Origin of the sequence: Lactobacillus sp. UMNPBX4 (assembly GCF_002554115.1) — a bacterium.
Taxonomy (GTDB): Bacteria; Bacillota; Bacilli; order Lactobacillales; family Lactobacillaceae; genus Lactobacillus; species Lactobacillus gallinarum.
In genome coordinates this window covers 1-52947 of sequence record NZ_PCZF01000011.1, presented here as the reverse complement: position 1 = coordinate 52947, position 52947 = coordinate 1, and the positions used below count along the sequence as shown (strand labels likewise).

Sequence of the window (52947 nt, the reverse complement as noted above, 5' to 3'; positions counted from 1 at the left end):
ATTCGATCTCTAAAAAAGCACCCTTAATTGTCAATGTCTTAACTTAATGACATTGCTTAATTAAGAAGTTCCTTTTTTAATAATCAGATTAGTCTTGGTAGTTTACCAATTCTAAGTATGATTCAGGCTTAAGTGAAGCACCACCAACTAAGCCACCATCAATGTCAGGCTTTGACATTAATTCCTTAACGTTAGCTGGCTTTACAGAACCACCGTATTGAATACGAACGTTTTCTGCAGTTTCTTCGTTGTACAAGTCCTTAACAGTTTCACGGATAGTCTTGCACATTTCTTCAGCTTGGTCTGATGAAGCAGTCTTACCAGTACCAATAGCCCAGATTGGTTCATAAGCAATAACAAGGTTTGAAACTTGTTCAGCAGTAAGACCATCTAAAGCAGCCTTAATTTGACCAACAACCCAGTCTTCTTGCTTGTTTGCTTCACGGGTTTCAAGTGATTCACCACAGCAAATGATTGGCTTCAAGCCATTAGCAAAGATTGCCTTAGCCTTCTTGTTAATGTCTTCATCAGTTTCGTGGAAGTAACCACGACGTTCTGAGTGACCAATAATTACGTAGTCCATACCCATTTCTTTCAAGACCTTAGGTGAAGTTTCACCGGTGTAAGCACCTTCGTCTTCAAAGTAACAGTTTTCAGCACCGATGTGTAAGTTTGAACCTTTAGCTGCTTTTCTTAAAGCATCAAGGTCAACTGCAGGTGCACAAATAAGTGATTCTACCTTACTTGGATCTGGCAACTTGTCCTTAACAGCGTCAACGAATTCAGTAGTCTGTTCTGGATTCATGTGTAACTTCCAGTTACCAGCAATAATTGGTGTACGGCTCATTAGTCTATTATCTCCTTAACTTAAATTACTTGTCTTGTACGCAAGCGATACCTGGCAATACTTTACCTTCAAGGTAGTTAAGTGAAGCACCACCACCAGTTGAAATGTGGCTGATCTTAGGTGCAATACCCAATTGCTTAGCAGCAGCAGTTGAGTCACCACCACCGATAATAGTGGTTGCGTCAGTAAGATCTGCTAATGCACGACCAACTTCCAAAGTACCTTCTGCGAAGTTAGGCATTTCGAAAGCACCCATTGGTCCGTTCCAAACAACAGTCTTAGCATCCTTTAAGATGTCCTTGAACTTAGCAATAGTCTTAGGACCAATGTCAAGACCCATCATGTTGTCAGGAATGTCATCACCAACAACTTCACGTGAAGCATCGTTTGAGAATTCAGTTGCAGCTACGTTGTCAACTGGAAGAACGATCTTGTCGCCAGCCTTTTCAAGCAATTCCTTAGCAAGGTCTACCTTATCAGCTTCAAATAATGATTTACCGATCTTGTGGCCTTGAGCTGCTAAGAAGGTGTAAGCCATACCACCACCGATTAAGATGTGGTCTGACTTAGGAATCAAGTTGTTAATAACACCAATCTTGTCTGAAACCTTAGCACCACCCAAGATAGTTACAAATGGGTGTACAGGGTTATCAACAGCGTCACCTAAGTACTTGATTTCCTTTTCAAGTAAGTAACCGGCAGCTGCAGGCTTGCCGTTTTCCTTCATTGCAGTAGCTATACCAACGTTTGATGCGTGACTTCTGTGAGCAGTACCAAATGCGTCGTTTACAAACATGTCACCAAGGCTTGCCCAGTATTCGCCAAGCTTAGGATCGTTACCTGATTCACGCTTACCAAAGTCATTGTCGATATCTTGGAATCTAGTATTTTCAAGAACAACAACGTCGCCATCTTTCATGTTGTTGATAGCATCTTCAACTTCTTTACCTTCGTTTGATGGTACAAAAGTTACAGGCTTCTTAAGAAGTTCACTTAAACGTTCAGCAACTGGCTTTAATGATAATTCCTTCTTGTCAGCATCTGACTTAATACGGCCCAAGTGACTAAGCAAAATAGCCTTACCACCGTGTTCAATGATGTACTTGATAGTTGGAAGTGCAGCAACGATACGGTTGTCATCACCGATAACGCCGTCCTTAATTGGAACATTGAAGTCTACACGTACTAAAACCTTTTTGCCTTTAACATCAAGATCGTCAACGATTAATTTAGCCATTATAATCCTCCGATTATTTTGATATTTTTCCTTCAAAAAAAGGCGGAAGGAAGAATCTCCCTCCGCCTTCTCAATTACCACTTAACTATAATCAGTTAATTTAAATTAATGATTAAAGAGTAGCAAAGTGTAATAAAGTACGAACCATTTGGCAAGTGAATGAGTATTCGTTGTCGTACCAAGCAACAGTCTTAACTAATTGCTTGTCACCTGCAGTAGTTACCATAGTTTGAGTTGGGTCAAAGATTGAACCAGCAGTCATGTTCAAAACATCGCTTGAAACAATGTGGTCACCATTGTAAGCAAATGATGGGCTTTCGTACTTCTTCATAGCTTCGTTAACTTCGTCAGCAGTAACCTTCTTGCTCAAGATTGATACTAATTCAGTTTCTGAACCATCTGGAACTGGAACACGTTGTGCGTGACCGTTCATCTTACCGTTCAAGTTAGGCAATACCAAACCGATAGCCTTAGCTGAACCAGTAGTATGAGGAATGATGTTTTCAGCAGCAGCACGAGCGTCTTGTTCCTTACCACTACGAGCAGGACCATCCAAAGTCATTTGAGTACCAGTGTATGCGTGGATAGTAGTCATAGTAGCAACTTCGATACCGAATTCCTTGTCCAAAGCGTTAGCCATTGGTGCAAGTGAGTTAGTAGTACATGAAGCAGCTGAAACAATCTTGTCGTCAGCAGTCAAAGTGTTTTCGTTTACTGAGTAAACGATAGTCTTCAAGTCGTTACCAGCTGGAGCTGAGATCAATACACGCTTAGCACCTGCGTCAAGGTGAGCTTGTGACTTAGCCTTGCTAGTGTAGAAACCAGTACATTCAAGAACAAAGTCAACACCATCGTTCTTAACCCAAGGAATGTTTTGTGCTTGTGGTTCAGCGTATACGTGGTACTTCTTACCGTCAACTACGATAGCATCTTCAGTTGATGAAACTTCGTGGTTGAAAGTACCATGAGTAGTATCGTACTTAAGTAAGTAAGCAAGCATTGATGGAGTGGTCAAGTCGTTGATAGCAACAACTTCGATGTCCTTACTCTTTTCGCCTAAGTCCATAATACGACGGAATGCTAAACGACCGATACGGCCGAAACCGTTAATACCAATTTTAACTGTCATAACCTAAAAGTCCTCCTTTAAGAACTATAAACAACAATTTATTTTAAACGGGATTTTATTTCCCCTTTAAAATCATATTTGAGGCACCCTCATCAGTAATTAACCAGGTTTGATGAGGTGCATTGGGCATATATGCTTTTATTGCTTTGGCTTTTCTTGCACCACATGCAAAAGCAAATATGTGGGGTATTTTATATAGGTTCTCAAACTGTAATCCAACCTGGGTGATACGGTCGACAACCTTGCCTTTTTCATCGAAGAAACACCCGAAACATTCGGTGACGGCCTTCTTTTCACGAAGCTCCGAAAGTCTAATTGAATTATACCCTCTACGCTGCGCCATTTCTTGGGCTAACCCAATACCATGGATCACTGCATCGCTTTGTGAAATATCTTGCAGAACATCCGCAATCGAGGATTCACGTATCAAAGATTTATACGCTGCAGCTGAAACTTGTTCAGGTAAATACAATGTCTTATACGTACCCGAAGTTTTAGCTGCCATTTCTTGGACGATTGTATTACTTTGCGTTTCTACATTTTCGCCCAAGGCTCCTCGACCAGGAACAAATTCTAACTGGCGGTTATTCCCTAAACTAGGAGATAAATACTTAGCAGATTTTGCTAAAGCCGCTCCACCTAGAATTGTAACTATTGAATGACCTAATGGCAAGAGTAAATTTAAAGCTGAACTTAACTCTTCTCCCATCTCTTCATAAACGCGATCTTGCAAATCAGCATTACCTGGTACAATCAAGGTTCTTTCAATCCCTAATTTCTTAGCCAGTGCTAATTCTGTTTCACCCGCATTAAAGAGACGGTCAATCAATGGCCCCGCATCTTGTAATGTTTTCTCGCCCTTTTCAGTTAAAAACATTCCAAAACTTTTAGTTTCAATCAAACCTAATTGACTCAAATATTCAGTTTCGGTTCTAATGTTTCTTTCTGAAAGCCCTAAATGTTGAGCTACACTTCTACGCCCAATCGGCGCATGCAGTGCTATCTGCTCAAGGACAAGATACCTTTGTCGAAGAATCTTTAAGACGTCGGGAACGAGCGCTTCGAGCAAAGAAAAGTCCGAATTCATCGTTCCCTCCTTTCCCTGGGACGCTTAGTGACCACATCTGTGTCGATTGCTGTCCCAGAATACTTAAAAATATAAGAGAAACGTACAACTATTTCAAATTCATACATTTCCCAATCGACACTGTTAGTATAACAATGTATTTTTCGTAATTCAAGAAAAAGATCGACTATTTTAAAAAAAATTGTAAGGCTCACAAAATCATTTCTATTTATATTCTTTTTCTGTTATACTAGAAGCTACATAGTTTGGGTCCTTAGTGTAATGGATCGCACGTAAGATTCCGGTTCTTAAAATCTGGGTTCGACTCCCAGGGGACCCATACAAAAAAGGCTAGAGCAATTGCTCTAGCTTTTTCATTTACTATTAAAACTTACCTGAAGTCAATTCAGCACGTTGTGCAAATTGTACATACAATCTTGAACCAGTTGCTGACATACCTTCAATTTCACGTTTAGTGTTGAAACGGTAATGCTTTTGTGCAGAGCCATTTTCACTTACCTTAAAGATGTTGTCATTAAAGCCAATGAAGAAGTGACCGTCGCCATAAGCAAAGCCTTGAACTGGTGAATTAGAAATAAATCTACCTTCAGTTGCACCAACTTCAGTAGCATTCCAAGTATCACCATCTCTAGTTAACTTCCAGTATTCATAGCAGTTATGACCACCATTGTGGAATAAAGCGTACATAGTATCGTCGCCTACAAAAGTAGCGTTGTGAATGTAACGATTATCTGAAATTCTAAATGTCCAAATCTTGTTAATCTTCATATCGCTCTTGCGAATTTGTAAGATTTCTTCTGAAGCAGGACCATTATTGTATTTATTGTCATTAGCCAATACGTAGATGTAACTTGATGAAGAACCTAATGATTGACCGTGACCCAATTTAATATATGGACTTACTTTAATGTTTTTAGCGTATGACTTAAAAGTGCTCCACTTCATAGTAGTAAGATTTTGTGCAGCATACTTGCTCTTTAATGCATTCAAGTTATATGAAACTAAGTGTCCATATTGACTATTACTGCTTGTAAATAATGAAGTAGTGAAAATACCGCCGTTAACTGTCATACCTTCAGGAATTACACCAACTTGGCCCATTGCATCCCCAGCTTGACCATAACCTAAACTCAAAAATCTAGGTTGGAACAAACGAGTTCTAAGAGTTAAGCCATTGCTCTTAATGGTGTTGCTAGTAGTTTCTGAACGGTATCCATGTGCACGATTCCAGTTTCTAGATGAGCCCTTTGAGCCACCATTCCAAGTAGAAGTAGTCTTAAAGCCCTTCTTCGGAGTAACACTTGGAGAAGCCATATCACCATCATGAACGTCAATATTAACTTCTGCCTTTGCTTTACCATAACTATAGGTTACTTTGTCTGGATTAGTACTTATATACTTTCTAGAAACATGAACCTTATTAGGATTAATTGCAGTACCATGTGCATCTGTAGCGTAGTTAATCGCATCTCTAGTAGGGAAGCTGTAATCACTATTTTTAACTAAGCTTACCTCATTAGCAACAGAGATTTGGTTACGTGCAAAGAATTTTTCACTTACCCAACCAACATTGCGACCATCAACAATAATCTTCCAGAAAGTACCTTTTCTGGTTGATTTAGATTCCTTTGATTGAATTTGACCATGTTTAAAATACTTAGTTGAAGTAAACTTGCCGCTTGGTCCCTTGCTTGAAACATTGTGATAAATTGCATAATTACCATTACCTGCAATTTTAGTAACAGCCTTGCCGTAGCTTTTAGCTTGAACAGTGTTTGCTTGACCATTAATAGTTAATAAACTTCCAGCAAGCAATAAACCAGCTAAAATTAGCTTTTTATTGTTTCTCATTCATTCTTCCTCCTTAAAAAAACAGCATATACTCATATCTTAGCACCAATTCATCAAAAATTGTCTTATATTATTAGAAAAAAATTAATATAAGAACATACTAATGGCATTGTTATATAATGAAAAGACTCACAATTTATATTAGGAGTGTTTTTATGGTCGAATCACAAAATAATTCCAAAAAGATGATGTGGACCACCCTAGCAATGATGGCGTTCTCCACTGTGTGGGGCTTTGGTAACGTTGTTAATGGGTACGTCTACTTTGACGGGACAAAGGTTGTCTTTAGCTGGATCGTCATGTTCCTTCTCTACTTTGTTCCTTATGCCTTAATGGTTGGTGAACTTGGAGCTACCTTCAAGAATGCTGAAGGTGGGGTTTCCTCTTGGGTAAATGCCACTATGGGCGCAAAATGGGCATATTATGCAGGTTGGACTTATTGGGCTTGCCACGTCGTATATATTTCTAGTAAAGGTACCGGTGGCTTAAGAGCTATGGCTTGGGGCATCTTTGGTAACACCAGATGGTACGACGGATTACCTACTGCTTGGACACAATTTGCAACATTAGTTGTATTTTTATTCTTCTGCTGGGTAGCAAGTCGTGGTATTCCTGTATTAAAGGGCTTAGCAACTATCGCAGGTTCTTCAATGTTCATCATGTCAATTTTGTTTATCATCATGATGTTTGCCGCTCCGGCTATTAATCCAGGAGCAGGATTTTACCACATTGATCTTAATTGGAAGAATTTAATGCCAACTTTCAACGTTAAATACTTTACTTCTCTTTCAATCTTAGTATTTGCCGTTGGTGGCTGTGAAAAGATTTCGCCTTATGTTAATAAGGTAAAAGATCCTTCCAAGAATTTCCCTAAGGCAATGATGGCATTAGCAATCATGGTTATGGTATCAGCAATTTTAGGTACCTTTGCCATGGCATTGATGTTTGATCCGAAGGTCGTTAATGCTAATTTGAATGAATATATTTCAAATGGTGCCTACATGGCCTTCCAAAAACTAGGCGAATACTACCATGTTGGTGGATTATTCATGTACATCTACTCATGGTGTAATGTAATTGGTCAATTCTCCACCTTAGTAATTAGTATTGACGCACCGCTTAGAATGCTTTTGGGAAGTAAAGAAGCAAAAGAATTTATTCCTAAAGGTTTATTCAAGCTTAACAAGCATGGTGCTTATATCAATGGTATTTGGATGATCGTTGTTTTATCAGGTGGTTTAATTGCTATCCAAGCATTTGTTCCTAACGCACAAGCTGTAATGGCTCAATTAGTTAAGTTAAACTCAACTACCATGCCACTTCGTTACCTTTGGGTATTTGCAGCTTATATTGCTTTAAGAAAGCATCAAAAATCATTTGAAACCACTTATCAAATGACTAAATCTCAGGGATTAGCTTATACCGCAGGTATTTGGTGTTTCTTAGTTACTGCAGCATGTTGTATTTTTGGTATTTATTCACCAGATCCATTTACATTAATGCTCAATATCTTAACACCAATCATCTTAATCGCATTGGGATTGATTCTTCCTGGTATTAAAAAATATCAAGAAGCAAAGGCCAATTAGATATAGATATAACAAAAAAGACCGTTGACAGCGGTCTTTTTTTATTTTTTAATTTCATTTAGATTAAAAATGAGGTGGAAAAATATGACATTACCTTTTAAAGCTGTTGCAGTTGACATGGATGGGACATTCTTAGATGATCGTAAGCAATTTAATCATGAACAATTTGATCAAATACTTACGGAATTAGAAAAAAGAAACGTTCATTTTATCGTAGCTTCTGGTCGGCCATACACTAGATTAAAGCAAGACTTCGGTGATTTTGCTGAACGCATGGATTTTGTTTCTCTCAATGGTTCTATGCTAGTTGTTAACGGTGAAACAGTTGCTTCTTATCCGCTAAAACGTGAAACTGCTCTTAGTCTACTTAAAGAAGTCAGTGACAAATATGGTAAAGTAGCTCCTATGGTCTTCGAAACCGATGTAGCCTACTTCCACAAAGCTATTCCTAAAACTGAGCGTGACTTCTTAGCATACTTCGCTGGCAAAAGTGCAGTTGTTGATCATTGGTCAGATTTACCCAACAAGGATATCTTGCAAATCACTTTTAGTTTAGACAATTCTAAGGCGCCAGAAATTGAAAAAGAATTCAATGAAAAGCATGAACAAAAAATTTCTGCATTTGGATCTGCTAATACTGCTATTGATACTAATGTTTATGGTATCAATAAAGGCGCCGGTTTAAAGCATTTATTAGCCAAATTAAACTTAACTGGTGATGATCTAATCGCATTTGGTGATGGCGGCAACGATATTGCTATGCTTGATTTTGCAAAATACTCTTATGCTATGGCTAACGGGATGCCAAGTGTTAAAGAACATGCTAAATATATCGCACCTGCCAATACTGAAAATGGTGTCTTCAGGGTCCTACAAAAATATTTAGACGCTGAGAAATAGATATACAAAAAAGGCAATGAACCTAAACGTTCACTGCCTTTTTTAATGAAATAAATTATTTGGTCAACTTTTCTGTACTTTCAAGTAATTCAGCACGTTGAGCTAAATTCATGTAAAGTCTGTTGTTTGAAACAGCGATACCTTCAATTTCACGACCAGTGTGGAATTGATAAGTATCCTTGACTTCACCATTACGAGCAATTTTAGCAATTACATCGTTAAATGCAAGATAGAAGTTGTCATTCTTAGCATCGTATGTGAAACCTTGAGTATAAGTATTTGAAACAATACCAGTCTTAGTTGCACCTACCATAGTTGGATACCAGTTATCACCTTTACGGTTGAATTCCCAGTATTCAGTTTGGTTCTTTTGCTTGTTGTAAAGAGTTGTATACATCTTGTGATCACTTACAATAACACCATCATGGAAGTAACGGCCTTCTGAGTCGCTACCATTCCAGCATTTGAATGTCCAAATCTTATTAATGCTCATATCGCTCTTACGGATTTGAAGCAATTCTTCTGATCTATTGCTCTTATATGATGTCTTATTATCATAGTTAACTACATAAATATACTTATCAGTTGCGCCCATAGCTTGACCGTGACCAATTGGGATATATGGACTTACCTTAATATTTTTAACGTAAGAATTGAACTTCTTTTGAGACATATCAAGCAAGTATTGACCATTAAAAGCATTAGTCAAATGGTTTAAATTATAAGCAATGATGTGACCATTAGAAATTTTAGTACTGCTGAGTAAACTAGTGTAAAGCCAGCCGTCTGACATAGCAATACCTTCTGGAATATGACCTACACGGTTAATGTAATCGTCGTCTTTAATGTCTCTAGCAACACTAAGTAAAACTGGTTGGAAGAAACGAGTCTTAAAGGTCATATTACCATTATCAGTAGTGTAACTGTGCTTTGCTTTATCCGGAGCAAAGTCAGTCTTAGTTACGTAGTTAGATGAACTACCATAGTAAGTCTTCCAAGATTTTAGGTCACCACTAAATGGTTGTGCTGAAACACTATCTGCATCAGCAACGCCTTCTTTAGTACTCTTTCTTACAGTAACTTTTACAGTAGCTTTAGCACTACCATAACTATACTTAACCTTGTAAGTACCTGGTTCAGAACAATCAATTGCATCTTCAGAAATTGTAATATCTTGGGTAGGAATAACGGTTCCCATATAGTTAGTTACATAACTAACTGCATCTTCTGGAGCAAAATCAGAATGACTATTTCTTACTAAACTTACAGTCTTAGGAACAGCAATAGTGTTTCTAGTAAACCAGTTTTGGTTAACATATCCTACTTTACGGCCATTAACATAAATGCGCCAGTAGGTACCGTTTTGAGTTTTAATTCGTTGATCAGATTGAATATGAGCATATTGATAGTCACTGGCATCTGCTAACTTCTTAACAGGCTTACCATTCTTAATGCTCTTATAAACATTGTAATGCTTATTACTACCTACTTTAACCATCAAATCGTAAGAAGTACTGGTTTGAACTGGCTCCTTTTTAGCAGTTGAACTATCTTTAGCTTTGTCTGTTTTAGTAGTTGACTTAGAATTAGCGGCAAAAACAGGATTTGAATAACCCATTAATAAACCAACACTAAGTGCAACAGCTGATGTGGCAGTTAAAATCTTATTTGTATATTTCAAGCTTGTCCTCCTACAATATTACAACAGTATTTTACATAGTTATTATAATATATAAACAATATTCTCAAAAATACAATTTGAATACAAGTAAATCTCTTTATTTGACACTTTTATTACGAAGTGATTTAATTAGCACAGTACTTAAAAGAGTGCTAATTAATACGAAATAAATTTAGGAGGCAAATATATGCTAGTACCTACAGTTATTGAACAAACTGCTCGTGGTGAACGTGCTTATGACATTTACTCACGCTTATTAAAAGATAGAATTATTATGTTGAGTGGCGAAATTAACGACCAAATGGCTAACTCAATTATTGCTCAATTGCTTTTCCTTGATGCACAAGATAACACTAAGGATATTTCACTTTACATTAATTCACCAGGTGGTGTAATTACTTCTGGTCTTGCAATTATGGATACTATGAATTTCATTAAATCAGATGTATCAACTATTGCAATTGGTATGGCTGCTTCAATGGCTTCTATTCTTTTGACTAGTGGTACTAAGGGTAAGCGTTTCGCATTACCTAACTCTACTGTACTTATTCACCAACCTTTAGGTGGAGCACAAGGTCAACAAACTGATATTCAAATTGCAGCTAACGAAATTTTAAAGAGTCGCAAGAAGATTAACGAAATCTTACACGAAACTACTGGTCAACCTTTGGAAAAGATTCAAAAGGATACCGAACGTGATAATTACTTAACTGCTGAAGAAGCTAAGGAATACGGTTTAATCGATGAAATTATGGTTAATAAGAAGAAGTAATCATAAATTATAATCAAAAGAGGATTTGCGTGTGCGAATCCTCTTTTTTTAATCTCTCAAATTTTCAGCCAATTCATGTAACTTTTTGAATCGATGATTAACACCAGATTTTGAAATAGGTCCATCCGGAATTTGATCCGCTACTTCTTTTAAAGTTAATTCTGGATGAGCTAATCTAAAACGTGCTAAAATCTGTAACTTTTCTGGTAAGCTGTCGATTCCTTTTTCTTTTTGAATCAACTGAATATCTTCTACCTGTTTTGCAGAAGCGGAAGCCGTCTTTTTCATATTAGCTGTATCACAATTAACCAAGCGATTAACCGAATTACGCATGTCTCGCATGATTCGTAAATCTTCAAAATTTAGCATAGCATTTAATGCTCCAACTACATGCAAAAAATCTCCGATTTTAGCTGCTTCCTTAAGGTAGACAATGTAACCTCGACGACGTTTCGTCATCTTAGCATTCAAATAAAAATACTCATTCATCAACTTAGCTAAATCTTCATTATGATCTTCATAAGTTGAATAAATTTCTAAATGATATCTACTAGTCTCAGGATTATTAACGCTACCGCCAGCTAAAAAAGCACCTCTAAGATAAGACATTGCACCTTCCCGTGACTTCATAATTCTCTGTGGAATTCTGGTAACTAATCCTCGAGCAGGATCCCAAATATTTAAGTTTTCCAATATTTCTTGCACGTCACGATTAAGTCGAACTAGATACTGATTATTCTTTTTTAATTTCATCTTACGAGAAACAATCAATAATGGTTCAATTCCATATGCAACTTTAATCAGTTTAAAAATTCTTCGTGCAATAGCGGGATTTTCTGTAGTGATATCTAGACTAAATTGATGATCATGAAGATTTAAAACCCCATTCATTCGCAAAAAAGCAGCTAACTCTGCTTTAGCATGCTCTGGATGCACCTCAAGCGAAGTTAGCTCCTTTTTGACTTCACTAGCATAACTAGCCATTATTTTCCTTCATTCTTTTACGTGACATTGCTTCAAATGCCAAATTCATTATTTCCTTTGCTACTTTTTCTCCATCATGAAAGACCAACCCGTGTCGTTGATCAATAAAATCATCGGTAATAACACGACAATTTTGCGCTCTCAAACCATTAAAGTCATTCTTAACAGGTTCAAGATATGCATCATAATCCTCTGGGTGGAATTTACTCATATCAATTTTAGCTCCGTTAACTAAAGCTGTATTGATATAGTTTCCACCTAAGTGACGATTGATTACCTCCACGTGCTCTGCATCGCTAAAGTGATCAGTTTCTCCACGTTGAGTCATGATATTACAAATATAAACTACTTCAGCCGGGGTTTCTCGAACCGCTTCACCTAAATTAGAAATCATCAAATTAGGCAAAATAGAAGTAAATAAACTACCTGGACCTAAGACAACTGCATCTGCCTGCATTATCGAAGCTAAAACAGGTAAAACTGCTTTAGGTGTGGCATTCGAATTAGTATCTGTTACCCAAACACGTTTGATTCTTTTATCTTTTGAGGTAATCTCCGTTTCCCCGGCTTCCGTGGTACCATCAATAAACTCGGCGTTTAACGTTAAAGGTTCGTTAGATGCTGGAAAGACGTGGCCGTCGACCTTCATCATTTTAGATAAAGATTGAACAGCATCAAAAATATTCCCATGCATTTCATTCAAAGCTGCAATGATCAAGTTACCAATAGCGTGGCCTGAGAAGAATGCATCAGATGAATCAAACCGATATTGAAAAATGTCTTTTTCTTCTTGTGGCAAATCACTTAAAGAAACTAACACATTTCTAATATCACCCGGTGGAACAACGTTAATAAAATTTCTGATAGAACCAGATGAGCCACCATCATCGGATACCGTAACAATGGCAGTAATTTCCGCATTTTGATCTTTCAATGCATTTAGAATAACTGGTAACCCAGTACCACCACCGATAACTACTACCCGCGGACGTCTGCCTTTAATTACGCGCACAATTCGCGTTTCTCCATATGACATCGCGATATACCTACTTTCTAATGTAGCGACTTACCTCACGGTGAGTTATATCAACTGGATATTTTTTGGATAAGTCACGAGCAAGTTGTTGTGCAATTGATACACTACGATGTTGACCACCAGTACAACCAATTGCAATTGTCAATTTTTCTTTTCCTTCTTTAATATAACCAGGAATAGCGGTTTCTAATAAATCCAATAATTTTTGATAGAAAACCAGTGTCTCTTCTTTATTCATTACATAATCAAAGACACGCTTATCTAATCCTGTGAATGGACGCAACTCCGGAATATAGAATGGATTAGGCAAAAAACGCACATCCATTACAATATCCGCATCAATTGGCATGCCATACTTAAAACCGAATGACATTACTTCAATTGAAAATGGCTGACGCTTACGGTCACTGAAAGTATTAATTAACTTCTGTTTTAAATCTTTAGTAGATAAATTAGACGTATTAATGATGTAATTTGAACGATTTTTGATTGGCATCAAAATACGACGTTCTTCTTGAATGCCATCTAACAAACGTCCCTTACCATTATTAGCTAGTGGTGGAAGCCGTCTAGTTTCCTTGTAACGTGCTACTAACACATCATCTGAAGCATCTAAAAAGAGAATAGTAGCTTGAACGTTGCTATTATCTTCGAGTGAATTTACCTCATCTAATAAATCTGTATAAAAAGTTTTAACACGTAAATCAATTACTACTGCTACCTTATGGAAATCATTTGAATTATTAATTAAATCCCAAAAGCTTCCCAATAATGTTGGTGGCAAGTTATCAACTACGAAGTAACCCATATCTTCTAAATCATGAGCCACAACAGTTTTGCCTGCCCCACTCATTCCTGTAACAATTAATAATTGTTTCTTATCATCAGCCATTGTTAGCCCTCCTTCTGTAAATTATATCATACCGGGTGTTCCATTATAGTGCAAAAAAAAGAGACCATCGCAGCCTCTTTTTCATAATTATTAACGGTGCATAAATGCAACGACTATTTCATTGATACCAAATACTAACAACCAAAATGCAACTAACCATACTAAACTCAAAGCTGCAAAAAGTGGGTTAAAGATCAAGAAAATAGCAATAACTAAACTTAGAATGTTCAAAACTAAGTTAAAGATAAAGTATCCTGTTGAAAAGTCACGCAAGTGCCATGAAAAGACAATTCCGACAGCTGAGTCGACAAAGAACCAAATTGCAAATAAATATGCAATGGTCAATCCACCAATATCATATGAGCATAAGAACAAAATACCCACAATGATATCTAAAATACCTGAAATAAGTGCTACCCAACTACGTGCAAAGAAAGCACGAAAACGTGAATAACCAGCAAGCCATACTAAACCTTGCAAAATTGACAAAATACCAAAGATTAATACAAATGCATGCAATCCCTTGGCTGGATGTCTAAGAAGCAAAAAAGCAACAACAACCATTAATACACCAGCGATAAAGGCGCCCCAATCGAAGCCATGATTATCTCTAGAACTTGAAAAAATGTCCATTATTCGTCCTCCTTGGTGCCTATTTTACACTTATTCGAGGATAAAAACACTTACGCATTACTTTTTATTTTCCGCATCCCTAGTTAACTTAGTATCACGCTTTAAAACTGGCTTTAAATATTGACCAGTATAGCTTTCTTTCACCTCCGCTATTTCTTCAGGCGTTCCTGTAGCAACAACGTTACCGCCACCTTCACCTCCTTCAGGTCCTAAATCAATAATCCAGTCAGCGTTTTTAATCACATCTAAATTATGTTCAATTACTAGAACAGTGTTTCCTTCATCAACTAAGCGCTGCAAAACTTCAAGCAAACGTTTAATATCATCGGTATGCAGACCTGTCGTTGGCTCATCCAAAATATAGAAATTCTTACCAGTTGATAATTTCTGCAATTCTGCAGCCAACTTCATTCTTTGGGCTTCCCCACCTGATAAAGTTGTAGCAGATTGACCTAATTTAACATAGCCTAAACCTACATCAACAATAGTCTGCAATTTACGTGCAATTTTAGGAATATTTTCAAAGAACTTGCATGCTTCATTAATTGTCATATCAAGCACTTGAGCAATATTCTTTTCACGATAAGTTACTTCCAAGGTTTCTGAATTATAACGACTGCCATGACAAACTTCACATGGGACATACACATCTGGCAAGAAATTCATTTCGATCTTAATAATTCCGTCACCATGACATGCTTCACAGCGGCCGCCTTTAACATTAAATGAAAAACGAGCCTTAGTATAACCTCTCATTTTAGCTTCATTTGTTTGAGCAAAAAGCGTACGAATATCATCGAAAACGCTAGTATAAGTAGCCGGATTACTACGTGGGGTACGTCCAATAGGACTTTGATCAATATCGATAATTTTTTCAATATTTTTATAGCCACGAATTGACTTATATTTACCTGGCTTAGTTGAATTATGGTTTAACTTTTGCGCTAATGCTCGCTTTAAAATCATATTAACTAAAGTTGACTTACCTGAACCAGAAACACCACTCACTACGACAAATTTTCCTAAAGGAAAATCAACGTTAATATTCTTTAAATTGTTTTCTTGTGCACCGGTAATAGTGATCTTCTTACCATTACCCTTGCGGCGTTTTAATGGCACAGGAACAAACTTTTTTCCCGACAAATATTGACCAGTCAAAGACTTAGGATTTTTCTCCACTTCTTCTGGTGTACCTTGAGACATTACCTTACCGCCGTAAACGCCGGCGCCTGGTCCCATATCAATCAGATAATCGGCTTGGCGCATAGTCTCATCATCGTGTTCAACCACAATCAAAGAATTGCCTAAATCACGCATTCTCTTAAGTGAAGCAATCAAACGATCATTATCACGTTGATGAAGTCCAATTGAAGGTTCATCTAAAACATACATAACTCCTGATAAGTTAGAACCAATCTGAGTAGCCAAACGAATACGTTGAGCTTCTCCACCAGATAAAGTATTGGCAGAACGAGAAAGGGTCAAATAATCTAATCCAACGCTGTCTAAGAATGAAAGACGATCACACACTTCTTTCAAAATTGGTTTAGCAATTACAGTTTCTTGTTCACTTAATTTGACGCTCTTAAAGAAATCTAAGGATTTATTGATTGAAAGTTCAGAAGCTTCAGCGATATCCTTGTCCATTACCTTTACAGCCAAAGCTTTTCCATTTAATCGCTTACCGTGACAAGTTGAACAAGTCAGCTCTGTCATATACTTGCCCATCACATCGCGCATAAATTTGGACATTGGATGTTTATAGCGTCTTTCAACATTATCCATTACCCCTTCAAAAGGCTGGGTTGTGTCATTAACGCCAAAATCCCCTGTAACATGAAATTTCACTGGCTTAGTTGAACCGTGAAGAATCGTTTCTCTTTGCTTTTTAGTTAATTTATTAAAAGGCTTGTCCATTGGAATATCAAGTGCTGCACAAGCTTGTTCTAACATTTCAGTGTAATAATTAGACGTCTTCCATGGAGCTAACGCACCTTCTGCCAAAGTTTTGGTCTTATCAGGTACAACCAAATCTTCATCAACGGCTAAATTCATCCCTAATCCATCACAATCAGGACAAGCACCAAATGGCGCATTAAATGAAAATAGTCTTGGCTCCATTTCGCCTACTGTAAAACCACACTTAGGGCAAGCATAATATTCAGAGAAGTTAAGCATCTCCCCGCCAATAACATCAACATTCATGTAGCCATCAGATAAACGAAGAGCTGATTCAATTGAGTCAAACAAACGAGATTTAATACTATCTTTCACGATTAAACGATCCACAACAATATCAATATTATGTCGCTTATTTTTAGCTAAATTAAACTCTTCTCCAATTTCGTGCATCTCACCATCAACAATAACACGAACATATCCAGCACGTTGTACTCGTTTAAAAACTTCCTTGTGTTCACCGCGTTTAGCACGAACAACGGGAGCTAACAATTGGATTTTAGTTCTTTCGGGTAAAGACATGATTCGGTCTACCATTTGATCAACCGATTGTCGTTCAATCAAAGTTCCATCATTCGGACAAATTGGATGACCTACACGAGCCCATAAAAGACGTAAATAATCATTGATTTCGGTTACTGTTCCGACAGTTGAACGTGGATTATGTGATGTGGTTTTTTGATCAATTGAAATAGCGGGATTCAACCCATCGATTGAATCAACATCTGGTTTATCCATCTGGCCCAAGAATTGTCTAGCGTAACTAGAAAGTGATTGTACATAGCGTCTTCTACCCTCTGCATACAAGGTATCAAAAGCTAAAGAACTCTTTCCAGAACCTGATAGACCAGTAACTACTACTAATTGGTTTTTAGGAATAGTTATATCAATATCCTTTAAATTATGTTCTCGTGCACCACGAATAACGATCTTATCATTTACCATTAAAAGCTTTCCCCTTTTTTGTCTTTGGTTTTCTAGATGACTTTTGTAAATCGATAATAGCATCCCGTAAGTTTGCTGCCTCTTCAAAGTCCAACTTTTTAGCGGCTTCCTTCATCTGCTCTTGCAAATTCTTAATCATCGTCTTCTTTTGACTAGCAGTCAATTCATCGAAGTTCAAATCAGCAAAACTATCAGACTTTTTATCTTTATCATCACTTGATGGCTTCGTAATAGAAATTACATCTTGAACAGGCTTGATAATTGTCTTAGGTGTAATTCCATGTTCTTTATTAAACTCTTCTTGAATCTTACGCCGTCTCTTAGTGGCATTGATTGCGGCTCTCATAGAATCAGTAATCGTATCGGCATACATAATTACTTCACCATTTGCATTACGAGCCGCACGACCCATTGTTTGAACTAGCGGACGATATGCACGCAAAAAGCCTTCTTTATCTGCATCCAAGATAGCTACCAGTGAAACTTCTGGCACATCAATACCTTCACGTAACAAGTTAATTCCGATTAACACATCAAATTTACCTAAACGTAAATCACGCAAGATTTTCATTCGCTCAAGTGTCTTAATGTCAGAGTGCAAATATTGCACTTTGATTCCCAGATCCTTTAAGTAATCTGTCAGATCCTCTGCCATCTTTTTGGTCAAAGTAGTAACAAAGACTCGTTCATTGCGATCAATCCGTTTATTAATTTCGCCAACTAGATCATCGATCTGCCCTTCAATCGGCCTTACTTCAATCTTCGGGTCTAGTAAGCCTGTTGGTCGAATAATTTGTTCAACCTTATGATCAGTTCGCTCTAATTCATAATCACCTGGCGTAGCAGAAACATACAGTATTTGATGAACATGCTTTTCAAATTCAGATAACTTAAGTGGACGGTTATCAAGCGCTGATGGTAAACGGAAACCATAATCAATCAACGTCTGCTTACGATTGCGGTCACCATTATACATCGCACGAATTTCGGGCATAGTCGCATGCGATTCATCAATTAAAATCAAGAAATCATCAGGGAAGAAATCTAGCAAAGTATAAGGCGGTTCTCCAGCTTTTCTACCTTCCATGTGACGAGAATAATTTTCAATTCCGTTAGTATAGCCAACTTCACTCATCATTTCCATATCATATGTAGTACGTTGCTTAATTCTCTCGGCTTCAAGTAGCTTGCCTTCGCCTTCAAACTTCTTTACCTGAATTTTCATTTCTTTAGAAATCTCTTTAAGCGCGCGCCGCAATTGTTCATCATTAGTCATAAAGTGCGTAGCTGGGAATAAAGAGATACTTTCTCTTTCACCAATTACTTCTCCAGTCAAAGAGTCAATTTCAACAATGCGATCTATTTCATCCCCGAAAAATTCGATACGATAAGCATGATTCGAGTTACCAGCTGGGAAAATCTCTACCACATCGCCGCGAACACGGAAACGTCCCCGTTGAAAATCGATATCGTTGCGGTCATATTGCAAGTTTACCAAATCACGCAATAATACATTACGATCATATTCTTGACCTTCATGAATCATCAAAACGCTACGGGCATATTCTTTAGGATCACCTAAACCATAAATTGACGATACAGAAGCTACGACAATAACATCGTTACGCTCCATTAAAGCTGAAGTAGTGGCGTGTCGCAACTGATCGATTTCATCATTGATAGCCGAATCCTTTTCGATATAAGTATCGGATTGAGGAACATAAGCTTCTGGCTGATAATAATCGTAGTAAGAAACAAAATACTCAACTGCATTATGAGGAAAGAAACTTTTAAACTCGCCATAAAGTTGACCTACTAAAGTTTTATTATGCGTAATTACCAAAGTGGGCTTATTCAAGTTAGCAATAATATTGGCCATAGTAAAAGTCTTACCAGTACCAGTTGCACCCTCCAAAATTTGTTCTTTATAGCCTTTTTTAAAGCCAGCAGTTAATTTATCAATAGCCTGCTCCTGGTCTCCAGCAGGTTTAAATTTAGATACTAATTCAAATTTGCGATCTTTTTGTCGTTTAATCATGGTCAAAAACTCCTCATGAAAAAAGTTGGACCAAATTGTCCAACTTTCTAATTAGTATTTATATTTTACTACCACGAACGTGTTTTCGCACGAAATATGCCCATTTTATTTAAGAAGTTCAGCTAAAGCTGCTTGGTAGTCTTGTGCAGCCTTCTCTGCAGTTGCGATATCCTTCTTATTTACACCAACATAAGCCTTGATAACTGGTTCAGTACCTGATGGACGAAGAGCAACCCAAGTTTCATCATCTAAGAAGTACTTCAATACGTTTGATTCTGGGAATTCTTCAAGTGGTGTAACATTACCATTTTCAATAGTTTCTTTCTTCAAGAAGTCTTGAATCTTGTTAACTTTGACACCATTGATTTCGCTTAAATGTTCATCACGCAACTTGCTCATGAGGGCTGCCATCTTCTTTTGACCGCCGATACCTGGCATTTCGATAGCCTTGGTAATTTCATAAGCTACACCGTACTTCTTCCAGATTTCTTGCAAGCCATCAAAAACAGTCATGTCCTTAGAAGCATAGTAACTAGCAACTTCGGCAAACATCAATGCACCTTGCATAGCATCCTTGTCTCTAGCAAATGGTTTGAATAAGTAACCATAACTTTCTTCAAAGCCCATGAGGAACTTAACATCGCCAGCCTTCTTCATGCGGTCAACTTCTTCACCGATATACTTGAAGCCAGTCAAAACGTGTTTAGTCTTAATGCCAAAATCTTCTGCAATCTTAAATGGTAAAGCACTTGAAACAACTGAAGTAACGATTTCATAATCGCTAGTCAACTTGCCACTTTCTTTCATATGAACAAGCAAGTAGTAAGCCATCAAAGTAGCAATTTGGTTACCAGTCAAAACTTGGAAGTCGCCATCAGATTTTCTAACAGCTGCACCCATTCTATCAGCATCTGGATCAGTAGCAATGATTACGTTAGCATTAACTTCATCAGCTAATTTAAATCCAGGCTTGAAGACATCACGATATTCCGGGTTAGGCTTAATTGTAGTTGGAAATTCTGGGTCAATGATTGATTGACTAGGAACTGGAATTACATTGTCAAAGCCACCTTGTCTAAAGGCACGATCATAAAGCATCTTACCTGTACCATGAAGTGGTGTGTAAATAATCTTTAACTTATCAGCATTTGCTTTAACCATTTCAGGATCAACCGTTACTTGCTTTAATTCATTCAAATAGTCTTCATCAACATCTTCACCGATTAATTGCAAAGTACCATTTGCCCGTAATTCTTGGACAGGTGCTGCCTTTACACTAAAAATGTCAGTTACTTTTTGAGCATATGCAAATAAACGATCTGCGTTTTCTGGTGCCATTTGTGCACCATCTTCACCATAAACCTTGTAACCATTATATTGCTTAGCATTGTGAGAAGCAGTGATATTAATACCTGCAAAAGTATGCAAATGACGAACAGCATATGAAAGTTCAGGTGTTGGTCTTAAATCATCAAACAAATATACGTGAATCCCGTGTGCACCTAAAATACGTGCTGCATGTTCCGCAAATTCTCTTGAGTGATATCTTGAATCAAATGAGATAGCTACACCGCGCTTTTTAGCTTCTTCACCATTTTCATCAATCAATCTTGCTAAGCCTTCAGTAACTCTGCCAACTGTAAAAAGATTGATTCTATTAGTTCCGGGTTCAAGACGACCTCTCATTCCGGCAGTTCCAAAATTGATATCTTGACCAAAGGCATCTTCAATCCATTTTTCATCTTTACCTAAAGTATCTAATTGATCCTTTAAATAATCAGGTAAATTATTAGCATTTTGCCATTCTTCAAAAACTTCTTTTGCGTTCATATTTTCCTCTATTCATCAAAATAAATACGTATCGGATTTTAAAGCTGTCTTTAACTTTTTATTATCTAGTAACAATTATAAAACTTCTGCTTTATTAATTTAACGCTTTAACTACTAAAAAGTCATTTTTTTATTTCATTTTTAGCTGGAATGACTCTGTCTTTTCTGATCTATATTATTAACAATAAAAGACATGCTCATCTGAACATGTCTTTTCATCCTTATTTTATTAAAAATTAAAGGCGAATTTCTGGCTTAGGATCTCTGCCCATCATTTGCTTAATTTCTTCAGCTACATCAGTGTTTTCGTAAAGAACACGGTAAATAGCTTCACAAATTGGCATATCGATGTTCTTTTCTTCGCTAAGTTCATGAACGGCTTTAACAGTAGTTGCACCTTCTACAACTTGACCCATGTTTTCAAGAACGTAATCTAAGCTCTTGCCTTCACCGATTTGTTTACCGGCACGCCAGTTACGTGAGTTAACTGAAGTACAAGTTACGATCAAGTCACCAATACCTGATAAACCACTAAAAGTCATTGGCTTAGCACCAAAGTAGTTAACACCTAAACGAGTAATTTCAGCTAAACCTCTAGTCATAAGTGCTGCCTTAGCATCATCGCCGTAGCCTTGTCCTACTAAAATACCAGCTGCAATGGCGATAACGTTCTTAACGGCACCACCAACTTCTACACCAACTAAATCATCATTTGTGTAGAAACGAACATAATCATTTGAGAAAATCTTTTGAACTTTCTTAGCATTTTCTTCATCAGTTGAAGCACATGCAATAGCAGTTAAATCTTTTTGAGCTACATTTTCAGCATGACTTGGACCTGAAATAGCTACGATCTTATCTTCATCATTTGGATAAACTTCTTCAGTCAAGATTTCTGAAATAAGCTTCTTAGTACCTGGTTCAATACCTTTAGTTGCAGTAACTAAAAGTGGCTTAGCACCTGTCTTGTCCAATACCTTACGTACATTCTTAGCAACAATTCTTACTGCCTTAGTTGGTAAAACAAATAAAACTAATTCTGCACCATCAAGTGCTTCTTCAAGGTCTCCAGTAGCCTTAGTAGTTTCATTTAATTTCCAATCTTTCATGTAGTGACTATTGGTATGAGTTTTATTAATTTCTTCGTTAACACTATCAATGTTACCGTAAAGAGTCACATCGTTTCCGTTATCGGCTAACATTGAACCTAAAACTGAACCCCATGAACCATTACCTAAAACTGAAATCTTTGTCATTTTTTCTCTCAAACTTTCTATATTGAAATTTTTATCTAAACTAATCTCTTGTATATGGATATTTTAACCCACTGCCTTGCAAATACCACTTTGGTTTAACTACTTTACGACGATAAATCCATAAAATAATTGTTGCAATAAATAAAACCAAGCTCAGTGCCTGCGATACACGAATCATTCCAAAAGCATACAAACTATCCGTTCTCAGACCCTCGACAAAGAATCTTACTACACTATACCAAAGAAGATAAGTCATGAAAACTTCTCCTTGTTTAAAGACATGTTTTCGATGACGCAGAGCCAGAATTAAAATTAATCCTATCAAGTTAAAAAAAGACTCATAAAGAAAAGTAGGTTGATAATATGTCCCACCTATTTTCATCTGCTGAATAATAAACTCAGGCAAATGAAGACTTTGTAAAAAATGAAGGGTAGTTGGACCACCATGAGCCTCTTGATTTACAAAATTACCCCACCGACCTAAAATTTGAGCGGCCATTACACCAGGTGTAATAATATCTAGCATCAAAAAAGGTGGCAACATTCTTTTGTAACAAAAAATCAAGAGTACTATTAATCCTGCAATTAATCCGCCATAGATGGCAATTCCACCATGCCAAATAGCAATAATTTGATCTGGATGTTGAGAATAATAACCCCATTCAAAAATTACGTAATATATTCTAGCACCTACATAGCCTAATGGCACGGCCCATAAGAGTAAATCAATAAAATCATCACTGATTATTTGTCTCTTCTTTCCTTCCTCAATGGACATCCACGCAGCAAGTACGATTGCTACGGCCATAATAATACCGTACCATTTTACGCTTAAATTTCCTAATTGAAATGCAACTGGATTAATTACCATATTAATCATTATGATGTGGCTCCTTGTTCGTATCCTCTTTTGAATGTTCTGAAATTAAACTGGTCAAATTATTATCAAAAGTTTGTGCAGCATCGTAACCCATTTGCTTAGCTCTAAAGTTCATCGCAGCTACTTCAATAATACTTTCAATGTTACGTCCGACCTTAACTGGAATATTAACCTGTGGAATAGGGACGTTGCAAAGCGTACGTGCATTTTCTTCAAAGCCTAAACGATCATAGTTAGCCTTAGGATCCCAGTTAACCAAGTTAATTACCAATTGAATCTCAGTTCTGCTCTTAACAGCACCGGCACCAAATAAGTTCATTACATCAATGATCCCGATACCTCTGATTTCCATCAAATGACGCAAAATCTTCGGAGCTTCACCTACAACAGTGTTGTGATCTTTTTGGAAGGCATCTACTCGGTCATCCGCAATCAAACGGTGGCCTCTTTGAACCAAACCTAAAGCCGTTTCAGATTTACCAACACCAGAAGCGCCGGTTAGCAGGACACCCATACCTTTAATTTCAACCAAAACTCCGTGAATACTAGTTCTTTTAGCTAAACGCGCACGTAAATATTCAGTCAAAATACTTGAAATATAGGTGGTTGATTCTCCAGTCCGCAAAATTGGAATCTGAGCTTCTTCTGCGGCTTCCGCTAATTCTTTAGGCACAGGTAAAGAACGTGATATCAAAAAGCATGGTGTAGCCTTAGTAGCCATTTTATTAAATACATGCATTCTAATATCGTGGTCTAATCTAGCAGCATATGAGATTTCAGTACGACCCAATAATTGAATACGTTGTGCAGGATAAAAATCAAAGTATCCCGTTAACTCCAATCCTGGACGATAAATATCAGAAACATATATTTCATCATCTTTAATATATTCATGTCCTTGATACACCTCAAGAATACTTTTATTGTCTTCAATTAATTTGCTTAATTTTACTGCATCGGCCATAGTTTTTTACCTCCCAACTATTTATCGATATCTTTTGTAGTCACATTTTTAGCTTGTTTGCGGGGACGGGATTGTGACTGAGTGGAATTAACATTTTTAAACCAATCATAGTAATTACCACTACTTGGCATATTATTCTTATTTTTTCTTCCCGTAAACCCAATCAACCAAATAATTGCGATTGCAATTAAAGCGACTGGCAACAATAGAATAAATGCTTTAAAAAAGACAAATAATAAACTTAATATGATTAACGCTATTAAAACTAACGTTACAATGCCTAAAAAACTCATCTTTCATTTACTCCGGATTTTCTTGACTAAGAAGCCATTGCAAATATGAATAAATAAATGGCTGCAGTTTTCCATCCATTACGCCATTAACATCTGCAGTTTCATATCCTGTGCGTAAATCTTTAACCAAGTTATATGGATGGAAAACGTAAGATCTAATTTGAGATCCCCAACCGATTTCTTTTTGATCACCTTTTAAAGCCTGCTTTTGCTTCCGCTTCTTCTCCTCTTCTAAGTGAAAAAGCTTTGCTCTCAATTCATTCATTGCAGTTTCACGGTTTTGAAGCTGCGAACGCTGAGCCTGAGAAGTAGTCACAATGCCTGTAGGCAAGTGAGTAATTCTTACCGCACTAGAAGTTTTGTTAATGTGCTGTCCACCAGCACCACTAGAACGATAAACATCAACTCGTAAATCTTTAGGATCAATATCAATTTGAATACTGTCATCTATTTCAGGAATCACTTCTACTGAAGCAAAAGAAGTGTGCCGTCTTTTGGCCGCATCAAAAGGTGATATTCTAACCAATCGGTGAACTCCATTTTCTGATTTGAGCATCCCATAAGCATTTTTGCCGCTTATTCTAACGCTTACGCTCTTAAGTCCAGCTTCTTCACCAGGTTCATAATCATTAATCTCAAACTTAAAACCTGCTGCATCACAATATCTTTGATACATCCGGAAAAGCATTTGACCCCAATCCATCGCTTCAGTACCACCGGCACCTGGGTGGATTTCAAGGAGTGCATTATGACTATCGTATTTACCTGATAACAATAAGTCTAATTCATAATTATGAAACGCTTCTTGCAGATTTTTTAAATCAGTTTCTACTTCTTGATGCAAATCTGGATCTGGTTCTTCACGTAAAAGTTCAAGCGCAGTGGTTTCATCTTCATAGCCCTGTTGCAATTTCAAAAACGAATCACGTTTTTCTTTTAACAGATTATTGTCACTAATTAATTTTTGCGCTTTCTCTTGATCATTCCAAAAATCCGGTTCAGCCATCTTTGCTTCATTTATTTCGATGCTTTCATCAATTGCATCTAAGTCAAAGAGACCCCCTAAAGTGATCTAGGCGTTTCTTTAATTCGTCTAGCACACTTTGAATTTCACTAATTTCCATTTAAACTCAATTCCCTTTACTAATAATTGCAAAAAAAGGGAAGCTGTTAACTCCCCTCTTTCTTTATTAACGACTAAGATTTTGTCTAATTTCAGCCTTCATGAACAAACGAGTTACATCAAATTCAATATTTGAAATCATTTCTTCAAACATTCTGTAACCAGAATCTTGATATTCAACAAGTGGATTAAGTTGTCCATAACCACGAAGTCCAATTGATTGACGCAATTGATCCATTGCATCAATGTGATCAGTCCAGCGATCATCAACAACACGTAAGATAACAACTTTTTCGAATTCAAGCATTTGACTAGGATCGCCTAATGCCTTTTCCTTATCTTCAAAGTTCTTTTCCACAATGTCGTATAACTTCTTCTTTAAGTCCTCGACACTAATAGTCTTAAAGTCAATTGAATCTGTAACTTGTTCAGAAGTTAAACTTGAAGAAATAAAGTCGCGCAATGAATCAAGACGCCATTCGCTTCTATCGCCTTGAGTAAACATATCAACTTGACTATCAATTGTACGGTGAATCATCGGAACTAAAACATTCTTTAATGATTTATCAGCATTAATTACTTGCATTCTTTCACCGTAAATAATTTCACGCTGAATACGCATAACATCATCGTATTGCAAAGTTTGCTTACGAGTATCGTAGTTGTTACCTTCAACACGCTTTTGAGCTGATTCAACTTGGCGAGTGATTAAACGACTTTCAATTACCTTATCATCATCATTGTCTGATAAACGATCCAAGAAGTCTTTAACACGGTCTCCACCGAAACGCTTCATCAAGTCATCTTCAAGTGATAAGTAGAAACGAGTGTAACCTGGGTCACCCTGACGACCAGAACGACCACGAAGCTGGTTATCAATACGACGTGATTCGTGACGTTCAGTACCAATTACGGCTAAACCGCCAAGTTCCTTAACACCAGGCCCAAGCTTAATATCAGTACCACGACCAGCCATGTTAGTAGCGATAGTAACAGCTCCACGTTGACCGGCATTCATAATAATTTGAGCTTCTTTTGCGTGATTCTTAGCGTTTAAAACAGCATGTGGAATACCTGCTTCATCAAGCAAATTACTCAATCTTTCTGAACTCTCGATGGCTACAGTACCAACTAGCACAGGTTGACCTTTAGCATGGCGCTTCTTAATTTCTTCAACTACAGCATGGAATTTTGAATCCAAAGTTGGATACAAAATATCAGGCATATCTTTTCTAGCAATTGGACGGTTAGTTGGAATTGTGATTACCTGCATATTGTAGATTTCACGAAATTCTTCTTCTTCAGTCTTAGCAGTACCAGTCATACCAGATAACTTCTTGTACATTCTGAAGAAATTCTGGTAAGTAATTGTAGCTTGCGTCTTTGATTCTTCTTGAATCTTAACGCCTTCCTTAGCTTCAATTGCTTGGTGTAAACCGTCTGAGTAACGACGTCCTTCCATTACACGACCAGTGAATGAGTCAACGATTAAAACTTCGCCGTCTTGAACAACGTAATCGATATCCTTAAGCATGATGTAGTTAGCACGAAGAGCTTGATCGATGTGGTGAACCAACTTTTGGTTTTCAACATCATATAAGTTTCTTAAACCAAAGTGCTTACATGCCTTTTCAATCCCAGTTCTAGTAAGAGAAATGGTCTTGGTTGGCCAATCGATCTTATAATCGCCATGATCTTCGTCATCATCTGCATCGTCATCGCTCTTATCTTCAGATAAAGTCTTAACAAAGCGATCTGCACGAATATAGTCACTATTTGCTTGTTCAGCTTCACCAGAAATAATCAAAGGTGTTCTAGCTTCATCAATCAAAATTGAGTCAACTTCGTCGATGATGGCGTAATTAAGTGGACGTTGTACCATTTGCTCTTTATAAACAACCATGTTGTCACGCAAATAGTCAAAGCCTAATTCTGAATTAGTTGAATAAGTAACATCACAATTATAAGCTTCACGCTTTTCATCTGGAGACATTGAATTTAAGTTCAAGCCCACAGTTAAACCAAGCCACTTATAAAGTTGACCCATTTCCTCTTCGTCACGACTTGAAAGGTATTCGTTAACAGTAACAACGTGTACACCCTTGCCTTCAAGCGCATTTAAGTATACAGGCATGGTTGCTGTCAAAGTCTTACCTTCACCAGTCATCATTTCGGCAATGTTACCATAGTGAAGTGCAATACCACCTAAAATCTGAACGTGGAAAGGATAAAGACCAAGCACACGCTTGGCACCTTCACGAGCAACAGCAAATGCTTCTGGCAAAAGATCATCTAAGCTTTCACCCTTCTTGAGTCGTTCACGGAACTCAGGAGTTTTAGCTTGTAATTGCTCATCAGTAAGCTTGCTCATTTCATCGGCATAGCCTTCTACCTTGTTGGCATATTTTTCGAATTTCTTAAGTTCTCTTTTATCGTCGTTATATAATTTCTTTAAAATATTTACCATTAAATCGGTCCTTATATATCGTAAAGTCTAAAAATACAGATTAATTTTAACATGATTATTTACAAATTTAAAATATTCCAAATAAAAACCTCGCGTTTATCTCACGCGAGGTTTGACACTAGTAATTATTTTACCTTAATTATTCGTTAGTTTCAATTAAACCATAACGACCATCGTTTCTGCGGTAAACAACACTAGTACCATTGGTTTCAGCATCTTCAAATACAAAGAAATCATGTTCCAACATGTCCATTTGTAAAATTGCTTCTTCTGGATCCATTGGCTTTAAGCTTACACGCTTGTTACGAACGATATCAAATTCGCTAGGCTTCTTTTCTTCTTGAGGTTGTTCCACAAAGAAATCTTGTAAACCTTTTTCACGACTCTTTCTGTTTACACGAGTCTTGTACTTTCTAATTTGACGTTCAAGTTTCTCTGAAACGAAGTCAATGCTACGATACATATCGTCCGTGGTTTCTTCTGCTCTCAAAACTAAGTATGGTAAAGGAATAGTAACTTCGACCTTAGCAGAGCGGTCACGGTAAACTCTTAAGTTTACGTGTGCGATCACATCTTGATTCAATTCAAAGTATTTTTCCAACTTGTTTAAACGTTTTTCAACATAGCTTCTTAAAGCATCAGTTACTTCGATATTTTCTCCACGAACATTGTACTTTAACATATAAGATTCTCCTTTCACCGCAAAGCGGTTTTTTCTTTACAAATACATTATACCAAAAAATGAAAGCGTTTCATAACAAATCTAACGACAAATTGAAAAGCTTTCAATATGCATCCCTGGAAACCTTGATTTTAAGCAATCTCGTGCATGATAAAGCGTCCGTCCAGTAGTATAAATATCATCTAATAGCAACACTTTCCCTGTCTGTATATTTTCTTTTATTTTTATAGTTTTATCAATAAAAAAGCTTTGGGGCGTTTTTAGCCGCTCCTCTTTGTTTTTCTCACCTTGAGCATGACTACCTTCTTTTTTAGCTAAAAGCGGCGTAAGGGACACAATATCTCCATAAACAGCCGAAATTGTATCGAACTGTCTCTTAACCTGGTGCCCAGGTGAGGTAGGCACAGGAATATAATAATCAAACTCCGTTTTAGATAAATAGTCCCAGCTTAATTCTTGCAATACTTCCCGTAAAACATAATCTCCTCTTCGCTTATACGCCACCATCAAATCATGAAAAGCAGAATTATACCGATATAATGCAGAATTATGCAAAACTTCGCCTTGATATATCTTTTGCCACTTTTTACAATCACTACAAATAATCCCTTGCTCCATCATTTTCGAACATACTGAGCAACGATTTCCCGTCAATTTTTCAAATTGATTCAAACAATGAAAGCAAATCTTAGGCTGCCTAAAATTTTTTAATGAGAAAATTTGGGCAAATTTAATTGGAGGAATAAATTCTTGCTCACATAATAGACATTGTCTCATTTATTCATCCCCTTAATTTGCTTGATACTGCTGCGAATATTTTTAGTGTAACGATGATAGCAATATAGCACTAAACCTGTTTTGTCTTCTTTCGCTCTACCCACTCGTCCCGCAATTTGCACTAAACTTGCGGCAGTATAAATAGGATCATCGGCTGCAACAATAATTACCCAAACATTTTTAAAAGTTACTCCACGTTCCAAAATCGTAGTAGTCAAAAGAATGTCATACTTTCGCTCTCTAAAAGCCGCAACTTTTTCTATTCTTTGAGAATCTTGTGCATGCACTCCAACGATTTTCACGTTATTATCTTTCAACTTCTTTTTTAAAGCTGCCAAATAGATCGGAATTTGTTCAATTCGAGGTACAAAAATTAACAAGGGATGCTCGCTTTTTACTACCTTTTTTACTTCGGCAAGCAAATTAGCGTGAATTTGTCCTTTTTTATTTAAAAACGGCTTAATAAATAATTTCTCCCTTGGTACCGGTAAAAGTCCACCATGAAATCTCCGATTGAGCTTTAAGATTTCAATTTTTCCCTGCTTAACCTCTTCTAATAAGTCTTCTGTCGGCGTGGCTGTTAAATACACGCGCACTCCATCTTTTTTTACGGCATTTTTAGCTGCAAAATGCAATTGATCATTTCCCACATAAGGAAACGAGTCTACTTCATCAATCACTAACAAATCAAAAGCTTCATAAAATTTCAGTAACTGATGCGTAGTACAAATTGTCAATTGATCCAAATTTGGTTCTTGGTATTCTCGCCCGTGATATTTGCCAATCTCAATTTCCGCAAAAGCTGCTTCAAATCGTGGAAATAGTTCATTAACCACGTCGATTCTGGGTGTGGCAATACATGCACGTTTTCCATTCTTCATGCACTCCGCAATTAGCTGAAACAGCATCTCGGTCTTTCCTGCACCAGTTACCGCATGAACTAAGCTGCTTTTCTTTTGTTTAAAATTTAAAACTAAATTATCTGAAATTTTTTGTTGCAACGTAGTCAGCTGCCCATTCCAAGTCATTCCACCATTCGGTAACTTTGAAAATTGGCTCGCATTTTGACAGTGAACCAAAACATCTCCCTCATTTGCTCTTCCTAAACCAATACAAGCACGGCAGTATAATTTGCCACTTGGTAATTTACATTCGACTTTACTGCCACATCGGTTGCACAACCCATTTTCAATTACCGGAACTTTGCTACAATCTTCAAGTGTGCTAGAATCCTTTTGATTAACAATCCATTGACGACCCGATAATAGAGTTAAATCTTCCATATTTTTCACCTCTATTATCTATTACGCAAAAAGAGGCGATTTTTTTGTCAAAAGAAGAAAATTTTTTAACTATTAAAGAAAATGGCGCTGCTGAACTAGTAATCAAAAAGAGTAAATTTATTGCTAACATGGCACGAACCACTACTACAGATGAAGCAAATGAATTCATCCAGGAAATTTCAAAGAAATATCGTGACGCTACCCACAACACATTTGCCTATACTATCGGTTTAAATGATGATCAAGTAAAAGCAAGTGATAACGGTGAACCTTCAGGCACAGCTGGCATCCCCGAATTAAAAGCGCTGCAATTAATGAACTTAAAAAATATCACTGTCGTTGTAACCAGATATTTCGGTGGCATTAAGCTCGGTGCAGGTGGCTTAATTCGGGCTTATTCCAATAGCGTAACCAACGCTGTAGAAAAAATCGGCGTGGTTAAACGTGTCCTGCAACAAGAACTTATTTTCAGCGTGCCTTATAATCGGTTTGATGAAGTTGATCATTACCTTAAGACGAATAAAGTCTTCATAGCTGATACTGAATACGGTGTAGATATCAAAATTCATATTTTTTTAGATATAGATGATCAAGAACAAACAAAAAAAGATTTGACCAACCTTTTGGCTGGTCAAATCAGTTTCACTAATGGTGAAAAACGCTACAACGAACTTCCAGTTGAACAAAATAATTATCATGAACAATAAAGAGTTTGGCTAATAACCAAACTCTTTATTTTGTATTCTTTTTATTTTTTAATTGGTCAGGCTTCTCGTCGCCCAAATGCCAAACTTCAACTGTAGGATCAGTTTTGCTTTTTTGATTAATGATTTTCTGGATAACATGCATTAATGGATGATACTTTTCACCCAACAAGCCGATTGATTCCACAAAATATTCAAGTGCAACCAACAATCCCAGAATTAATAACCATGTTCCCCAAGCCGGAGAAAGCAAGAATAATAATGAGATGAAAGAAAAGACCAAAGACAATGCATAGATCGTTAAAACCGTTTGTCTATGAGTTAATCCCATTCTCATCAATTGGTGGTGCAAGTGGTGTTTATCCGCCTCTGAGATAGGTTTTTTATTTAATTTTCTCCGAATCATGGCATAGACCGTATCGGTGATTGGCACACCTAAAATTATGATCGGTACTAATAAAGAAATAAAAGTTACATTCTTTAAACCTTTCAGTGAAAGAACCGCAATCATAAATCCAATATATAATGCACCTGTATCTCCTAAAAAGATCTTAGCTGGATGGAAATTATATGGTAAAAAACCTAATAAACATGCGGCTAACATAAAACAAGCTATAGGCACATATAGCTGATGCGTGTGTAAAAAGAAATATCCTACGATTCCCATGGTCGTTAGAGAAATCATTGATACCCCATCTGCTAGCCCATCCAGTCCATCAATCAAATTGACTGCATTAGTTAAAGCTAATATCCAAAAAATGGTAATTGGAAAACTCCACCAACCAATATTAACTTCGTGCGTGACAAAAGGAATTTTTAAGACATTCATTCGAATACCTGCCAAGAAATAAATGATCAATGAGGCAATAAAAATGCCGAACATTTTTTGTCTAGGCTTTAATTCAAGAATATCATCTATCAATCCCGTCAACACAATTACACTTGAAGCTAATAAAATCGAAAAGATTTCATGGGTAGGAAATTGCTCTCGTAACAGTACAAATGCACCGATATTAAAAGTAACGAAAATTCCTAATCCCCCGATAGTAGGCATTGGCTTCTTATTAACCCTACGTGCATTAGGATTATCAACAGCTCCCAATACGAAAGCCAAACGCCGAATAAACGGCGTAATAGCCGCCGAGATAATTACCAATAAAAATAATTCAACAATGATTTTAAACATATTTGGCTACTTTCCTTATTTACTCGTTCTAATTATACAAGTAGAGTCGGTTTTGCACAAATAACAAAAAAGGTTTGAAACTTTTAATTTCAAACCTTTTTAAATTTATTTAGCGATCGCTACAACTCGTTTTTCACGGATAACAGTAATTTTAATATTACCAGGATAATCAAGTTCTTTTTCAACCTGATTACGAATATCCCGTGCCAAAATAACTGTACGATCATCTGAAATTTCATCAGGTTCTACCATCACGCGAACCTCACGTCCCGCTTGAATGGCATAAGCCTGCTTGACACCTTGATAGCTCTTAGCTATCTTTTCTAATTCGGTCAAACGCCTGATGTAATTTTCTAGACTCTCACTTCTTGCACCTGGTCGAGCTGAAGAAATCGTATCTGCTGCAACTACAAGTTCAGCAATAAACGATAACTTAGGCACATCACCATGGTGTGCAGCAATCGCGTTAACTACAACATCGGATTCATGATATTTACGGGTCAACTCTACACCAATTTCTACGTGTGAACCTTCAATATCATGATCGATGGCTTTACCAATATCGTGTAATAATCCCGCGCGAACTGCTAATTTTTCATCTAGACCTAATTCGGCAGCCATAGTACCAGCTAATTTACCAACTTCAATTGAGTGTGACAAGACATTTTGCCCATATGAAGTACGATACTTGAGTCGTCCAAGCGTCTTAACGAGTTCTGGATTCATACGGTGAATTCCAAGTTCCATTAAGGCACTTTCACCAGCTTCATAAATATCGTCATTAACTTCTTTACGAGCTTTATCAACCATTTCCTCAATTCTAGCTGGATGAATTCTCCCATCCTTAATCAAACGTTCCATTGCTCTCTTCGCAATTTCACGTCTAATTGGATCGAAGCCACTCAAAGTTACAACCTTTGGTGTATCATCAATAATTAAATCAATACCAGTTAAAGCTTCAAATGAACGAATATTGCGACCTTCACGTCCAATAATACGTCCCTTCATCTCTTCATTTGGTAGATCAACAACAGACACGGTGGTTTCTGCTACAGTATCTGCTGCACTACTCTGAATTGCATCAACTATAATTTGGTTAGCATAATGATCAGCTTTCGCTTTAACTTCTTCATTACTATTTCTAATCAATTCGGCACGTTCTTTAACAAGCTCATCAGATAATTTATTAAGCACAATCTTTTTTGCTTCTTCTTTATCCAACTTAGCTACGTCATAAAGCTTTTGCCGTCTAGCTTCAACTAATTCATCAGCTTCAGTTAATTTTGCCTTTAAGCTAGTATCTTGCTGCTTTAATTGATCTTCCTTTTGAGTGAGTCCAGCTTCTCTTTCATCTAACAAAGAATTTTTGTGATCTAAAGTATCCTCACGTTGCTTTAAACGATTTTCTTGACGAGCTAAATCATCCTTTTTTAAATTTAACTTGTCTTCAGTCTTTTGCTTATAATCACGAATTTGTTCTTGAGCTTCAAGAATTTTTTCTTTCTTAGTATTTTCAGCACTTTGCTTAACAGCTTCTGCTGCTTGCTTTTGTGCATTAACCTCTGCTTCTACCGCAGCTACTTGTGCTCGAGCATCGGCTAAAATATGATCAGCATCATTTTGTGCATTCTGAGCTTTTTGTTCCCAAGAATGTTTACGAATAGCATAGCCAATCACTGTACCCACCAAAATTGAAACAATGGCAGTTGCGACGGGAATCATAATAATTGTATTCATGATTACTATCGCCTTTTTTTAGAATTATTCACACAACTTTTATGATAAAGAACCTGTTGGTCCATGTCAATCCACAAGAAAAAACCTTGGAACATAATTCCAAGGTAAAAATCATTTTTATTTATCATCAGTTGTCTTTTTAGCTTCGGCAGACTTCTCTGCTTGAGCCTCTTCACGCTTTTCCTTTATTTTTTCAGGATCTTCACGATCAGCTACTGACTTCTCATCAATACCATATGCCTGACGAACTTGTTGTTGAATATCTTGATAAATATCTGGATGATCTTCAAGATATTTCTTAGCATTTTCTCGTCCTTGGCCGATACGATCGCTCTTATATGAATACCATGATCCAGCCTTATCAATGATATCCTTGTCAGCAGCCATATCAAGTAATTCTCCACTTTGAGAAATACCTTTACCATACATGATATCTACTTCTGCTACCTTAAATGGTGGGGCAACCTTGTTCTTTACAACTTTAATCTTGACGCGGTTACCAATTACATCACCAGATTGCTTAATCTGTTCTGCTCTTCTTACTTCAAGTCGAATAGTTGAATAAAACTTAAGAGCACGACCACCAGGTGTAGTTTCAGGATTACCGAACATAACCCCAACTTTTTCACGAATCTGATTAATGAAAATTGCAATAGTCTTAGTCTTGGAAATTGTTCCTGATAACTTACGCAAAGCTTGACTCATTAATCTAGCTTGAAGACCAACATGGGCATCCCCCATTTCACCTTCAATTTCTGCACGTGGAACTAAAGCAGCAACAGAGTCGACAACCACAATATCAATAGCACCACTAGAAATTAAAGTATCAGCAATTTGTAGTCCTTCTTCACCAGTATTAGGTTGAGACAAAATAAGTGAATCAATATCTACACCTAAAGCTTCAGCGTATGCTGGATCCATTGCATTTTCAGCATCAATATATGCGGCTGTACCACCACGTTTTTGTACTTCAGCTACTGCATGAAGAGCAACAGTAGTCTTACCAGATGATTCAGGTCCATATACTTCAATAATACGTCCCCGAGGATAGCCACCAACACCAATAGCAGCATCTAAAGCAAGTGAACCTGTTGGAACTGTTGAAATTTGAGTATCGGCCTTCTCACCCATACGCATAACAGCACCTTTACCAAAGTTCTTTTCAATTTTCTTGAGCGCTGCATCTAAAGCAGCCTTTTTTTCATCTTTGGGCATGTTTTCCTCCTAAATTTTTGTACTCAATAATTATACTTTGATCATTATCTACTTTGCAAGCAATATACAAACTAACGTTCAAAGTATTTAGCCTACACTATTAAATACGCAAAAAAAGGTAATTTTTTTTTGAGAAAATAAAAAAGAAGCAATTTTATGCTTCTTTTAATTTATCTTTAATTTCACATGGATCCTTTGAATACGCCCCATGATTGGTGGAAGTAGTCGTAACCTGAGTAAATAGTAAAGATCAATGCAAGGTAAAGTAAAATTGTACCGATATACCAGAAGTTACCGATCAATAAGAAGATGATTGATAACATTTGGCAAGTAGTCTTGATCTTACCAGGCATTTTAGCTGCCAAAACTTGTCCCTTGTTTTCAGCTAAAATCAAGCGCAAACCAGTAACTGCTAATTCACGACAAACGATGATTGCAACAACCCAAGCTGGAGCAAGCTTCAATTCAACTAAGAAAATAAATGCAGTCATAGTCAACATCTTGTCTGCCAAAGGATCAGCAAACTTACCAAAGTTGGTAACCATGTTGCGTGAACGAGCAATATGACCATCAAACCAGTCAGTAGCTGAAGCTACGGCAAAAACAATAGCTGCAATTACCCAGCTCCAAACAACAGTTGAACCAGCGGCTTCAGTATGAGCATCCCCACCGAAAATTATAATTAACATAAATACTGGAATTAAAAAGATTCTAAAAACAGTAAGTTTATTAGGTAAATTCATTCTTCTTATTTTCTCCTAAGCTTTAATTACCATTATTTTCATCACCGCTGCCACCATTATCATTTCCACCGGCATTGTTATTTTGCGTAGTGGTTGTTGATGATTGAGTAGCTGATGATTGTTGTGTTTGACTACTTTGTCTTGTTTGACTGCTTTGAGCAGCTGATGATTGTTGGTGACTAGTTTGAGTGTTGTGTCTAGTAGTAGAGCTGCTCTGAGTTTGATTTTGAGTAGTAGTATTACTGTTATTAGTATTATTATCGCTAGTCGTTCCATTTTGACTAGTATTGTCATCAGTATGATGAGTAGTAGTCTTCTTAGCCTTTCCAATTAACAAAGTAATTGTTCTGTAGCTATTATTAGGTACGTATGGAACCTTCTTGCCACCGATCTTAATCGAACTACCATTATCATTACCCAAGGTAATTACAACTCGTTCAGCGTTTGAAGGTAAAGTAAGGGTATGCTTTTGCTTAGCAATTAAAGTTCCTTGCCAGCTATTTGCATTGCCATTAATTTGTACTCCCGCAGAAGTATTTTGAGTTGAACCTGCCTTAACAACTAAACGACGATTCCTCTTAAGACCAAGGACACGGTATTCATTGTCATTAATCTTTTTAATCTTAACTGTATTTACAGCAACCGGCTTAGTCTTCTTAGAAGATGACGATGATGTCTTCTGTGATGATACAGTTACGCCGCTGTTATCAGTATCATGATGCTGACCACTTGATGAAATACGTGCATACAATACGTATACAACTAAGATTACGATAATTACACCTAATGCGATTGCGATTCTTGGCAAGTAATTCTTCCACAAATTCTTCTTGTTATTTGTGGTTTCACGAACCTCTTCGCTCTTATTATCAATTGAATTCTCTACATATTCATCAGGATCCGCTTCTGGAACATCCTCATGATAGTCACTGAGTAATTCTTTCCCATCTAATCCAACTACTTGAGCGTATTGTCGAATAAATGCCCTAACATAAAAGTCACCAGGAAGCTTATCAAATTCATCCTTTTCAATTGCTGTTAGATATCTACTTTGAATCTTAGTTGCTTTTTCGATATCTTCAATTGAAAGTCCCTTTGCCTCTCTAGCACTCTTTAATTTCTCTCCGATGTCTGCCATATTAACCTCTTCAAAATTAAATTTAACAAATTGAGTATACCATAAAATTTCGTTTACAACTTCTTAGTTATAAAAGCCAGCCTCCAGTAACATAAATTGTTTGACCAGTAAGGTAACTGCTTCGTTCATTCAGCAACACTTTGATCCAATATGAAATATCTTTTCCATCAGCCCAACGACCAACAGGAATCTCTTCTTGAACTTTCTCAATAGTATCTTCTGAAAAAATACTGTTCATATTAGTCTTTACAGCACCTGGTGCAATTACATTAACCGTCAAATTATTTGATGCTACTTCACGTGCATAAGCCTGCGCAAAACGACTTAACCCACCTTTAGTGGCACTATATACCGATTCCAGAGCACTACCGTAGCCTCCATAAACCGAACCTAAGTAAACGATTCGACTAAAACCTTGTTTCATTAGCTGCGGCTCCAGTAATTTAGTTAATTTAATGGGTACAGTCAGATTGATTTTTATTAATCTTGTAATATTATCAAGATCTTCATCCCCTAGAAAGCCGTAATTAGTGACCCCTTGAGCAAAAACTGCTGCATTAACCGGCAATAAATTTTGGACAAATTCACTTAATTGTGCATCATCAACTTCAAAATCTAACTTAATCGGCATAAAATCCTGGTCAGGATATTTAGTAAACAACTTTTGACCTAATTCTTCAGCAGCTTCCTTTTTGGAATTGTAATGCAAATAAAGAGACCAGCCATCTTCAGCCAAATCACGACAAATTGCTTGTCCTATGCCACCTGTAGCACCGAATACAATTGCACGCTTCATTTATTGCTCCTCCTTATCAGAGTTTAAATAAGCCGAGCAAATAGTGCTATCTTTCATCAGCTTTTGACAAATTTGATCGAATTCTTCAAAGCCCATCGTCTGCAACTTTAATAAATTAAGTTGTAAATCTTCATGGTTAAGATTTTCTTCAATCATTTCAATTGCAAAATATGAAAGATTATTCATTGTCCGAATAGTACGGGCCAGCCATTCTTTCTTCTGCAAAACAAAATTCTCTTTAATAAAACGATATTGCTCAGAATTAGGATCTATAGGTTGGGTTAAAACGCGTTTAATCTCCTCAATTATTCTTTGATTATCTGCACTAACTCCAAAAATAGTAGCAAAATCGCCTTGTCTAGTATAGTTAACTGAAATTTGCAAAGGATTAGCCAACAGCTTTTCCTTGCGCATTTTCTCAAACCAAGGACTCATCACGCTTAATTTTGATTCTAACACTATTTCTAGCAGAATTTGAGTCAAATCAGAACTAGATAATACTTTCTTAAAGTTTTTAAATCGAATACCCAATCCAAAAGCTTTTGAATTTCCTTTAGCTTGCAAAACTTGATCTGAAAGCTCACCCACTGGTTGAGAAACCGGAGTCGAAACATCTTTACGATCAGCTAGATACTTAGTTTGCAATTTACCTACTTGACGCAAAATGGTTCGAACTTGATTATCCGAAAAATCACCACAAGCAACAAATTGCATTTTAGTAGGCACATAATTTTCAGTATAAACCTTAGTCAAATTTTGCTTGGTTACCTGATTAATCGATTCTTTAGTCCCAACTACTTCGGTCCCTAAATTGGAATTACCAAACATGCTCGTCATAATGGCATTGTTTACTTTCCACATCGGATCATCCTGGTACATTGCCAATTCTTGCTCAATTATAGGAGCCTCTTTGGCAATATTTTGTTTAGTAAAATATGGCTCGCCTACTAATCTAAACAACAGATCAATCATCTTGGGGGTGTGTTCAATCCCGCTGCAATAAAACATAGTTTCATTGAAGGAGGTAAATGCATTAACATCTGCGCCAATTTCCTCAAATTGTGAAGAAATATCTCCATCTTTTTTAGCAAATAATTTATGTTCCAAAAAGTGGGCAGAACCCGCTACTTTTTGGGGATCACTACTGCCGAAATCAATAATAATACCAAAAAAGCGTTGATAAAAATGGGGCTTCAGGATAATCTCGGCTTTAAAACCAGATTTATATTCTCTTTTAATAATTTTTGGTGTAATCATTTTAAAATATAGCTTTCATTAAAGAATAAATTTTGAACAAAACTGACTAATTGATGAGTTGTGACCTTTTTAATAGCAGTCTCTCGATCAAAATCTAAATAGTCTGAAAATAATTCTCCTCGAAAGGCTTGACCCATTTGCCAATTTTGACTGTCTAAACCAATTTTAGTATTTCTATACAAGGCCTTTTGAGCTTTTTTAAAAAGTTCTTCATCTACATTGCCAGCAGCCAAATTCTCTATTTCATTTAATATCACTCGCTTAGCAGATTCTACTTGATCGGGATCCAATCCAGCATTAATTAAAAACAGAGAATTATTAGCAAAACAGCTAGCCTCGACAGCATAAGCTGCACCTAATTCTTCACGAATTTTACTAAACAACTTAGATGATTGGTCTCCTGCTAAATATTGACTTAAAAGTAAGCCTACAATTTGTTCCTGATAATTAATTGTATGATTAATGCCAAAGCCCATTAACAATTGTGCTTGCGCATTGCCTTGTTCATCAACTTTTTCAATTAAGTTTTTGTTAGCAGGAATAGTTAAGCCAGTGGTTTGGAAATTTTTTATAATACCAGCCTGGGTGAAATAAAATTTAGCTAGTTTAGTCATTAACTGGTGGTCACGTCCCATGCCAATTACGGCTACAGGGACATCACGCAGACTCTCAATGTAACGATTTACCTCATCTACAGTAGCATTTTGTATTTCATCAATTGGTCCCATAAAATTCTCAGCATAATCTGGCTGATCCCGGTACCATAATTTAAAGAATTGATCGATGGCATAATTGGCAGGCTGCTCCATTAACTCGCGATAATCATCTTCTAGTTGTCTTTTCGCATAGGCCAACATCTCCGGAGTACAATCTGGCTTAGTAATAATTTCGCTAATAGTTTGAATTATTTCTTGACATACATACTCTGGATCCAGTACTTCAGTTGGTTCAACAAAATTTGCATAATAAGTCAAAATTATTTCTTTACCAAAAAGCTGAGGCATAATATCCAATTGCAAATCATATAAATCGGCCAATCTTCGAGTCTGCTCCGCAATTTGTGGATATAACATACTGGTGTTTGACTGCAAACGTGATAGCAAGCTTGCAAAAGCTAAATTGTGACTTGTCAGCGGTAAACGCAAAAAACAGCCCAACGCGGCTGTTGTAAATTTCTTATTTTTCCTAATTGTAATATTAGTCATTAGCATTATTTCCATTACCTTCATTCTTTACTGGTGGGACTAATACTTGACGTGGCTTTGAACCTTCAGAAGGTCCCACAATTCCTTTAGCTTCCATCTCATCCACGATTCTTGCAGCCCGATTATAACCGATCCTAAAACGTCTCTGCAACATAGATACGCTTGCTGTTTGCTGACGACGAACCAAATCAACAGCTTGATTATAAAATTCATCTTCCGGTTCATCGTTTCCATTATCAGAAGCCGATGAGTTTTCACCCTTTTTAGGAATCATAGTCTCATCATAGTCAACTTTTTGTTGCTTCTTTACCCAATCGATTACACGTTCAACTTCATCACTCGCAATATAAGCACCTTGAATACGTTCAGGTTTTGAAGCACCAATTGGCATATAAAGCATATCACCACGACCTAGAAGTTTTTCAGCTCCTGTTTGGTCCAAAATAGTTCTAGAATCTACACCACTAGATACAGCAAAAGAAATACGAGATGGAACATTGGCTTTAATTAAACCAGTAATAACATCTACACTTGGACGCTGAGTAGCTAAAATCATATGAATTCCGGCAGCTCGAGCCATTTGTCCTAGTCGAACTATTGCTCCTTCAACATCATGGCCACCAACCATCATCAGGTCACTAAGTTCGTCAACCACTACTAAAATATACGGCAATGGCTTCATTGCAGGCTTAGATTTATCCTGATTATTTTCAGCGACTTTTTGATTATATTCGCCCATGTTGCGAACGCCACCTGCCGCAAATAACTTATAGCGGCGTTCCATTTCTTTAACTACTTTGCGCAATGCATTAGAAGCCAATTTAGCATCTGTTACAACCGGAATTAACAAGTGTGGTACTCCGTTATAAACAGAAAGTTCTACCATTTTAGGATCAATTAAAACTAGCTTTACATCTTCTGGTCTGGCTTTCATCAAAATACTTGCCAAAATAGTGTTGATGGCAACAGACTTACCAGAACCAGTAGACCCAGCTATTAATAAGTGTGGCATTTTTGCCAAATTAGCGGAAATAGTACTTCCAGTAACGTCTTTGCCTAATGGCACATTCATTGGATCCTTTTTTGCCTTTGCATCTTGATGTTCCATTACATCTTTAAAAGATACAACTGAAGTTGCCCGATTAGGCACCTCAATACCAATAAAAGGTTTTCCTGGAATTGGAGCTTCAATTCTAATATCCTTGGCTGCAAGTGCCAAAGCCAAATCGTCAGCCAAATTAACAATACGACTAACTTTTACACCGACGGCAGGTTGAACCTCATACCGAGTAATAGTAGGGCCTAAAATGGCCTTTTTAATAATTACCTTTACACCAAAACTCTTAAAAGTAGATTGTAAAACCTGAGTATTTTTCTTAATTAAATCACGGTCTGTACTCTGATCAGTTGATTTAATTGGATCTAATAAACTCAAAGGAGGCTTTTTATATGACTTGTTAACTATAGTATCTGTTTTTAACTCACCATGATCCACATTGGCTAATTCTTGCACCAATTTTTGATCTTCTTGAGCAAAAGAATGCGATTTAGGTAAATCCTTGCTGTCAGGTTCTTCATGCTGTGGTGCAATTTGGATTTGCGGCTCAGGAGCCGGCTCTGGATCTGGTTCGACCATCACGTCTTCACTTGAAGGTTTAACACTAGTATCTTCCTCATTGTCATCAGAATCAAAATCTGCAACGTCTGGGAAAATATTTTTATCATCGTCATTAGCACGTTTTTGTTTTCTTTTTTCCAATACGTCGCTATATTTGTCCTTCAACTTAACACCAGCGGTTTTATTTTTTTGAATAAATAATTGACTACTGGATTGAAATTTTTCAATAATCGTCCTGAATTTCACATCAAAGAACATCAAGATTCCAATAGGAATTAGTAAGAACGCAAAAATCTTGATCCCAATTTGTCCTAATAGCGGATAGAAAATCTGATAACCTAGCGAACCAATCAGGCCGCCACCAACACTTTCTGTAACAGCGGCACGACCAAATTCTGCAGTCATCGCATGCCAGAATGAATTCAAGAAATTACTATTTACTAATTCATGCTCGTAATACAAGCTACTTTGAATCAATAAAATACCAATGAATGCTAAAGAAAGCCCAATTGTACGTTTAACTGACAAATGAACTGGCTGGTTATAAATCAAATTTACCAGCCCAAAAAGGGCTAATAAACTAGCAGCTAATAGATACGAATCACCAAAAAACAAGCGAATCAAATTAGCAATCTGTTTACCTAAAATACCAAATCTAACAAAGGCAAAAACAGCTAGCAAAATAAATACTAGCCCCAAAATACTCCAATTTAAATTTTGTTTTTTAGTTGTTTTCTTTTTAGAATATGTCTTTTTTGTCTTTCTTTTTTTCCTTTTTACAGGCATGTACTCACCCTAATTAGTGATTAAAAATTGGCTTTAAAGTTCAAGTTAACCGGTTGGTCAAAAGTTACTTGAGTTACTTCATACGTTAAAGTCTCAATATATTCAACCAATGGTCGACTTAAAAGTTGCCAATCTGCGCTACTGATATCAGAACCATCACCATGATAATCTTTCAATTGAACAACCTGATGAATAGTTCCACTTACTCTAAATTCACTTGGTGCAGGAACTACATCATAGAACACAGCTACATCATAATAGCTGCCATTTTCTTCTGAATGCTCATCATCTTGACTTACATCCAATTTTTGAATGCCAGTTCTAACATCGCTCTTTGGTTCTGTATCTTCATCAACTAAATCATAGTGAAATGCTTGTACAGTTACTGGTGTTTTTCTCTCAAAATCCATTATTCTTCACTTCCTAAATTACGTTCATATCTTTCTGGACGATCATAATCATCCTTCAATTTATCATTTTCATAATGGTGTGCAGTTTCCATATTTGGAAATCCTTGTTGACGCAATGCTTCAAGCAAGACCATTGCTACAGAATTCGACAAATTATAGCAACGAATATTATCTGACATTGGAATTCTTAAATTTCTGTCATAATATTCACGCATAAAAGTTTCAGGTAACCCTGTAGTTTCCTTACCAAAAACAAAATAATAATTTTTATTTGGGTCGGTGTAATCTACATCTACATAATTCTTTGATGAAAACTTAGAAATTAAATACATTTCGTCATTAGGCCCTAAAGTCTTTAAAAAAGCATTCAGATCATCATGACGACGTACATCAACTTTGTCCCAATAATCGAGCCCTGCTCGTTTCATTTTTTTATTATCAATTTGAAACCCCAAAGGTTCAATCAACTCTAAAACTGTATTGGTACCTGCACAGGTACGTGCAATATTACCAGTATTAGCTGGCATTAACGGCTCATATAAAACTACGTGATTTGTCATTTCAAAAACTCCTTAAACTAAAAAAGCGCAGCTTTTAAACCACGCTTTAATTTATTTAGCATTATTTGCTTTTGTATCTGCATCTCCCGTGGTCGAAGAAACAGCATCTGTTTCACTAAAAATTTCAGATTCTCTTCGATAATAATTGTACACGCGAGACACGATAATCTTCAAGACTGCATAGATCGGAATACCAAAAATTACACCCCATAGTCCCCAAACGGAACTAGCACCGATTAAAAGTAAAATAGTAGTTACGGGATGCATTTCCATTTTATTCCCCATAACTAAAGGACTTAAAATTCTAGTTTCAATTGCTTGTTCAATTAAAAAGACCACTAAAACCTTAATTAACATTGATCCTGAAGTCATAATTGCAATTACGAATACCGGAATAAGAGCCAATGGTGTCCCAAAATATGGAATCAAATTCATAAAACCGGCTAGGATAGCTAAAGCTAATCCATATGGTAGGCCAATTATTATGTAGCCAATTACAAACATGACGCCTACCCAAAAAGCAACTGTTATTTGACCACGAATATATGAAGCCAATGCATAGTTGATATCATACAACAGCTGACTAAAACTAGGTTGCCAATGCTCCGGTGCAAATTTCGTAATGTAAGGACGCAATTGATGCCCATCTTTGAGCATAAAGAATAAGATAAACGGTGCAGTAAGCAGAGTCATCACAATCATTGTAATAATACTTACCGCAGATGATATATTGCCTAAAGTAGCGTTGATAGTACTTTGCCCTGATTTAAACAAAGTTTTTTGCGTATTGTCTATCATGCCTTGTAAGCTACCTTTTACCTCATGCAAACGAGGATCACGCAAAGCATTCTGCGTTGCATTAACAGCATCGTTCCAAATATGAGGCCAGTTTTTAATCAGCGAATTAATCTGATTCTGGGCAATAGGAACCAGGATATTGATAATCCAGATTAAAGCTATTAAAACAAACAGAAACAAGACAAGAATTGTAGCAACTCTAGGTACTTTAAACTTCTTTTCAAACCAATCTACTACTGGATTCATTACATAATATTGAATAACCGCTAAAAGTAATGGCGGCAAAATCGCACTAAAAAATACCCAAGCAGGATTTAATACAAAAGAAATTTTTTTAAAAATCCAGATAATTAAAAAGAACAATAAGATGTTTAATAAAACAATACTAAACCGATTATCTAAAAACCATTTTTTAAATAAGGTTTCTTTTTTACTTTTTTGTTTATAATCCATCTACCTGTCCTAGTATTTAAATGTGTTCGTAAACAATATCATCATCCACTTTAAAGGTTGGAAGTGGTTGAGCAACATCTGGATCAAAATATACCGCATTTGCTAAAGGTGCTTTAGAAATTGGGCGGTTAAAGAATAAAGTAGCGTGACCCAAAGCCTTCATATTACTTTCAACCATTGGACCTACATAATTAGCTACATAAGTTTGACCATCTACAGTAATCGTATCACCCTTTTTAAAGACAAAGCCATTAACTGGAGTTTCATCACTAAATTTTTGAATAACTGAAACATCTTCTAAGTCTTTGTTGGCACCCTCGCCGAACAAAATTACCATGCCATCTTTATTATCGATAGCTTTTTTACCAATTTTTTTAATAGTTGAAATCCATTTCATAATCTTATATCTCCTTAAAAATAATTTTAGCATAAGAATAGCAGCTTAAAAACTTAAGCAGCCCAAATTATTAGATATTTTTGTGATGATACATCAACCATTTTCTTAGTTCATCTAATAATACTAAAGGAATTGGTAACAAGAATAGGAATAGCCAATCACTAGCAGTCAAGATAGTTGTATTGAACACCTGCTGAATGCCTGGTGTAATAGTCAAGATAACGAATAGAATGATTTCAAAAATAATGCCGTACCAAATATTTTTATTCTCAAATAATCCCTTTTTAAAAACAGAAACTGTATTAGTTCTACAATTTAATACATTTGCCACCTGAGTGAAGACAATTGCACCTAAAGCCATAGTTGTAGCTCGCATATAAATTGAGCCATTAGCAGCCAAAGCTACGTTAGGCCAACCATTTTGATAGTTCACAAAGAAATAGGCAGCTGTAGAAATAATACTTGATAAAAGACCATACCAGCAAAAGGCTTTAATAATAACACCCTTGTTCAATAAATGTTCTGATCTTTTACGTGGTGGTTGCTTCATAACATCTTGATCGGCAGCTTCCGCACCTAATCCTAAGGCTGGAAGCATATCGGTACCTAGATCAACCGTTAAAATTTGCATAACTGTCATAGGAAGTGGAATTAATCCAGCCGAGAAAAGAAATAGCACTGACGGAATAGCTTCGGGTACATTAGAAGTCAAAATATATGTTAAGAACTTGCGGATATTGCTATAAACTGCACGTCCTTCTTCAATGGCAGCTACAATCGAGGCGAAGTTATCATCGGTCAAAATCATATTGGCTGCATCTTTAGCCACGTCAGTACCAGTCATTCCCATTGCAATTCCAATATCGGCTTGCTTTAAAGCCGGAGCATCATTAACTCCATCACCGGTGGAAGCTACAACTTCACCGTTAGCCTGACAATTCTTTACAATGCGGTATTTTTGTTCTGGAGCAACTCTGGCAAAGATTACCTCATCTTTTAATGCATGACGCAATTCTTCATCGCTCATTTGATCTAATTCATTACCGGAAATTACACGTGCTTGATCAGAAGTTAAACCAATTTGAACAGCCACTGACTTAGCAGTTAATTTTGAATCCCCAGTTACCATGATTATTCTAATTTTGGCCTGATGACAACGTTTAACTGCATCATAAATTTCTGGACGTGGTGGATCGCTCATTGTTGCTAAACCCACAAAGATCAAATAATTTTCCGCATCCGCAATACTTATTTTATTAATATCGACACCATGATCGATTATTTTATAAGCGAGGACCATACTGCGCAATCCGCGAGAAGCATAATCAGCGTTTGCCTTTTTAGCGCGAAGACGATCTGCTTCAGTCATCGGACGAATTTTACCATCAACCTGGATTTGATCACATTGCTTAATCGTGTCGCTATAAGAACCTTTAGTGAGAACAATATAATGCGTATCATCCCAACGATGAACAGTTGACATTCTTTTACGATCAGAATCAAATGGCAATTCCCGCAAACAAGGATATTTTACTAAAACTTTTTGTTTATCAAATCCAGCTTTTTCTGCCATCACAATCAAGGAAGCTTCGGTTGGTGTACCTAAAATCTTAGGCTTTCCACCCTTTTTATTAGGTTGAACCGAAGTATCATTATCCAAAGCTGCAATTTGAACTAATTTACGTAAATCAGGATTTTCCTCATACCATAATTGTTTTGTATTTAGCTCAATCTGACCATTATTAACATAGCCATTACCAGTAACGTGATATTCATGAGCTGGTGTCCAAAGGTAGTGAATTGTCATTTGATTCTGCGTCAACGTACCGGTTTTATCTGAGCAAATAACTGTCGTTTCACCTAAAGTTTCAACAGAATTCAATTCTTTCACTAACGCATGCTTTTTAGCCATCCGCTTAACACCTTGAGCTAGACTTAAAGTTACCGTTGGCAATAATCCTTCTGGAATAAAAGCAACAATCATCCCCAAAGCAAAGATAAAAGCCTTAGCTAAAGGATACTTTACGAAGAAGATAGCTGCGATAAAAAATATAAGTCCAATCGTAATAGCAATAATCGAAATTTGCTTAGTCAATCGATTAAGCTCTGCCGTGAGAGGACTGCTTGTCTTCGTTTGTTTTTGCGTCAAGCTTGCAATTCGACCGAATTCTGTATTCATACCCGTCGCAAAAGCAATTGTTCTAGCAGTGCCAGCTCCCACAGTTGTGCCTGAGTAGACCAAATTGCTTTCAGCATAACTACCTTCACCAGGATCATACTTTGTGGTTTTAGACTCTGGAACAGATTCACCATTCAAAGCACTTTGATCTACTTGCATTGAACTGGCGGAAATAATTCTTGCATCGGCTGGGATTGAGTTACCAGCTTGTAAAACAAAAACATCCCCCGGCACTAGCTCTTTACTATTTATTTGCTTTTTCTTGCCATTTCTAATCACTTCTACATAGCTGGGCAACATATTGTTTAAGGTATCCGTTGCCCGCTTGGCGGCTCGCTCCTGCCAAAAACTAAATAAGCCATTGATAATATTAACCAACCAAATGGCAATTCCTAATTCTAACGTTCCGGAAACTATTGCAATTAACCCTGATATCCAAAGCAAAATTGCCATCATACTAGAAAAGTTTTTTAAAAACGTTTTCCATTCTGATTCAGCTGCGGCTTTTTTAATAGAATAGTATTAGTACCATATTTTTTAAGTCGCTTAGCGGCTTCCTCATCTGATAATCCAGAAGAAGAAGATTGCAAATTTGTAAAAACTTGTTGAACCTCATTCTGGGCATATAATTTACGGATTTTATTTTCATCCATCCTATACGCACCTTCTCATTTTTACAATTATTATTTTTCCCTTATATTTCCTACTCTAGCACTTTTCACGAGAACAAGTCACAATCTGATTCATTATTTTCCATGCTATACTTATCTCAGTTAATACTTTTTCTAAAAAATCGGAGGCATTATATGAAAGTTTTAATCGGTGGCTATACTAAGAAGACCTCTAAAGGTATTTATGAATTGCCTTTTACTGGTGAAGATAATGGAGCTAAGTTAGGCAAGGCTGAAAATATTATTAGTGTAGGTGGCCCTACTTATTTCCAAAAAGATGGCGATTTAATTTTTACTATTAACAACGCAGGTGACGAAGGTGGTATCAGCGTCTTTAAATTAGGTGAACATGGTTCAAGTGAAGTCGATCGCTATTTAACACCTGGCGCTTCACCAGCATATGTTGGTATTGATCGCGAGCAAAAGCTTATCTATACCGCAAATTACCACACCGCCGTTTTATCTGTATTCCACTACAATAAAAGCGGCAAGTTAGAATTACTCGATCAAGTCACTCACAAGGCCGAAACATTGGGCCCACGTTCAGAACAAGTCGATGGCCCTCACCCACACTTCTTCGATGAAACACCCGCAGGTAATTTAGTTAGCTGCGATTTAGGTAATGACACTGTCGACTTCTACCGGTTAGAAAACGGCAAGTTACATCACCTAGCTCAATATAAAAATGAAGCTGGTTTTGGAACTCGCCACATCGTCTTTTCAAAAGATGGTAACTACTTCTACGTTGTTGGTGAATTATCTAGCAAAATCAACGTAGTTAAATTTAATGAAGACACTTGGGACTTCGAAAATATCGCTACATACAAGACCATTCCAGAAGATTTTACTGAACACAATGGTGCCGCAGCACTTTACATTAGTAAAGATGGTAAATATGTTTATAACTCCAACAGAGGCCACAATTCTATCACCGTCTTTAAGATTAATGATGACCACACCCTAAGCTTAGTTCAGCGCATTTCTACATTTGGTGATTTCCCTCGTGACTTCAACTGGGATGCCGATCAAAAATACGTAGTAGCTGCAAATCAAAATACAGATAACGCTACCTTGTATATCAGAAATGGCGGTAATGGAACTTTAACTCCAATTCAAACAGAAATTCCTGTTCCTGAAGGCACTCGCGTACTTTTCACCAAATAACCCATAATGAAAAATAACCATGACATGCTAGTCATGGCTTTTTCATTTCATAAATTTAAAGTAAAATAGACATAAGTAGAACTGAATTAATAAGAAGGTGACCAAGTGAAACAAAAGATTATTCGTATCATACTATTTATTCTAGGTGGAATTTTAGGATTATTGCTTTTATATAAATTATATTTAAGCTATCTACCAGAATTAAAATTACTAGTTCATTTTGATCACCATAATGAAGAATTGTTAATTAAAATGGTTCGTAGCCACGGGATCGAAGATTTAGCTTTTCTTTTTATTTTAAATGCCATTTGTGTGGCAATTCCCGGCTTATCTAATGGTATCTTCTGTGTTTTGAATGGAATCTTGTATGGTCCAGCATTTGGCTTTATTGTTAACTGGATTAGTGATATTTTAGGACAAATCATCTTGATGCAGTTTTTGCACAAACTATATGACATTAAACATATGTCTAATAGTAAGATCTACAAATTGTTAACTACACAAAAATATCCGATGGTCGCTCTAACTATTGGCTATCTCATCCCATTTATTCCAAGTGCAACCGTTAGCTATGTCAATATTTTGATTAATAAAAATGATTTCAAAAAGCAATTGATTCCGATTGTGATCGGGGTAAGTCCATTTGCTTATCTTTATGCTTATGGTGGCGACTCAATTTTGCATCTTGACACCAGCAGAATTATTAAGGCAGCAGTCATGATTGTGGCCGTTGCCCTAATAGCTGCAGCGATTTTATTTATTATGAAGCGCGTTAAGAAGCATACAAAAAAAGCTTGATAAAAATCAAGCTTTTTTCTTTTTGCATTAAAACTACATCAAGTTAGCTTCTTTTAACAATTCTTCTACCCAAGTCTTCTTAATCTTGCGCATCCCTGTCTTAAGAGCTAATTTTTCAGGGAGTGGCATGTCTTGATCAGCCAGCTTCCTCTTGTCTGACATGTAGTACATTGCCCGCAAGAGTTGACGAATATCGTAAATTGAATCAAATACTTCAGGAACACCACGGTCAACATTCAAAAGCGTATAAACAGCTTCCATAGCCGTTCTGACTGAATATTCAGTAGTAAATACGGTATCTCTTGTTGGCGACTCCGCAAAGTTACCAATAAAGGCGATGTTGACAGAACCATCTGGTACAACGGCTGGACGGTCACCGCTATGTCTTGGCATGAAGTAACTAGTAATGTATGGCATGTAAACAGGAACAGTATTCATGTTTTCTTCACTAGCTAATTCACTAATTTGACTTTCTGGAACACCTAAGTGATACAAAAGTTCCTCGGCAATTTCCTTACCGCTGCAGTCAACCACTCTCTTCTTAATGTAATTACCTTCAGTGTCTGAATAAAGTGCATAAATCCAAACTACAATTTCATCTGGATTTTGACTCTTGAAGTGTGGTTGACGGTGAATAGTAAAGCTAAGCTCCCAGTTAGAATCGACAATCGTGATAATACCACCAGTATTAACTTTGCCATCATAAAGACTACGTTTAGTCAAACGTTCAAAGTATGGAGCTAATTTCTTATTCTTCAAAGTAGTAGTTGCGGAAACAAACCAGCTACGTTCTGGTAAGTTTTCACAGAAGACATCTGGGTGACCAAAGTCTGGATCTTGCTTTGCCAAATTTTCCCATAACTTCCAGGAACTACCTTTAGCATGTGTAATTGGAGCTGGGGTATTTTGATCACCGTAAGTTGAACTCTCAGTAATTGAACCATTAGTAATAAATACGATGTCATTTGGAGTCAATGGAACTTCTGTTTCCTTGCCATTTTGAGTCATAATGATCTTCTTAGCAATCTTTTGCTTGCCATCATGATCAACTTCTACATTTTGAACGTGACAATCATATTCAAATTTAACACCATGATCTTTTAAGTATGCCAAGAGTGGTTTTACCATTGATTCATATTGGTTATACTTGTTAAATTTCAAAGCGGTAAAGTCTGGCAAACCATCAATGTGGTGAATAAAGCGCATTGCATAACGGCGCATTTCGGCTACTGAGTGCCATTTTTCGAAAGCAAACATTGTTGACCAGTATGACCAGAAGTTAGTCTTAAAGAAGTCATCGCTAAAGAATTCCTCAATAGTTTCTCCTTCAAGTTTCTTTTCTGGTGTCATGATTAATTTAACAATTTCATTAGTACATTTGCCTAAACCGTATTGACCATCACTTGGAAGACGATCACCACGGTTATAAATCAAACGGCAATTTGAGGAGTTAGGGTCTTCTTTATCAAGCCAATAATACTCATCAAGATAAGAAGCACCTGGAATTTCCAAACTTGGAATTGAGCGATACATATCCCATAAACATTCAAAGTGATTCTCCATTTCACGTCCACCACGGACAACGAAGCCAGCGTTTGGACGTTTAGCACCGTCAAGTGAACCACCAGCTACTGGCAATTCTTCCAAGATATGAATATTCTCACCTTTCATTTGAGCATCACGAACCAAGAAGACAGCTGCAGAAAGGCCAGCTAGACCGCTACCGATAATATAAGCAGACTTATTGTCTACGCCTTCAGGCTTTTTAGGATCTGCAAAAGCTTCATAATTACCATTGGAATAATACATAAAGGTATCCTCTTTTCTGTATAAGTATAGTTTTATATTGCACTTATCATTCTAAAGAATGCGCTTTCTTTATGCAAGTATTTTAATAGTTTATCCTAATGATTTTAAAAATTTTTATTAATTAACTAATTTTCGTAAATTGCAATAATAAATTGAACACTTACGCTGTTTGATAGATTTTATCTAAT

General features: G+C 36.7%; 42 protein-coding genes, 1 tRNA gene and 1 pseudogene. 7 read left to right on the top strand and 37 right to left on the bottom strand.

Annotated elements, in window-relative coordinates:
- Positions 1-88 precede the first annotated feature (88 nt).
- From tpiA to CP355_RS03595, 4 genes are all read right to left on the bottom strand, one after another.
- Positions 89-847, bottom strand: coding sequence for a triose-phosphate isomerase (gene tpiA, locus CP355_RS03610; protein ID WP_023061659.1), 759 nt, complete (start codon positions 845-847; stop codon positions 89-91).
- A 25-nt stretch (positions 848-872) separates the two neighbouring features.
- Positions 873-2084 (bottom strand): phosphoglycerate kinase, encoded by a 1212-nt coding sequence (gene pgk / locus CP355_RS03605; RefSeq protein WP_025005144.1) that lies wholly within the window; start codon positions 2082-2084, stop codon positions 873-875.
- 112 nt (positions 2085-2196) lie between these two features.
- A complete protein-coding gene (gene gap, locus CP355_RS03600) occupies positions 2197-3213 on the bottom strand; it encodes a type I glyceraldehyde-3-phosphate dehydrogenase (RefSeq protein ID WP_025005145.1) in 1017 nt (338 codons plus the stop codon).
- 55 nt (positions 3214-3268) lie between these two features.
- Positions 3269-4300: a sugar-binding transcriptional regulator gene (locus CP355_RS03595; protein WP_025005146.1), complete on the bottom strand. Its 1032-nt coding sequence runs from the start codon at positions 4298-4300 to the stop codon at positions 3269-3271.
- 247 nt (positions 4301-4547) lie between these two features.
- Here CP355_RS03595 and CP355_RS03590 point away from each other — a divergent pair.
- A tRNA-Arg gene (locus tag CP355_RS03590) sits at positions 4548-4619 on the top strand.
- Between the two features lie 44 nt (positions 4620-4663).
- On the opposite strand, the gene CP355_RS03585 is transcribed toward CP355_RS03590, so the two are convergent.
- Positions 4664-6151: an SH3-like domain-containing protein gene (locus tag CP355_RS03585; RefSeq protein WP_098043909.1), complete on the bottom strand. Its 1488-nt coding sequence runs from the start codon at positions 6149-6151 to the stop codon at positions 4664-4666.
- 155 nt (positions 6152-6306) lie between these two features.
- Between CP355_RS03585 and CP355_RS03580 the strand changes: the two genes are divergently transcribed.
- Both CP355_RS03580 and CP355_RS03575 read left to right on the top strand, forming a co-directional pair.
- A complete protein-coding gene (locus CP355_RS03580) occupies positions 6307-7740 on the top strand; it encodes an APC family permease (RefSeq protein WP_098043908.1) in 1434 nt (477 codons plus the stop codon).
- Between the two features lie 84 nt (positions 7741-7824).
- On the top strand, positions 7825-8640 hold the full coding sequence (locus tag CP355_RS03575; protein WP_087175648.1) for a Cof-type HAD-IIB family hydrolase: 816 nt from the start codon (positions 7825-7827) through the stop codon (positions 8638-8640).
- Between the two features lie 55 nt (positions 8641-8695).
- Here the strand turns inward: CP355_RS03575 and CP355_RS03570 are convergent, their stop codons facing one another.
- The gene (locus CP355_RS03570; RefSeq protein ID WP_098043907.1) at positions 8696-10321 is read right to left on the bottom strand and encodes an SH3-like domain-containing protein; all 1626 of its coding nucleotides are present in this window, start codon (positions 10319-10321) and stop codon (positions 8696-8698) included.
- 187 nt (positions 10322-10508) lie between these two features.
- Between CP355_RS03570 and clpP the strand changes: the two genes are divergently transcribed.
- Positions 10509-11093 carry an ATP-dependent Clp endopeptidase proteolytic subunit ClpP gene (clpP, locus tag CP355_RS03565; RefSeq protein WP_005718663.1) on the top strand — a complete coding sequence of 195 codons (585 nt, stop codon included), beginning with the start codon at positions 10509-10511 and terminating at the stop codon, positions 11091-11093.
- Positions 11094-11141: 48 nt separating this feature from the next.
- Here clpP and whiA read toward each other — a convergent pair whose 3' ends face one another.
- The 16 genes from whiA to CP355_RS03485 all read right to left on the bottom strand — a co-directional run bounded on the left by whiA (position 11142) and on the right by CP355_RS03485 (position 31135).
- On the bottom strand, positions 11142-12077 hold the full coding sequence (whiA, locus tag CP355_RS03560) for a DNA-binding protein WhiA (RefSeq protein ID WP_025005150.1): 936 nt from the start codon (positions 12075-12077) through the stop codon (positions 11142-11144).
- Positions 12070-13113 carry a gluconeogenesis factor YvcK family protein gene (gene yvcK / locus CP355_RS03555; RefSeq protein WP_025005151.1) on the bottom strand — a complete coding sequence of 348 codons (1044 nt, stop codon included), beginning with the start codon at positions 13111-13113 and terminating at the stop codon, positions 12070-12072. Before yvcK ends, whiA begins: the two co-directional genes overlap by 8 nt.
- Positions 13114-13123: 10 nt before the next feature.
- Entirely contained in the window at positions 13124-14005 is an 882-nt protein-coding gene (rapZ, locus tag CP355_RS03550; RefSeq protein ID WP_098043906.1) for an RNase adapter RapZ, read from the bottom strand.
- A gap of 90 nt (positions 14006-14095) precedes the next feature.
- Positions 14096-14638 (bottom strand): HdeD family acid-resistance protein, encoded by a 543-nt coding sequence (locus CP355_RS03545; RefSeq protein WP_098036550.1) that lies wholly within the window; start codon positions 14636-14638, stop codon positions 14096-14098.
- A 57-nt stretch (positions 14639-14695) separates the two neighbouring features.
- The gene (uvrA, locus tag CP355_RS03540) at positions 14696-17542 is read right to left on the bottom strand and encodes an excinuclease ABC subunit UvrA (protein ID WP_098036549.1); all 2847 of its coding nucleotides are present in this window, start codon (positions 17540-17542) and stop codon (positions 14696-14698) included.
- Positions 17532-19580: an excinuclease ABC subunit UvrB gene (uvrB, locus tag CP355_RS03535; RefSeq protein WP_056945509.1), complete on the bottom strand. Its 2049-nt coding sequence runs from the start codon at positions 19578-19580 to the stop codon at positions 17532-17534. Before uvrB ends, uvrA begins: the two co-directional genes overlap by 11 nt.
- Positions 19581-19685: 105 nt before the next feature.
- Positions 19686-21410 (bottom strand): phospho-sugar mutase, encoded by a 1725-nt coding sequence (locus CP355_RS03530; protein ID WP_098036547.1) that lies wholly within the window; start codon positions 21408-21410, stop codon positions 19686-19688.
- A 236-nt stretch (positions 21411-21646) separates the two neighbouring features.
- On the bottom strand, positions 21647-22666 hold the full coding sequence (locus tag CP355_RS03525; RefSeq protein WP_025005155.1) for an NAD(P)H-dependent glycerol-3-phosphate dehydrogenase: 1020 nt from the start codon (positions 22664-22666) through the stop codon (positions 21647-21649).
- A gap of 40 nt (positions 22667-22706) precedes the next feature.
- Positions 22707-23546 carry a prolipoprotein diacylglyceryl transferase gene (gene lgt / locus CP355_RS03520; RefSeq protein WP_198995851.1) on the bottom strand — a complete coding sequence of 280 codons (840 nt, stop codon included), beginning with the start codon at positions 23544-23546 and terminating at the stop codon, positions 22707-22709.
- Entirely contained in the window at positions 23539-24510 is a 972-nt protein-coding gene (hprK, locus tag CP355_RS03515) for an HPr(Ser) kinase/phosphatase (protein ID WP_098043905.1), read from the bottom strand. Before hprK ends, lgt begins: the two co-directional genes overlap by 8 nt.
- Before the next feature lie 17 nt (positions 24511-24527).
- On the bottom strand, positions 24528-24803 hold the full coding sequence (locus tag CP355_RS03510; protein WP_025005157.1) for a hypothetical protein: 276 nt from the start codon (positions 24801-24803) through the stop codon (positions 24528-24530).
- 7 nt (positions 24804-24810) lie between these two features.
- A protein-coding gene (prfB, locus tag CP355_RS03505; RefSeq protein ID WP_164477382.1) for a peptide chain release factor 2 occupies positions 24811-25927 on the bottom strand; the annotation gives its coding sequence in 2 pieces (ribosomal slippage) (positions 24811-25854 and positions 25856-25927; 1116 coding nt in all).
- 66 nt (positions 25928-25993) lie between these two features.
- The gene (secA, locus tag CP355_RS03500) at positions 25994-28393 is read right to left on the bottom strand and encodes a preprotein translocase subunit SecA (RefSeq protein WP_087235407.1); all 2400 of its coding nucleotides are present in this window, start codon (positions 28391-28393) and stop codon (positions 25994-25996) included.
- Between the two features lie 139 nt (positions 28394-28532).
- A complete protein-coding gene (hpf, locus tag CP355_RS03495) occupies positions 28533-29075 on the bottom strand; it encodes a ribosome hibernation-promoting factor, HPF/YfiA family (RefSeq protein WP_098043904.1) in 543 nt (180 codons plus the stop codon).
- Between the two features lie 81 nt (positions 29076-29156).
- On the bottom strand, positions 29157-29852 hold the full coding sequence (locus tag CP355_RS03490; protein ID WP_025005161.1) for a ComF family protein: 696 nt from the start codon (positions 29850-29852) through the stop codon (positions 29157-29159).
- A complete protein-coding gene (locus tag CP355_RS03485; RefSeq protein WP_098043903.1) occupies positions 29849-31135 on the bottom strand; it encodes a DEAD/DEAH box helicase in 1287 nt (428 codons plus the stop codon). Before CP355_RS03485 ends, CP355_RS03490 begins: the two co-directional genes overlap by 4 nt.
- Positions 31136-31179: 44 nt before the next feature.
- Between CP355_RS03485 and CP355_RS03480 the strand changes: the two genes are divergently transcribed.
- Positions 31180-31842 (top strand): YigZ family protein, encoded by a 663-nt coding sequence (locus CP355_RS03480; RefSeq protein WP_056945512.1) that lies wholly within the window; start codon positions 31180-31182, stop codon positions 31840-31842.
- Positions 31843-31867: 25 nt separating this feature from the next.
- Here CP355_RS03480 and CP355_RS03475 read toward each other — a convergent pair whose 3' ends face one another.
- The 14 genes and pseudogenes from CP355_RS03475 to CP355_RS03410 all read right to left on the bottom strand — a co-directional run bounded on the left by CP355_RS03475 (position 31868) and on the right by CP355_RS03410 (position 48970).
- The gene (locus CP355_RS03475; RefSeq protein ID WP_056945578.1) at positions 31868-33025 is read right to left on the bottom strand and encodes a glycosyltransferase family 4 protein; all 1158 of its coding nucleotides are present in this window, start codon (positions 33023-33025) and stop codon (positions 31868-31870) included.
- A 105-nt stretch (positions 33026-33130) separates the two neighbouring features.
- Positions 33131-34762 (bottom strand): ribonuclease Y, encoded by a 1632-nt coding sequence (rny, locus tag CP355_RS03470; protein WP_025005500.1) that lies wholly within the window; start codon positions 34760-34762, stop codon positions 33131-33133.
- A 117-nt stretch (positions 34763-34879) separates the two neighbouring features.
- The gene (recA, locus tag CP355_RS03465) at positions 34880-35977 is read right to left on the bottom strand and encodes a recombinase RecA (protein WP_025005499.1); all 1098 of its coding nucleotides are present in this window, start codon (positions 35975-35977) and stop codon (positions 34880-34882) included.
- Positions 35978-36159: 182 nt separating this feature from the next.
- Positions 36160-36720, bottom strand: a complete 561-nt coding sequence (gene pgsA, locus CP355_RS03460; protein ID WP_025005498.1) for a CDP-diacylglycerol--glycerol-3-phosphate 3-phosphatidyltransferase — start codon at positions 36718-36720, stop codon at positions 36160-36162.
- A gap of 22 nt (positions 36721-36742) precedes the next feature.
- Positions 36743-37858 (bottom strand): RodZ family helix-turn-helix domain-containing protein, encoded by a 1116-nt coding sequence (locus tag CP355_RS03455; protein ID WP_098043902.1) that lies wholly within the window; start codon positions 37856-37858, stop codon positions 36743-36745.
- Between the two features lie 67 nt (positions 37859-37925).
- Positions 37926-38654 (bottom strand): elongation factor P 5-aminopentanone reductase, encoded by a 729-nt coding sequence (gene ymfI, locus CP355_RS03450; protein ID WP_087363027.1) that lies wholly within the window; start codon positions 38652-38654, stop codon positions 37926-37928.
- Complete coding sequence (locus CP355_RS03445) at positions 38655-39911, bottom strand: pitrilysin family protein (protein ID WP_098043901.1); 1257 nt, start codon at positions 39909-39911, stop codon at positions 38655-38657.
- Positions 39908-41122 (bottom strand): pitrilysin family protein, encoded by a 1215-nt coding sequence (locus CP355_RS03440; protein WP_025005495.1) that lies wholly within the window; start codon positions 41120-41122, stop codon positions 39908-39910. Before CP355_RS03440 ends, CP355_RS03445 begins: the two co-directional genes overlap by 4 nt.
- Positions 41109-43520, bottom strand: coding sequence for a DNA translocase FtsK (locus CP355_RS03435; RefSeq protein ID WP_098043900.1), 2412 nt, complete (start codon positions 43518-43520; stop codon positions 41109-41111). Before CP355_RS03435 ends, CP355_RS03440 begins: the two co-directional genes overlap by 14 nt.
- A 20-nt stretch (positions 43521-43540) precedes the next feature.
- The gene (locus CP355_RS03430; RefSeq protein WP_098043899.1) at positions 43541-43930 is read right to left on the bottom strand and encodes a DUF1149 family protein; all 390 of its coding nucleotides are present in this window, start codon (positions 43928-43930) and stop codon (positions 43541-43543) included.
- Positions 43930-44490, bottom strand: coding sequence for a tRNA (cytidine(34)-2'-O)-methyltransferase (locus CP355_RS03425; protein WP_098043898.1), 561 nt, complete (start codon positions 44488-44490; stop codon positions 43930-43932). Before CP355_RS03425 ends, CP355_RS03430 begins: the two co-directional genes overlap by 1 nt.
- A 51-nt stretch (positions 44491-44541) precedes the next feature.
- Positions 44542-45741: an AI-2E family transporter gene (locus CP355_RS03420; protein ID WP_087175633.1), complete on the bottom strand. Its 1200-nt coding sequence runs from the start codon at positions 45739-45741 to the stop codon at positions 44542-44544.
- Positions 45742-45757: 16 nt separating this feature from the next.
- Positions 45758-46138, bottom strand: coding sequence for a PTS glucitol/sorbitol transporter subunit IIA (locus CP355_RS03415; protein WP_098043897.1), 381 nt, complete (start codon positions 46136-46138; stop codon positions 45758-45760).
- A gap of 70 nt (positions 46139-46208) precedes the next feature.
- Positions 46209-48970: pseudogene (locus tag CP355_RS03410) on the bottom strand (cation-translocating P-type ATPase).
- A 153-nt stretch (positions 48971-49123) separates the two neighbouring features.
- On the opposite strand from CP355_RS03410, the gene CP355_RS03405 reads away from it, so the two are divergent.
- Together CP355_RS03405 and CP355_RS03400 are read left to right on the top strand one after the other, a co-directional pair.
- Positions 49124-50152 carry a lactonase family protein gene (locus CP355_RS03405; RefSeq protein ID WP_098043896.1) on the top strand — a complete coding sequence of 343 codons (1029 nt, stop codon included), beginning with the start codon at positions 49124-49126 and terminating at the stop codon, positions 50150-50152.
- 105 nt (positions 50153-50257) lie between these two features.
- Positions 50258-50950, top strand: coding sequence for a TVP38/TMEM64 family protein (locus CP355_RS03400; protein ID WP_025005488.1), 693 nt, complete (start codon positions 50258-50260; stop codon positions 50948-50950).
- Positions 50951-50983: 33 nt separating this feature from the next.
- On the opposite strand, the gene CP355_RS03395 is transcribed toward CP355_RS03400, so the two are convergent.
- Positions 50984-52759, bottom strand: a complete 1776-nt coding sequence (locus CP355_RS03395) for an oleate hydratase (RefSeq protein WP_098036853.1) — start codon at positions 52757-52759, stop codon at positions 50984-50986.
- Between the last annotated feature and the right edge of the window lie 188 nt (positions 52760-52947).

Excerpts from the sequence above, each read along its gene's own strand:
- gap (WP_025005145.1), bottom strand. The coding sequence starts at position 3,213 with ATGACAGTTAAAATTGGTATTAACGGTTTCGGCCGTATCGGTCGTTTA.
- uvrB (WP_056945509.1), bottom strand. The coding sequence starts at position 19,580 with ATGATTAAACGACAAAAAGATCGCAAATTTGAATTAGTATCTAAATTT.
- CP355_RS03395 (WP_098036853.1), bottom strand. The coding sequence starts at position 52,759 with ATGTATTATTCCAATGGTAATTATGAAGCTTTTGCAGATCCTAAAAAG.
- clpP (WP_005718663.1), top strand. The coding sequence starts at position 10,509 with ATGCTAGTACCTACAGTTATTGAACAAACTGCTCGTGGTGAACGTGCT.
- hprK (WP_098043905.1), bottom strand. The coding sequence starts at position 24,510 with ATGGCCGATGCAGTAAAATTAAGCAAATTAATTGAAGACAATAAAAGT.
- CP355_RS03580 (WP_098043908.1), top strand. The coding sequence starts at position 6,307 with ATGGTCGAATCACAAAATAATTCCAAAAAGATGATGTGGACCACCCTA.
- CP355_RS03415 (WP_098043897.1), bottom strand. The coding sequence starts at position 46,138 with ATGAAATGGATTTCAACTATTAAAAAAATTGGTAAAAAAGCTATCGAT.
- CP355_RS03510 (WP_025005157.1), bottom strand. The coding sequence starts at position 24,803 with ATGAGTTTTTTAGGCATTGTAACGTTAGTTTTAATAGCGTTAATCATA.
- secA (WP_087235407.1), bottom strand. The coding sequence starts at position 28,393 with ATGGTAAATATTTTAAAGAAATTATATAACGACGATAAAAGAGAACTT.
- tpiA (WP_023061659.1), bottom strand. The coding sequence starts at position 847 with ATGAGCCGTACACCAATTATTGCTGGTAACTGGAAGTTACACATGAAT.
- CP355_RS03405 (WP_098043896.1), top strand. The coding sequence starts at position 49,124 with ATGAAAGTTTTAATCGGTGGCTATACTAAGAAGACCTCTAAAGGTATT.
- recA (WP_025005499.1), bottom strand. The coding sequence starts at position 35,977 with ATGCCCAAAGATGAAAAAAAGGCTGCTTTAGATGCAGCGCTCAAGAAA.
- rny (WP_025005500.1), bottom strand. The coding sequence starts at position 34,762 with ATGAATACAATTATTATGATTCCCGTCGCAACTGCCATTGTTTCAATT.
- CP355_RS03490 (WP_025005161.1), bottom strand. The coding sequence starts at position 29,852 with ATGAGACAATGTCTATTATGTGAGCAAGAATTTATTCCTCCAATTAAA.
- CP355_RS03585 (WP_098043909.1), bottom strand. The coding sequence starts at position 6,151 with ATGAGAAACAATAAAAAGCTAATTTTAGCTGGTTTATTGCTTGCTGGA.
- rapZ (WP_098043906.1), bottom strand. The coding sequence starts at position 14,005 with ATGGCTGATGATAAGAAACAATTATTAATTGTTACAGGAATGAGTGGG.
- CP355_RS03455 (WP_098043902.1), bottom strand. The coding sequence starts at position 37,858 with ATGGCAGACATCGGAGAGAAATTAAAGAGTGCTAGAGAGGCAAAGGGA.
- ymfI (WP_087363027.1), bottom strand. The coding sequence starts at position 38,654 with ATGAAGCGTGCAATTGTATTCGGTGCTACAGGTGGCATAGGACAAGCA.
- uvrA (WP_098036549.1), bottom strand. The coding sequence starts at position 17,542 with ATGGTAAATGATAAGATCGTTATTCGTGGTGCACGAGAACATAATTTA.
- CP355_RS03545 (WP_098036550.1), bottom strand. The coding sequence starts at position 14,638 with ATGGACATTTTTTCAAGTTCTAGAGATAATCATGGCTTCGATTGGGGC.
- yvcK (WP_025005151.1), bottom strand. The coding sequence starts at position 13,113 with ATGTCATATGGAGAAACGCGAATTGTGCGCGTAATTAAAGGCAGACGT.
- CP355_RS03595 (WP_025005146.1), bottom strand. The coding sequence starts at position 4,300 with ATGAATTCGGACTTTTCTTTGCTCGAAGCGCTCGTTCCCGACGTCTTA.
- hpf (WP_098043904.1), bottom strand. The coding sequence starts at position 29,075 with ATGTTAAAGTACAATGTTCGTGGAGAAAATATCGAAGTAACTGATGCT.
- CP355_RS03530 (WP_098036547.1), bottom strand. The coding sequence starts at position 21,410 with ATGAACGCAAAAGAAGTTTTTGAAGAATGGCAAAATGCTAATAATTTA.
- lgt (WP_198995851.1), bottom strand. The coding sequence starts at position 23,546 with ATGATTAATATGGTAATTAATCCAGTTGCATTTCAATTAGGAAATTTA.
- CP355_RS03445 (WP_098043901.1), bottom strand. The coding sequence starts at position 39,911 with ATGATTACACCAAAAATTATTAAAAGAGAATATAAATCTGGTTTTAAA.
- pgk (WP_025005144.1), bottom strand. The coding sequence starts at position 2,084 with ATGGCTAAATTAATCGTTGACGATCTTGATGTTAAAGGCAAAAAGGTT.
- CP355_RS03435 (WP_098043900.1), bottom strand. The coding sequence starts at position 43,520 with ATGCCTGTAAAAAGGAAAAAAAGAAAGACAAAAAAGACATATTCTAAA.
- CP355_RS03440 (WP_025005495.1), bottom strand. The coding sequence starts at position 41,122 with ATGCTAATGACTAATATTACAATTAGGAAAAATAAGAAATTTACAACA.
- CP355_RS03525 (WP_025005155.1), bottom strand. The coding sequence starts at position 22,666 with ATGACAAAGATTTCAGTTTTAGGTAATGGTTCATGGGGTTCAGTTTTA.
- CP355_RS03575 (WP_087175648.1), top strand. The coding sequence starts at position 7,825 with ATGACATTACCTTTTAAAGCTGTTGCAGTTGACATGGATGGGACATTC.
- CP355_RS03420 (WP_087175633.1), bottom strand. The coding sequence starts at position 45,741 with ATGGATTATAAACAAAAAAGTAAAAAAGAAACCTTATTTAAAAAATGG.
- whiA (WP_025005150.1), bottom strand. The coding sequence starts at position 12,077 with ATGGCTAGTTATGCTAGTGAAGTCAAAAAGGAGCTAACTTCGCTTGAG.
- CP355_RS03425 (WP_098043898.1), bottom strand. The coding sequence starts at position 44,490 with ATGACAAATCACGTAGTTTTATATGAGCCGTTAATGCCAGCTAATACT.
- pgsA (WP_025005498.1), bottom strand. The coding sequence starts at position 36,720 with ATGAATTTACCTAATAAACTTACTGTTTTTAGAATCTTTTTAATTCCA.
- CP355_RS03475 (WP_056945578.1), bottom strand. The coding sequence starts at position 33,025 with ATGTTTAAAATCATTGTTGAATTATTTTTATTGGTAATTATCTCGGCG.
- CP355_RS03430 (WP_098043899.1), bottom strand. The coding sequence starts at position 43,930 with ATGGATTTTGAGAGAAAAACACCAGTAACTGTACAAGCATTTCACTAT.
- CP355_RS03485 (WP_098043903.1), bottom strand. The coding sequence starts at position 31,135 with ATGGAAGATTTAACTCTATTATCGGGTCGTCAATGGATTGTTAATCAA.